Origin of the sequence: Maribacter sp. MAR_2009_72, assembly GCF_007827235.1 — a bacterium.
GTDB lineage: Bacteria > Bacteroidota > Bacteroidia > Flavobacteriales > Flavobacteriaceae > Maribacter > Maribacter sedimenticola.
In genome coordinates this window covers 576,714-634,384 of record NZ_VISB01000001.1, presented here as the reverse complement: position 1 = coordinate 634,384, position 57,671 = coordinate 576,714, and the positions used below count along the sequence as shown (strand labels likewise).

57 protein-coding genes (1 of these 57 only partly in view) are annotated in these 57,671 nt (G+C 36.7%); 22 read left to right on the top strand and 35 right to left on the bottom strand.

The features are described from left to right. Positions 1–183 precede the first annotated feature (183 nt). Positions 184–2,181: a serine hydrolase gene (locus JM81_RS02620; RefSeq protein ID WP_144800575.1), complete on the bottom strand. Its 1,998-nt coding sequence runs from the start codon at positions 2,179–2,181 to the stop codon at positions 184–186. Positions 2,182–2,357: 176 nt separating this feature from the next. Here JM81_RS02620 and JM81_RS02615 point away from each other — a divergent pair, with 176 nt between their 5' ends. Both JM81_RS02615 and JM81_RS02610 read left to right on the top strand, forming a co-directional pair. After that, positions 2,358–3,350: a sensor histidine kinase gene (locus JM81_RS02615; RefSeq protein WP_144800574.1), complete on the top strand. Its 993-nt coding sequence runs from the start codon at positions 2,358–2,360 to the stop codon at positions 3,348–3,350. 5 nt (positions 3,351–3,355) lie between these two features. Continuing rightward, the gene (locus JM81_RS02610; protein ID WP_144800573.1) at positions 3,356–4,051 is read left to right on the top strand and encodes a LytR/AlgR family response regulator transcription factor; all 696 of its coding nucleotides are present in this window, start codon (positions 3,356–3,358) and stop codon (positions 4,049–4,051) included. Between the two features lie 222 nt (positions 4,052–4,273). Here the strand turns inward: JM81_RS02610 and JM81_RS02605 are convergent, their stop codons facing one another. After that, on the bottom strand, positions 4,274–4,774 hold the full coding sequence (locus tag JM81_RS02605) for a hypothetical protein (RefSeq protein ID WP_144800572.1): 501 nt from the start codon (positions 4,772–4,774) through the stop codon (positions 4,274–4,276). Positions 4,775–4,948: 174 nt separating this feature from the next. Beyond that, entirely contained in the window at positions 4,949–6,202 is a 1,254-nt protein-coding gene (locus JM81_RS02600) for an NAD(P)/FAD-dependent oxidoreductase (RefSeq protein ID WP_144800571.1), read from the bottom strand. A 96-nt stretch (positions 6,203–6,298) separates the two neighbouring features. Between JM81_RS02600 and JM81_RS02595 the strand changes: the two genes are divergently transcribed. Next, positions 6,299–6,661 (top strand): DoxX family protein, encoded by a 363-nt coding sequence (locus JM81_RS02595; RefSeq protein ID WP_144800570.1) that lies wholly within the window; start codon positions 6,299–6,301, stop codon positions 6,659–6,661. 6 nt (positions 6,662–6,667) lie between these two features. Here JM81_RS02595 and JM81_RS02590 read toward each other — a convergent pair whose 3' ends face one another. The 5 genes from JM81_RS02590 to JM81_RS02570 form a co-directional block, all read right to left on the bottom strand. Beyond that, on the bottom strand, positions 6,668–7,021 hold the full coding sequence (locus JM81_RS02590; protein ID WP_144800569.1) for a DoxX family protein: 354 nt from the start codon (positions 7,019–7,021) through the stop codon (positions 6,668–6,670). Positions 7,022–7,060: 39 nt separating this feature from the next. Further along, positions 7,061–7,225, bottom strand: coding sequence for a Lacal_2735 family protein (locus tag JM81_RS02585; RefSeq protein WP_144800568.1), 165 nt, complete (start codon positions 7,223–7,225; stop codon positions 7,061–7,063). A 545-nt stretch (positions 7,226–7,770) separates the two neighbouring features. Further along, entirely contained in the window at positions 7,771–8,463 is a 693-nt protein-coding gene (locus JM81_RS02580) for a hypothetical protein (protein ID WP_144800567.1), read from the bottom strand. An 18-nt stretch (positions 8,464–8,481) separates the two neighbouring features. Next, on the bottom strand, positions 8,482–8,664 hold the full coding sequence (locus JM81_RS02575) for a hypothetical protein (RefSeq protein ID WP_144800566.1): 183 nt from the start codon (positions 8,662–8,664) through the stop codon (positions 8,482–8,484). A 197-nt stretch (positions 8,665–8,861) separates the two neighbouring features. After that, complete coding sequence (locus JM81_RS02570; RefSeq protein ID WP_144800565.1) at positions 8,862–10,115, bottom strand: S8 family serine peptidase; 1,254 nt, start codon at positions 10,113–10,115, stop codon at positions 8,862–8,864. Between the two features lie 102 nt (positions 10,116–10,217). Between JM81_RS02570 and JM81_RS18570 the strand changes: the two genes are divergently transcribed. Beyond that, the gene (locus JM81_RS18570) at positions 10,218–10,352 is read left to right on the top strand and encodes a hypothetical protein (RefSeq protein ID WP_261374941.1); all 135 of its coding nucleotides are present in this window, start codon (positions 10,218–10,220) and stop codon (positions 10,350–10,352) included. Positions 10,353–10,419: 67 nt separating this feature from the next. Here the strand turns inward: JM81_RS18570 and JM81_RS02565 are convergent, their stop codons facing one another. From JM81_RS02565 to JM81_RS02555, 3 genes are all read right to left on the bottom strand, one after another. Then, the gene (locus JM81_RS02565; protein WP_261374940.1) at positions 10,420–11,304 is read right to left on the bottom strand and encodes a DUF4382 domain-containing protein; all 885 of its coding nucleotides are present in this window, start codon (positions 11,302–11,304) and stop codon (positions 10,420–10,422) included. A gap of 272 nt (positions 11,305–11,576) precedes the next feature. Further along, entirely contained in the window at positions 11,577–12,176 is a 600-nt protein-coding gene (locus tag JM81_RS02560) for a DUF6642 family protein (RefSeq protein ID WP_144800563.1), read from the bottom strand. A gap of 235 nt (positions 12,177–12,411) precedes the next feature. Beyond that, positions 12,412–13,860, bottom strand: a complete 1,449-nt coding sequence (locus JM81_RS02555) for a peroxidase family protein (protein ID WP_144800562.1) — start codon at positions 13,858–13,860, stop codon at positions 12,412–12,414. Positions 13,861–14,383: 523 nt separating this feature from the next. Between JM81_RS02555 and JM81_RS02550 the strand changes: the two genes are divergently transcribed. The 3 genes from JM81_RS02550 to JM81_RS18655 all read left to right on the top strand — a co-directional run bounded on the left by JM81_RS02550 (position 14,384) and on the right by JM81_RS18655 (position 16,317). Beyond that, the gene (locus JM81_RS02550) at positions 14,384–14,758 is read left to right on the top strand and encodes a PleD family two-component system response regulator (protein WP_089260322.1); all 375 of its coding nucleotides are present in this window, start codon (positions 14,384–14,386) and stop codon (positions 14,756–14,758) included. A gap of 660 nt (positions 14,759–15,418) precedes the next feature. Further along, positions 15,419–16,006, top strand: a complete 588-nt coding sequence (locus tag JM81_RS02545; protein WP_315897739.1) for a hypothetical protein — start codon at positions 15,419–15,421, stop codon at positions 16,004–16,006. A 95-nt stretch (positions 16,007–16,101) separates the two neighbouring features. Beyond that, complete coding sequence (locus JM81_RS18655) at positions 16,102–16,317, top strand: helix-turn-helix transcriptional regulator (RefSeq protein ID WP_315897738.1); 216 nt, start codon at positions 16,102–16,104, stop codon at positions 16,315–16,317. A gap of 70 nt (positions 16,318–16,387) precedes the next feature. Here JM81_RS18655 and JM81_RS02540 read toward each other — a convergent pair whose 3' ends face one another. The 3 genes from JM81_RS02540 to JM81_RS02530 form a co-directional block, all read right to left on the bottom strand. Continuing rightward, on the bottom strand, positions 16,388–17,707 hold the full coding sequence (locus JM81_RS02540) for a sensor histidine kinase (RefSeq protein ID WP_144800561.1): 1,320 nt from the start codon (positions 17,705–17,707) through the stop codon (positions 16,388–16,390). A gap of 215 nt (positions 17,708–17,922) precedes the next feature. Beyond that, the gene (locus JM81_RS02535) at positions 17,923–18,930 is read right to left on the bottom strand and encodes an LLM class flavin-dependent oxidoreductase (RefSeq protein ID WP_144800560.1); all 1,008 of its coding nucleotides are present in this window, start codon (positions 18,928–18,930) and stop codon (positions 17,923–17,925) included. Between the two features lie 196 nt (positions 18,931–19,126). Next, entirely contained in the window at positions 19,127–20,341 is a 1,215-nt protein-coding gene (locus JM81_RS02530; RefSeq protein WP_186435515.1) for a patatin-like phospholipase family protein, read from the bottom strand. A gap of 292 nt (positions 20,342–20,633) precedes the next feature. Between JM81_RS02530 and JM81_RS02525 the strand changes: the two genes are divergently transcribed. The 6 genes from JM81_RS02525 (at position 20,634) to JM81_RS02500 (ending at position 25,475) form a co-directional block, all read left to right on the top strand. Next, the gene (locus JM81_RS02525; RefSeq protein WP_144800558.1) at positions 20,634–21,218 is read left to right on the top strand and encodes a TetR/AcrR family transcriptional regulator; all 585 of its coding nucleotides are present in this window, start codon (positions 20,634–20,636) and stop codon (positions 21,216–21,218) included. A 1-nt stretch (position 21,219) separates the two neighbouring features. Next, the gene (locus JM81_RS02520; protein ID WP_144800557.1) at positions 21,220–21,885 is read left to right on the top strand and encodes an NAD(P)H-binding protein; all 666 of its coding nucleotides are present in this window, start codon (positions 21,220–21,222) and stop codon (positions 21,883–21,885) included. 9 nt (positions 21,886–21,894) lie between these two features. Further along, entirely contained in the window at positions 21,895–22,527 is a 633-nt protein-coding gene (locus JM81_RS02515; protein WP_144800556.1) for an NAD(P)H-dependent oxidoreductase, read from the top strand. 32 nt (positions 22,528–22,559) lie between these two features. Beyond that, on the top strand, positions 22,560–23,720 hold the full coding sequence (locus tag JM81_RS02510; protein ID WP_144800555.1) for an iron-containing alcohol dehydrogenase: 1,161 nt from the start codon (positions 22,560–22,562) through the stop codon (positions 23,718–23,720). Positions 23,721–23,849: 129 nt separating this feature from the next. Beyond that, positions 23,850–24,749, top strand: coding sequence for a DMT family transporter (locus JM81_RS02505; RefSeq protein WP_144805559.1), 900 nt, complete (start codon positions 23,850–23,852; stop codon positions 24,747–24,749). A gap of 114 nt (positions 24,750–24,863) precedes the next feature. Next, a complete protein-coding gene (locus JM81_RS02500) occupies positions 24,864–25,475 on the top strand; it encodes a DEAD/DEAH box helicase (RefSeq protein WP_144800554.1) in 612 nt (203 codons plus the stop codon). A 32-nt stretch (positions 25,476–25,507) separates the two neighbouring features. On the opposite strand, the gene JM81_RS18565 is transcribed toward JM81_RS02500, so the two are convergent. The 7 genes from JM81_RS18565 to JM81_RS02475 form a co-directional block, all read right to left on the bottom strand. Next, positions 25,508–25,630, bottom strand: coding sequence for a hypothetical protein (locus tag JM81_RS18565; RefSeq protein WP_261374939.1), 123 nt, complete (start codon positions 25,628–25,630; stop codon positions 25,508–25,510). Between the two features lie 186 nt (positions 25,631–25,816). Further along, positions 25,817–27,715: a monovalent cation:proton antiporter-2 (CPA2) family protein gene (locus tag JM81_RS02495; protein WP_144800553.1), complete on the bottom strand. Its 1,899-nt coding sequence runs from the start codon at positions 27,713–27,715 to the stop codon at positions 25,817–25,819. 49 nt (positions 27,716–27,764) lie between these two features. Further along, complete coding sequence (locus tag JM81_RS02490; RefSeq protein ID WP_089260343.1) at positions 27,765–28,298, bottom strand: NAD(P)H-dependent oxidoreductase; 534 nt, start codon at positions 28,296–28,298, stop codon at positions 27,765–27,767. A 30-nt stretch (positions 28,299–28,328) separates the two neighbouring features. Then, positions 28,329–28,952: a MarC family protein gene (locus JM81_RS02485; protein WP_144800552.1), complete on the bottom strand. Its 624-nt coding sequence runs from the start codon at positions 28,950–28,952 to the stop codon at positions 28,329–28,331. A 136-nt stretch (positions 28,953–29,088) separates the two neighbouring features. Further along, positions 29,089–29,226: a hypothetical protein gene (locus JM81_RS18370; protein WP_186435514.1), complete on the bottom strand. Its 138-nt coding sequence runs from the start codon at positions 29,224–29,226 to the stop codon at positions 29,089–29,091. Between the two features lie 89 nt (positions 29,227–29,315). Beyond that, positions 29,316–30,149, bottom strand: coding sequence for a DUF4437 domain-containing protein (locus tag JM81_RS02480; protein ID WP_144800551.1), 834 nt, complete (start codon positions 30,147–30,149; stop codon positions 29,316–29,318). A 6-nt stretch (positions 30,150–30,155) separates the two neighbouring features. Beyond that, on the bottom strand, positions 30,156–30,830 hold the full coding sequence (locus tag JM81_RS02475; RefSeq protein ID WP_144800550.1) for an NAD(P)H-dependent oxidoreductase: 675 nt from the start codon (positions 30,828–30,830) through the stop codon (positions 30,156–30,158). A gap of 234 nt (positions 30,831–31,064) precedes the next feature. Here JM81_RS02475 and JM81_RS02470 point away from each other — a divergent pair, with 234 nt between their 5' ends. The 3 genes from JM81_RS02470 (at position 31,065) to JM81_RS02460 (ending at position 33,801) form a co-directional block, all read left to right on the top strand. Further along, entirely contained in the window at positions 31,065–31,433 is a 369-nt protein-coding gene (locus JM81_RS02470) for a winged helix-turn-helix transcriptional regulator (RefSeq protein WP_144800549.1), read from the top strand. Between the two features lie 210 nt (positions 31,434–31,643). Continuing rightward, on the top strand, positions 31,644–32,384 hold the full coding sequence (locus JM81_RS02465) for an SDR family oxidoreductase (RefSeq protein ID WP_144800548.1): 741 nt from the start codon (positions 31,644–31,646) through the stop codon (positions 32,382–32,384). Between the two features lie 19 nt (positions 32,385–32,403). Next, complete coding sequence (locus JM81_RS02460) at positions 32,404–33,801, top strand: NAD-dependent succinate-semialdehyde dehydrogenase (protein ID WP_144800547.1); 1,398 nt, start codon at positions 32,404–32,406, stop codon at positions 33,799–33,801. 66 nt (positions 33,802–33,867) lie between these two features. Here the strand turns inward: JM81_RS02460 and JM81_RS02455 are convergent, their stop codons facing one another. Then, positions 33,868–34,632: an alpha/beta hydrolase gene (locus JM81_RS02455; protein ID WP_186435513.1), complete on the bottom strand. Its 765-nt coding sequence runs from the start codon at positions 34,630–34,632 to the stop codon at positions 33,868–33,870. Positions 34,633–34,948: 316 nt separating this feature from the next. Between JM81_RS02455 and JM81_RS02450 the strand changes: the two genes are divergently transcribed. Further along, the gene (locus tag JM81_RS02450) at positions 34,949–35,947 is read left to right on the top strand and encodes an NADP-dependent oxidoreductase (RefSeq protein ID WP_144800545.1); all 999 of its coding nucleotides are present in this window, start codon (positions 34,949–34,951) and stop codon (positions 35,945–35,947) included. Positions 35,948–35,985: 38 nt separating this feature from the next. Further along, positions 35,986–36,663 (top strand): type 1 glutamine amidotransferase domain-containing protein, encoded by a 678-nt coding sequence (locus tag JM81_RS02445; protein WP_089260615.1) that lies wholly within the window; start codon positions 35,986–35,988, stop codon positions 36,661–36,663. 335 nt (positions 36,664–36,998) lie between these two features. Here the strand turns inward: JM81_RS02445 and JM81_RS02440 are convergent, their stop codons facing one another. The 4 genes from JM81_RS02440 to JM81_RS02425 all read right to left on the bottom strand — a co-directional run bounded on the left by JM81_RS02440 (position 36,999) and on the right by JM81_RS02425 (position 40,752). After that, entirely contained in the window at positions 36,999–38,390 is a 1,392-nt protein-coding gene (locus tag JM81_RS02440; protein WP_144800544.1) for an FAD-binding oxidoreductase, read from the bottom strand. Positions 38,391–38,426: 36 nt separating this feature from the next. After that, complete coding sequence (locus JM81_RS02435; RefSeq protein ID WP_144800543.1) at positions 38,427–38,801, bottom strand: group I truncated hemoglobin; 375 nt, start codon at positions 38,799–38,801, stop codon at positions 38,427–38,429. 30 nt (positions 38,802–38,831) lie between these two features. Then, positions 38,832–39,563, bottom strand: a complete 732-nt coding sequence (gene mddA, locus JM81_RS02430) for a methanethiol S-methyltransferase (RefSeq protein ID WP_144800542.1) — start codon at positions 39,561–39,563, stop codon at positions 38,832–38,834. Between the two features lie 118 nt (positions 39,564–39,681). Continuing rightward, positions 39,682–40,752 (bottom strand): nickel-binding protein, encoded by a 1,071-nt coding sequence (locus tag JM81_RS02425; protein WP_144800541.1) that lies wholly within the window; start codon positions 40,750–40,752, stop codon positions 39,682–39,684. Between the two features lie 320 nt (positions 40,753–41,072). Between JM81_RS02425 and JM81_RS02420 the strand changes: the two genes are divergently transcribed. Beyond that, positions 41,073–41,621 (top strand): DUF4494 domain-containing protein, encoded by a 549-nt coding sequence (locus JM81_RS02420; RefSeq protein ID WP_144800540.1) that lies wholly within the window; start codon positions 41,073–41,075, stop codon positions 41,619–41,621. On the opposite strand, the gene JM81_RS02415 is transcribed toward JM81_RS02420, so the two are convergent. Then, entirely contained in the window at positions 41,618–42,466 is an 849-nt protein-coding gene (locus JM81_RS02415) for an AraC family transcriptional regulator (RefSeq protein WP_144800539.1), read from the bottom strand. The two genes, JM81_RS02420 and JM81_RS02415, sit on opposite strands and share 4 nt — an antisense overlap. Positions 42,467–42,596: 130 nt before the next feature. Here JM81_RS02415 and JM81_RS02410 point away from each other — a divergent pair, with 130 nt between their 5' ends. Next, positions 42,597–43,403, top strand: coding sequence for a phytanoyl-CoA dioxygenase family protein (locus JM81_RS02410; protein ID WP_222430283.1), 807 nt, complete (start codon positions 42,597–42,599; stop codon positions 43,401–43,403). A gap of 113 nt (positions 43,404–43,516) precedes the next feature. Here the strand turns inward: JM81_RS02410 and JM81_RS02405 are convergent, their stop codons facing one another. Beyond that, a complete protein-coding gene (locus tag JM81_RS02405) occupies positions 43,517–44,155 on the bottom strand; it encodes a fasciclin domain-containing protein (RefSeq protein ID WP_144800538.1) in 639 nt (212 codons plus the stop codon). Between the two features lie 283 nt (positions 44,156–44,438). Between JM81_RS02405 and JM81_RS02400 the strand changes: the two genes are divergently transcribed. Continuing rightward, the gene (locus JM81_RS02400) at positions 44,439–46,505 is read left to right on the top strand and encodes a tetratricopeptide repeat protein (protein WP_144800537.1); all 2,067 of its coding nucleotides are present in this window, start codon (positions 44,439–44,441) and stop codon (positions 46,503–46,505) included. A 71-nt stretch (positions 46,506–46,576) separates the two neighbouring features. Here JM81_RS02400 and JM81_RS02395 read toward each other — a convergent pair whose 3' ends face one another. Both JM81_RS02395 and JM81_RS02390 read right to left on the bottom strand, forming a co-directional pair. Beyond that, positions 46,577–48,706, bottom strand: a complete 2,130-nt coding sequence (locus tag JM81_RS02395) for a catalase (protein WP_144800536.1) — start codon at positions 48,704–48,706, stop codon at positions 46,577–46,579. A 220-nt stretch (positions 48,707–48,926) separates the two neighbouring features. Next, entirely contained in the window at positions 48,927–49,427 is a 501-nt protein-coding gene (locus JM81_RS02390; RefSeq protein ID WP_144800535.1) for a GreA/GreB family elongation factor, read from the bottom strand. A 186-nt stretch (positions 49,428–49,613) separates the two neighbouring features. Between JM81_RS02390 and JM81_RS02385 the strand changes: the two genes are divergently transcribed. Then, entirely contained in the window at positions 49,614–50,720 is a 1,107-nt protein-coding gene (locus tag JM81_RS02385) for a Gfo/Idh/MocA family protein (protein ID WP_144800534.1), read from the top strand. 12 nt (positions 50,721–50,732) lie between these two features. Here the strand turns inward: JM81_RS02385 and JM81_RS02380 are convergent, their stop codons facing one another. The 5 genes from JM81_RS02380 to JM81_RS02360 form a co-directional block, all read right to left on the bottom strand. Continuing rightward, positions 50,733–51,566, bottom strand: a complete 834-nt coding sequence (locus tag JM81_RS02380; RefSeq protein ID WP_144800533.1) for a DUF1080 domain-containing protein — start codon at positions 51,564–51,566, stop codon at positions 50,733–50,735. 87 nt (positions 51,567–51,653) lie between these two features. After that, positions 51,654–54,653, bottom strand: coding sequence for a WD40/YVTN/BNR-like repeat-containing protein (locus JM81_RS02375; protein ID WP_144800532.1), 3,000 nt, complete (start codon positions 54,651–54,653; stop codon positions 51,654–51,656). 174 nt (positions 54,654–54,827) lie between these two features. Continuing rightward, on the bottom strand, positions 54,828–55,676 hold the full coding sequence (locus JM81_RS02370) for an MORN repeat-containing protein (RefSeq protein WP_144800531.1): 849 nt from the start codon (positions 55,674–55,676) through the stop codon (positions 54,828–54,830). Positions 55,677–55,691: 15 nt separating this feature from the next. Next, positions 55,692–56,525 carry a DUF2490 domain-containing protein gene (locus tag JM81_RS02365; RefSeq protein ID WP_144800530.1) on the bottom strand — a complete coding sequence of 278 codons (834 nt, stop codon included), beginning with the start codon at positions 56,523–56,525 and terminating at the stop codon, positions 55,692–55,694. 3 nt (positions 56,526–56,528) lie between these two features. Continuing rightward, a protein-coding gene (locus tag JM81_RS02360; RefSeq protein ID WP_144800529.1) for a hypothetical protein crosses the window boundary here: on the bottom strand, positions 56,529–57,671 show its 3' portion. The gene runs 687 nt beyond the window's last position; only the last 1,143 of its 1,830 coding nucleotides appear in the window; its start codon lies off the right edge, out of view — the gene reads right to left on this strand; the stop codon is at positions 56,529–56,531.

Sequence of the window (57,671 nt, the reverse complement as noted above, 5' to 3'; positions counted from 1 at the left end):
GCAGTACTAAATACCCCCGCGCATCATCTCGCTCAACAAAAAATATGATTCTCCATCTTTATTTTTATGCCGTTAGCATAGCTTAAGTCATTCTTCGACCATGCTCAGGACAGGCTTCAAGCGGAACATTAAAATAAAGAAGGTCGTAAAATCTTACAATGCTGCTATTCTAAGACAACCGAATTATTCTTTGACAAAAGCCGGTACAAGGGTTTCAAAAATGGGTTTCATGATTTTGTCATCATCCCTGTCGTGACCGGAAATGACAATGACCAATTCTAATTCTTTTACGACCATAACACGCTGTCCGCCACCACCCCAAGCCAAGGTCATATCATAGCTTTTGTTGCCTACCTTTACTGGTGTGTAGTACCAAAAATACCCATATAGATAATTCTTAGGCATCCAATCAATCTCAGGTCTTAAAATACCACTAGTGGCCTTAGCAAGATACGCTTCAGATATGAGCTGTTCACCATTTAATTTACCTCTATTGAGAACCAAATTCCCCAATTTGAGCATGTCACGAGACATCAGACTCGCCATCCAACCTGCTTGTGGCAGACCACTTACATGGTTAGACCATTTATAATTAGTAATACCTAGTTTGTCAAGTAGCTCTGTTTTTATAAAGTCTTCTGCTGTTCCGGGGACTACGGCGTCAATGACCGTCATCACCATCATGGGATTAAAATTACCATACAAGTAGGTTTGAGAAGCATCCGTAATGGGTTCGGAGTATTCAAGTAAGTTTTGTACCAGCCCCTGCCCTTTTAAGGTAACAGAATCATTTTCAATTTCTTTCCATTTATCCCTATCTATTGTTAAACCACCTTGCATGGTCAATGCTTTATGTAGGGTGATTTTTTCAAATCCTTTGGTAAATTTTTTTGGGTCAACATCTTTTAGAAAATGAACTAAAGGCTTGTCTAGGTCTTCCATGGATAGGTAACCCATTTGAATTGCCCTACCTAAAACCAAACTGGTATAACCTTTTACCGCAGAAGCTTGTCCGTGTGGCAAATTAATACGCCCTTTCTTATAATAGGATTCAAAAACTAATTTGTTTTTATACGAAATGAGCAAGGCGTCGTAGTTCCCGTATCTGTCGTCAAAAATTTCTTGGGCAACATTTAGGATGGCCTTCTTTTTATTGCTGTCTACAGATAATTCACCAACTGGTATACCATCATCTCTATCCTCAGGAGCTGTGCTTATAAAGGCATTATTAAGGTGGGGAATCTCCCAAAATGAGACGTCATAGTTATCACTTGAAACATGACTCATCAAGGAAGACAACCAAGCGACACTTCGAACTGCTGTCATAGGAAATGCCGTTTGATGATTACCATCAATCACTTCTTTATGTACGGACAAACCGCCATCTCTTCTATCATTTAATAAGCTAACAAATTCCTCGATAGGTTCAACCATCTTATCTTCTAATGAGCCATGCGAAATAAAAACATTTGCCTTCAGACTCGAGCTTTTATTTGAGGCTTCATAAGGTCCAAATTTCGAATTAAGTTCAGATAAATAAGCAAGTTCATTTTTAATTCCAGGACTGCCAAGAATGTAGTTATTAAAGGTGTCAGGTTGCGACATAAGTATATAGGCCCCAAATTTTCCTCCCATTGAATAGCCGAAATAAGAACGGCTATTGGTATCGGTTCGATACATATTGTTTATATATTTAATTACATCATTGCGAATAAAATCTAAATGTTTATTGGCTTGACCCATTTGGTATTTTGCTTGTATTTCCGGTTTATTAGATTCAAGAATACTATAATCACGGTACCGACTCACATGGGCTCCTACTTCTTTTTTCAAGTCTTCATTAATATCTAATTGCCAGGAAATTCCGACTAGAATAACGTCTTCTAACATGTATTCTGATACACCAGAAAGCATTTCTAGATGCCACATAGCATCTGTATAATAAAGGACAGGATAGCTTTTATTAGGGTTTTCGGCATAATCTTCAGGTAACTCTATATATAGTTCATAGTTTTTTTCTGTTTGGGTGTCTTTTATTGGAACTACCTGAATTTGTGGCACTATGAAGGAAGACGTTTCGCCGTTTGAGACCAAATCTTGTTCACTATTTTTTTGGGCAAAACCTATATTTATTGTGGCTAGAAAAAGGATTAAAAGTGATACTACTGTTTTGTTTATCATCTTATTATTTTTTATGAATGCACCTTAAAAGTATTGGATAAACTGAATTATATATAGTAAACAGGATAAGCATAGAAATTAAATGATAAGTTGATTTCATCATTGATATAGGCCTTTTGAAAGAAATTATGATAATTTGTGTTTGAACGCAGTATTTTTATCTCTTAACGAAAAGCATGATACAGAAGTTTTTGAAGAATACCATACTCATTAACTTGGGTGCATTTTTATTGGTGCTACTCCTTGAGCTATTTAGTAATCTGATCATTAAAGACAAATTAGGTTCCGATTACGCGCTATTCATTCACAGTTTAAGTTACACCGTGCACATCATGGGAATCATTTGGGTGAACCATTTTATTCTCATACCTTATTTTCTGGATAAAAAACGCTATCTGTTATTCTCGATACTGTTTGTTGCCACCATCTTTGTTGCAATTTCTACCAAAGGCAATTTCAGTTACGACTGGATAACTATTTCTAAATTTTTCTTCTTTTTTTTATATACCACCGGAACTGGAATGGCAGTTTTCTTTTTAAGAAGGAATATACGCATTGAAAGAGAAAATAGTGAAAAAGAAAAATTGCAAAGGGAGTTGGAATTGAACTACTTAAAGGAACAGGTAAATCCTCATTTTTTATTCAATTCATTAAATAGTATATATGCCCTTTCTAGGCAGCAATCTAAGGAAACACCTGAGGTGGTAATGCAACTTTCGGAATTAATGCGATATCAATTAGAAAGTGCTAAAAAAGACTTTGTTTCTTTGAAAGAAGAGTTAGAATTTATAGAAAATTATTTATTGCTAGAAGAGAAAAGGTTAAGCAAACGCTGTACGATTGAATTTTTAATTGAAGGAGAACTATTAAATTATAAAATAGCGCCCATGTTGCTCATACCATTTGTTGAAAACGCAATTAAACATGGTGCACAAGCCACGAATGAACAGAGTACAATTGATGTGTACGTCGCCATAAAAAATGCCAAGCTTCATGTAAATGTTGTAAATTCAAAGCATACTGCTGTGGTCAAATCGACACGGACAGGAATGGGACTCGAAAATGTGAAGAGACGATTGAATCTTTTATATTCGGATGCTCACATATTAGAGATCAATGAAATGGAGAAAGAATATCATGTGAATTTAACCATTGATATAACAGACTAGTAGAAATGATTAAAATTGCCATTGTCGATGATGAATTGTTAGCTCGTGAAGTGTTAGAAGAATATTGTTCTAAAATAAAGAACTTTGAGTTGGTTCTAAGTACAGGAAATTCTATTGAGTTTGTGAATTTTATTCAGCAAAATACAATTGACCTTGTTTTTTTGGATATTGAAATGCCAGAACTTAGTGGGATGGGGGTTTTACGTTCAATGACAAAGTCGCCTAAAGTTATTTTAACGACGGCATATTCTGAATATGCATTAGAAAGTTATGATTTTGGTGTGGTAGATTACTTATTAAAACCCATAAAATTGGAACGTTTTTTACAAGCAATTAACAAAGCTTCAACTTTAAAAATAACAGAACCCAAAACGAAGAATAAAAAAGAAGAACTTACCATAAAACATGACGGATTACCGGTAACCATCCCTTTTAACTCCATTCTCTACATACAGAGTTTTGGGAATTATTTAAAAATTTTCACAGATACTAGAATGTATCTTATCTCCGAAACACTTATTAATATTACTGCACTATTGTCTGAAAATTTTCAACGCACACACAAATCATACATTGTTAATTTAAACAGAGCTACAAAAGCTACCCGAACGTTTTTATTAATTGAGGATAAGGAGGTTCCTGTTAGTGCCATGTATAAGGTAGTTGTTTTTGAAAAATTGGAAGCTTTACCTAAGTCATAAATATTTATTCTAATTCTAAGTCATTCCACGCACATCATCCTTCCCTCCTTTCGTTGGTTCTCATAATAACTGTTTATTCACAAGGTTATGAGAAGAGCGTGAAGTGCCAAGGTTGCCAGCGCATCAACCCATTCAAAATATAAAGGTCTGCCAAACCTCCATACTCTAAACATATAAGACAAATGATGAATAGTTTAAAATACAGACCTTATTGCATTGCTTCTAAAATACCTTTGCGTAGCCATAAATTCGTTCAAAATCTTCGTCTTCATTTTGGAATGTAAAAAAGATTCTGTCCACAACAGTATCACTACCATTTAAATATCGAAAAGAAATATCAAAATCGTTTACATATCTGGTACCAGTATGTGTTCCGGTAAGGATGATTGAGAATTTTACTTCCTCATCGTCCCATTCCCAATTTCCTACGAATGTCTCGGGACTACAGCTTTCCAATGCTTCGGTATAGAAATAGGCAGTACCTATATAATCGCCTGAATAATCAAAATTAAAGTCCTTGTCATCGTACGGGTCCAGCGTAAATTCAGAATAGGTAGTTTCATCACAAGAGGTAATATTTTGTTTTCCATCAAAAGTTATAGAGATTAACTGCCATTTTCCTTCAATTTGTACAATCAGGTCCTCTTCATGTTCAATTTCTATGAGCGAACATCTTGTTGTAAGTGCCAATAATAATATGGCAATAAGTAATTTAAATTTCATACGACTGCTTTTAAGTCAAAACTACTTTTGAACCTTGCCGTATACAATACCCAATATTGGGTAGATTTTATTGGAAAGTACGTTGTGCTATTAATTACAACATCAGGTTTACTAAGTAAAGAAATTTAGGGAGACGTTGAATGGAACAATTTTAATGCGCTTGGCTGTAAAAAACTATTTGAACAAACCCTCTAAGTTTTCCAGCACTCCTAAGGCAGCGCTTTCTCCTGCTAACATTGCGGCATTTAAGGAACCGTTCAATTGTACATCTCCCGCTAAATAAATGGTTTCGGTCAAACGTGTTTCAGAAGGCCGTACTTCATATTGTAGTTCGCTCAATTTTGGTAAAGACATGGGAATATGGTAATGTTTTAATAAGGCACAGGACGTAATACCACAGTATTTACTTAATTCTTCTTGAACCCTATTCACAAGCTCTTTTCCAGTAACCCCTTTATTGTTAACTACCGTTACCGAAAGCAATTCCTTAGTGCCGCTTGTCTTGGTTTCAAGACTTGTGGGGTAAAAAATGTTATTGATTAACGAGTCGGTTTCTGGTAGAAGTCCGATTAATTTTTTATTGATTTTTCTGGTATCGGTCTCAAAATATAAGGTATCGCAACTGTGCCATTCCGTTGCTTGATTCTTTAGATTACTAATGAATTGACTAGGTTCCGTAGCAACAATCGTAAAATCGCTTTCCAATGTAGTTCCGTTGGCAAGCAGTATTTCTTTCTCGTTAATGGACGCTACAGCAGTATTGTACTGTATAGAAGTGTTTTGTAGCTGACGGACCAATTGCTTTGGAATTTCCTCCATACCTCCTTTGGGTACTGCAACATCACCTTCACCGAACATTTTATAAACAAACTGGAACATTCTACTAGATGTTTCTAGCTGGTCTTCAAGAAAAATTCCGCTGAAGAAAGGTTTAAAAAAGTCACGTATCATGCCATCTGAAAAGCCAAAATTCTTTAAATAAGCAAGGGTTGATTGCTCCTTGGTGGCAAAAATCTCTGAAAGGGATGTATTTTTAAGTGTTGTGTTTAATCGTAAAATTTTGAGTTTATCGGTAACGGTACCAATATTTGCGAATAGCGTTGAAAATAAGAGGCTTAAATCTCTAAGCGGATCACCTATAATATGTTGTTTTTTATTCTTGAAAATTGACGCACCAGGTAAAATACGTTGTAGCTCCAAAGAATTGAAATTGAGATATTTTTTAGCGGCAGGATAAGCCGTTAGTAGCACTTGAAACCCTCGGTCTAATTGATAGCCGTTAATAACATCCGTCTTGACCCTACCTCCTACTCTTTCTGTTGCTTCAAGAATTATGGGAGAAAAGCCGTTTTGTTCTAAAACTCTCGCCGCTATTAACCCACTAACCCCGGCACCTACGATATGTATTTTATAATTCTGTTTATCCACGATAAATTTTGTTTAACTAATTTTAAATAAATATAAACAAAATTAGTATTTTTGAAAGAAGGTTACTAATGACCTTTAATACAAAACTACTTTAAAATGAATTATGTAATCATTGCTTGTCAAATAATAGTAGGATTGAGCATACTAAATGTTTGGCTAATACAGTATAAAAAAGAAACGAAATGGCGCGGCGGAAATGCAAAAACAATAGTGGAAGAATTTAAGGTCTATGGACTTTCTGAAACTATGTATTATATCGTTGGATTCTTAAAAGTAACTCTTGCTATATTACTTATTGTGGGTATTTGGGTGCCGGTATTGACACAACCCGCAGCTTTAGGATTGGCCGTTTTGTTGTTGGGTTCAATTGTTATGCATTTTAAGATTAAAGACCCTCTGTTCAAATCTTTTCCTGCAGCCTTGTTTTTAACACTTTGCTTGGTGATTGCTTTTATGTGAAAATAATTAGGCAATAAATTGTTGGTAATACCTATACGCTATAAATAGATTAATTAGCGCAAGAACTAGTGCAGGTAAAGACTCTAAAATACTATCTTTTATTTTTATCCTGACCCCAAAACCCAAAAGCATTAGGAGCGATAGTCCTGCGGCAGAAATTAAGATTAATAAGGGTGACATAAAAAATCCGAAAATTAAACCTAATGCTCCGGTAAGCTGAAGATATGCCGTTAGCACCCTTTGTTTGCTTAAGCCAAACCGAATAAACTCATCTTTCATTTTTTGGGAAAATAGACATTCAAATCCATAGTACAGGAAACCTATACTCGATATTAAAATGGCTATGTTCAAAAAGGTCATTAACAATGGATTGGAGTTGTTCTATATAATAACAACTAATTAATCAAGTAGTTCTATTTTTTTCATTATTTCATCGGCTTCAAACGTTTTTTGATCACTCATTTTTCTATTTGTAGTGGACAAGGTATGCGCTTCTTTTAATAACTTTTCATATTGAGATTGCAATTTTTCTTTTTCCGACTTCTTTTTAAATATTCCGAACATAGTTTTCTTATTTCTGATGAATATACATCTACAAAGTATACATCAAAAATACAAAATGTTTAATTATGTATCATTATAATTAAACAAAATAAACATTCATTAAATTAGGATTAACTCAATTGTGCTAAAACTCATTAAAAGTTAGGGTTATAATACAATCCATGTTCCTGCGTATTATTAAAATAAGTAGGATAATCAAACTTTACCCTAAACGGTTTACTTCTAATAATACAACCTAAAATCAAGTAGTTTACAGACATTGTAATGCCTCGGTATAGAAATAGGCAGTACCTATATAATCACCCGAATAATCAAAATTAAAGTCTTTGTCATTGTACGGGTCCAGCGTAAATTCAGAATAGGTAGTTTTGTCTGGCTCTAACAATAAAGATTCTCAATCTTTATTATTATGCCGTAGCCAAAGCTCAAGTTACATAACGCTGAACATTATGTTTCAAAAACGAAACATAATTTGAAGACCTATGCACATAAAAAAAGCGGGATAATTATCCCGCTTTGATTTTTTTGTTTAGAATTTGCCCTTTTTATTCAACAGGCATTTTGCCTACCTTTTCAATTTCCTCACGCTGTTTTTTAATCTTTTGCTTTCCTTTTTTGATAATATCCTCCAGTTCGTTCAACTTTTCTTCTGCTTTTAATATTTTCTCTTCTTTTTCTTTTAAAACTTCTTCATCAGCGCTTTTCCCTTCGCGTTCTTTCACTACTTTTTCTTTGGCTTCTTTTACTTTTTCACGCCCGCGCTTTAGTGTTTCTTCCTTTTCATTCAAATCGGTTTCGGATGCTTCAATTTTTTGTTTTACCATGGAAGCTCTATGTTTTCCGAACTCTGTACCACTCATATCACCTTTATCGCGACCGTATGCATTGCCCTTGTTCGATTTTTCTTTTTTTGCCTTTTTTTCAGGATTTTCAGTACGCTCTTCTTTTGAATCATTTTCATAATCCTCAGCGTCTTTGAATGCATCATCATCTTTTATCTTATCCTTTTTATCTTTGGCCTTTCCCTTCATTTTACCCTTCTCCTTCATTTCGTCAGCCTTGCTCTTAACGGCCTCTTCAGCATCATCTACTTCTTCTGCAACATCTTCTTTAACCTTATTTACTTTTTCCTTTTTCGCTTTTCCTTTCTCTTGGGATTTTCCTTGGGCATACCCAGAAGTTGTTGTTAAAACAAGGGCAAAAAGCATCAAACCTAATATTCTTACTATATTTTTCATAATTCCTTGACTTTAATTTTACAAATTATCTAATTCATTAAGAGCAGATTCTACTTCTTCTACTTTTTGATCTAGCTCCTCTGTGGTTTGGTCAAGATCTTGCTCGACCGCCTCTATTTTGTCAAGGGTTGCATCTAATTGTTCTTGCTCTTTTTTAGTATCTCTACAGGATACAACTCCTATAAAAAGAACAGACATCATCAACATACTTAGTTTTTTCATGATTTTATCTTTAATGATTAGTTTTTGCTTAACGTGGAAACGAAGTCTTAATTGCCTTATTTGCTTTTTTTATGGATAATTATAAATAACTCTAGGACAGATCAAACCCAATATTTGGAAACAAAAAAAGCGGGATTTTGATCCCGCTTATATGCTAAAATGTAAATGATTATTAATTAGTTAACACCAATTGGATCGGCGGAACCATCTGGATCACCGTTTACAGTACCATCAGTTGAAATATTACCCCAAAGCAACAATCCGGCTGCATGTGGTGACGCCATTGATGTTCCGCTAATGGTGTTATAACCACCGTCGTTCCAAGTAGACTTAATGGCTACACCTGGCTCGCAAAATTCAATTGGGGGGTTGTCATAATTTGAAAAAGACGCCCAATTATCACCCACAGACATTGCTGAAATGGTATAAATATTAGCTCCGTTTGCAGAAGCAGGTGATTTTGTAGTTGCACTGGTACTTTCATTACCTGCGGCCAAAGCAAACTTAACTACAGACGATGCATTAATAACGGCATCGTTCAATGCTTGTGAAAAACCACCACCGAGACTCATGTTTGCTACATCGCCAGCAGAACCATTTGCAGCTACATGATCGACACCGGCAATTACACCGGAATTAGAACCACTACCACGACCGCTTAATACCTTTACGGGAATAACCGTTGCTCCTGCAGCTACGCCAACAACACCTATGTTGTTATCAATAGCGGCAACCGTTCCTGCAACATGTGTACCATGTCCATTACCATCGGTAGCAAGATTAGAATCCTTACCTTTTGTAAATGCATTAAAACCACGACTTACATCTACGTTAAGGTCTTCATGATCTGCTTGAATACCACTATCAATAATCCAGGCAACACCTGAGCCATTATAGGTTGCTCCACCGTTAACACGGGTAATACCCCAAGGAGTTTCTTGAGGGTCGGTGCCGCCACCTCCTCCTCCACTACCTGGACCTTTTCCTGGAGGTGGGGCAAGAGTAAACATTTGATCTTTTTCTATGTAAGCTACACGACTATCGTTAGCGACTGTAGTTGCCTGTTCTTTACTCATTTTCACAGAAACACCCATTAAGGTTTTACTGTATACGTGATCAATGGCATCTCCCTTTAATTGTGCGCCATTAAATACCTTAGCTGCAATATCACGCACGGCACTTTTTGAGGCGTCATAATCACCCGCAGATTTTGAAGTAACATCACCGGTAACTTTTTTATCAAAGACAACGATATAAGATCCTTCAATTTCATAACTACCTTGATTGTAAATAGCTGCTTCAAGAGATTCTGGGAGAACATTTTGAGGAACTATAGTTTCTGTCGGATTTTGAGAATCATCTGTACAAGAAATTAAGAATACCCCGGCACTGGCAACGACGGCCATGCTTCTGAAAAAAACACTTTTCATATAATTATAGTTTTTAAGATTTGGTATAATTTACTAATATTATGTTAAAAACATAACATTTGTAACTATAACTATGTGAATATTTATATTAATAACAATTATATGAAATTTTCATTACGTAATTATCGGAAAAATGAATGTGATGATGTTAAAATGGAAAAGGCAATAGCATATAAATTGAACAACTTAGTGCTTATTGAATTTCAAATTATAGATGCATACCAACAAGAAGATTGAAGAAAATAATGGGGTAAAAAAAAAGCGGGATGAGTATCCCGCTTTGTATTAAAAAATATAAATGTGATTAATCTTCTAAAGTAAGTTCAACATCTAGGACTGTTTTATTGGCCGCGTTTATTTGTACGTTATCTACAGTTTGCATAATATAACCTTCCTTTTCTACTTCAACGGTATATGATCCCGCATCCAGTCCCATAAGCATATAACTGCCATCAACATCAGAAAATGTAGTTGTATTCAGTGTATCGGCAACGAAAACAGCAATTTGAGCACCTTCAACACCTAAAAGAGTTTCTTCTTGTAATTCAGTAACAATTCCTGCAAGTGTGCCTGCGGTAGACATGTTACTTGCTTTAATAACTGGTTTAAAGTTAAAGCCAGTAATATTTTGTATTCCACCTTTTGCCACAAACGATCTACTAACATCAAAGTCCAATAAAAGATCAGATGTTAATCCGCCACTTACGTTCAAACCAGGTTTGATAAAAATTTTGATTCCTGATTGTGATCCGCTTGGAACTTTAAGGTCATAGGTAGTACCATCTTTAAGAACTACGTTTATTCCTTCTACATAAACACGTATAAGGTCATAGGTGCCAACAGGTACATCAATATCTGTCAAATTTTTGGTAACCCCGTTGGTAAGCTCTAAAAGATTTACCTGTACCTCGTCTTCCATTAGAACAATAAACGGGTTATCTCCATCTGTTTCTACGGTTGTGTTGGTACTATCGATCATTTCGTCGTCTAGATTTATATCACCTTTATATCTGGCATCGACTTTGAAAATAGTTACATTGGCTTCTGCCACCAAATCATGGGGAAAGGGAGCGTCGGTCAACTTAACCGATAGTCTGCCATAATCACTTGTAACCTCATTGTCATCTGAGCAACTCATCATTAGCGTGCTTAGGGTAATAATTGCAATAGCGAGAATGTTAGATTTCATAAATTTCATTTTTAACAATTTGTAGGTTTAACTTAAAAAATTAATATATACTCTAGGTAAACAACTAAGAACGAAAGAACCCTACTTCTAATTTTAACTATTCGACGAACTACTTGTATTTATTTACGAACGTGTATTTATTAAAAAGATATTTGAAATGAAAAAAGCTGGACTTTTTGGTTTGTAATAAACTGAATTTTAATAAACTATAAGATTTACAGCTAAAATGACTCGAAGTTTTTTTTGTAGAGTTACTATACTATTATTTGAGCTTAATAATACAATCTAAAATCTAGTAGTTTACAGACATTGTAATGTCTTTGGTGCAGTTCTTCGACCACATCGAACATATCATCATCTTCTTTAAATAAGTTGAAGAATGCCTTGTCAAGGTTGGCGCTACTTACTCCGTTAAATGCATTGCCATAACCAGACACAGCTTTTGCGCCAGTGATATCTAAAAAGTATTGCGCTTCCTCTTCGTCTAAATCTAGAATTTTTGCGTTGGAGAAATGTAAAATCTTTCCTTTTAATCGTCCTTCAAATAGCTCAGCAATTTCTTGTAGCGTATAATAGTAATCGTTTAGGCAGATACTATTGGCTTCACCGGCCATGACCAAATAAATGATTTCATAGTCCTTAAAATTATGGTCATCCAAAACCAGTGCGTTCAGGCTATCCTCAAGACCTTCAATAGTGTCGCATGTTTTATAAATACTTGCTATTCCATATTTCATGACCAGTTGCGTCAAACTTTTTTGAGCTTCGGTAACCTTGTCGGTTTCTATATCTTGAACGCCTTCCAAACAATAAATGAAATTTTCTTCATCCGTAAATTGTTCTTGGGGTAATTGGTGTCTTTTCTCTAGCAAGATTCTGTAATTAATTGAACCACAAAATTACTGTAACACTTTTTGTCTTTTTAGCGATTTTGCATAAAAATCTGTTTCAAACACCTTACTTTTCTTCATACCTAAAGACTAAAAACTATAGCATACCAACATAATAGATTTAATAAAAAGTCCCTGTAAACCCTTCAGTTGTTAACTCATTATGGTATACAGAGACTGTAAGAAGTGCAGTTCAATAATGAGCTGCAAATCTTGATTATAGATCAATGGCCGTGTTGGCCATGTTTAAAAGGTCTTTCATGGTAAAAACACCATTGGTGCCTAAGGTTGGGGACCAATCCCTATTGCTGCCCAAATATGAAGCTTCGTCCATTTCCAAAAGACCAATAATGGTTTCGGCAACGATGGTTGCACCTACAGGTCCAAGCCCTTCGCCAGGTTTGCTACCAGCGCTATCAATTCTACCTATTTCTTCGGCCTCTGCCAAGATATAGAACCATAAAGGCGTACCGCTGTCCAAATTAATATCATGGGTCTGTGCCAGGTTGCGGATTAAATTTTTGACATCGTTGATTTCTGCGGTATCTCGTTGCATACACTCGGCAATAGTTTCCCCGGAAGGCAATAAAAAGCTCTGCCCCCTTCTCAGGTTTCGGGTGGCAAGCGACCTATCTGCAGGGTTTGCGGACTGTATAAAAGGTAAATCCAATAAGATTGCGGCTAGTTTGGTATCCAGTTTTTCCGCACGTTGATAGGTACCATCAAAATCAAACAAGGTTTCCCAATGGATAACCTGTGCCTCATTCTTTATCTTCTCGAAGCCCCTACCAAATTGGGGCGAAAAAATACTATGGACAGGCCCACTAGGTTGTAACTTAAGGGTCTGGTTGATCATGGAGTGGCCAAATCTATATGCAGCGACCGAGAATTCTACAGGTATAAAAGGTTGGTTGCACGGTTTGTAAAACTTACGTCCCGATCCCAGGATATCGCCCACAATTTTGGAACCACATAACAAGGGCAAAAATTCGTTCACTACGATCCATTGGTAATGGTACATGACTAGCTCACGTGCCTCTTCGTATATTTCAACCGCACTCTTATGGGGATCCGCGTTTTTAATAGCATCATAGTTTGCATTGTAAAAGCGGATCATGGCCAACTGAAATTGGGATATTACCCGGTTTTCATCATTTCTAGGATCACCGATTATGGCAGTTTCGGTACCGGTACGGGGGAGGTCATGCTTTTCCAATTTGGCCGCTTGACCTTGATTTTGGTTGCTTTTTCCGGTTAATAGGTAAAGTCCTCTACCGTTGGGATTATCGTATAGAAACGGTTCGTCCTCCGGTCCACCACCAAAAATACAGTCCAGGTCCAAATTGGCCGTTCGGGTATTTTCTATTTGTAGCGGATTGTTGATACTGCTAAAATTGGATTGTGTGTCAAACGTAATGTCATGGTCAATAAACTGGCCAAAAAATATCATTCCCAATGGTACATCACTGGTCAATTGTACCGGTGAGGTCCCCTCCATTGGTCCACCGGGTGCACCCAATTTATTAAGCTCGAGCGGATTGATATATAAGGGCGAAACTTCCCGGAACATTCTTCCAAACCTACCTATGGATTCAATTTGGTAGGATTTAAGCGTGCATAGCATATTCTTGCCATAAAAACTGTGTTGTCCATGATTGTTGTTCATAACTGCTTATTTAAAGGATTAGTTTATATAATGCCTGTAAGGGCTGTTGCTACTTTATTACTAAGTAAGGGGGACTGGATAAATTATCTAACCGACAATAAACATATAGCGCTCAGGAGCTTTTATTTAGAAAGCACTATGAAGCGGATGACCATAATACCTGCTGCAGGAATAGTACCTACTTGGATAATCCGATCAGTGTCGGGAAAATGTTATAAATGAGAGGAAATTGGTTGTATAAATGTAATTACTTAATTATTAGGAAGTTATAATTTTGTGCATGTTGATAGTTATCTTGTAGGAATTGCACTTTTTTTGTAGGAATTTGTAGAGAATCGATGTAAGCCTACATTGGTCTAACCCCAATTTGGACCTGGTTATTGACCGAAGAAAAATGTCATTGAGCCGTGCTTAGGTACTGAGCGTTAGATTATAAAGAACTTTCAGGCAATTCATCTGAAATTATTTTCCATAATTGAAGTATGCGGTAATTTTCGCCTTTGAAAAATCGTATTCTATTTTTATGAAGCTCGAATTAGTTATTGTTGATGATTCCCCATTATGGCTATCCCTTGCAGAGAAACTGGCCAGCGCACACCCTTTGGTAGGCGGTGTTCTTACTTTTGAAGATTCCTATGATGCATGGATACATATACAGATTGCCAAGCCACAGGTGGTGATGGCAGATATTGAAATGCCGGGAATGAACGGTTTTTCCTTTTTAGAGATGTACGGAAATCGCTTACCGTTCATATCTAGCTCTACTAAATTGGATTTTGAGGTAATTGCCAGGGAGCTGGGGTGCGTTGACTTTATTGCCAAACCCTTCTCCAAGCAGGCATTTTTTAAGTCCATCGATTTGGTGTATGACAGGATTTATGGCAAGAGAAGTGCTTAATACTCGGATTATACTTTATCATACTGTTTTAAAGAAATTTCATAAGCAACGTCTTTGAGCGTATGTTTTAGAAGTATAGGAAACCATTAAGAAAGTATGTTTTTAAGACTTAAGTTTTAATTACTATGCGATAAAAAAAGAGCTTGTAGGAATTGAATGCTACAAGCTCTTTTTGTAAAATTTTTGATTCTTTATCTAATCAAGACCAACAATTTAAAAAGTGGTCTATACTACTTTTTCATATTAACGATACCAATGGGTGGTAATAAGGTTTCCATAGAACCAATGTGTAAGCCAGTTGGATTGGATTTTGCCGCAACACCAGGAGAGCCCTATGGTAAATCGTAAGATTCGCCAAAGGAAGGCACCAATGAAACGCCATTGTGGGTAATACTTGCCGTACCCCTAAAATCATCTAAAAATTTGTTGTTGTCCCAGCGTTATTATTTTGGGCACAAACCATAAAACAAAAAAGACATAGTGTAATTGCTACTACGTTATTCATGGAAGTTACTTTACCTTTCGATACAAATTTAGGATAAGAAAGAAGGCAGGGTAATACCCAAATGACGGATGTTTATACCCTAATTACTGAATTTTAGATTAGGGTTTGATTACATGGTAATCAATACGCTATCTTTATTTTAAATATAAAGGGCCATGAAGAATATTTTAGAAATTAAAACCATTGCAGATTATTTTAAATTGCGAAATTATGAAGTGTTGCACCCGTTGGTAGGTATCGTAGATTTTGATAAAGTAAACAAGGACGGATACTCCAATAGGGCTTACGATGGTTTTCATTATGGGTGTTATGCCATTTTTTTAAAGGATGCTGTGGGTTGTAAAATAATGTACGGGGGCAATTCTTATGATTATGATGAGGGTACGTTGGTTTTCATGGCACCTAACCAAACTATTGAATTTGGTGGGTACGACCCCAATTATGTACCAAAAGGCTATGCATTGCTATTTCACCCAGATCTATTATTGGGTACCGATTTGGCCAAAAAAATACACGAGTTCAATTTCTTTGCCTATTCTAGCAATGAAGCTTTGCATTTATCGGCGAGAGAACGGAAAGTGATTTTAAGTTTATTGGATAAAATCCAGTTTGAATTGGAATTACCGATAGATAAACACAGTAAGAAACTGATCGTGACCAATATTGAGCTGTTTTTAGATTACTGCCTTCGTTTTTATGACCGTCAATTCATTACACGAGAAGTGGTTAACAAAGAAACTTAGAAAAGTTCGATAATCTTCTTAGCGGTTATTTTTCATCGGATAAGCCAAAAACAAATGGATTACCATCGGTAGGATATTTTGCGGATCAACTGCATTTGTCTTCCAATTACTTTGGTGATTTGGTAAAAAAGGAAACCGGAAAATCAGCTCAAGAATATATACAGGGCAAACTTATTGAGGTTGCAAAGGAGAAAGTCTTTGACCCTAACAAAACCGTAAGTGAAATAGCTTATGAATTGGGGTTTAAATATCCCCAACATTTTAGTCGCTTGTTTAAACAAAAAGTAGGGTATTCCCCCCAAGGAGTTTAGGGCGTCCATTAATTAATAAATGTTCACTTTGACCAATTTTACTTTTGAAGTTTGCCGCTGTTAATTGGTTTTATTTAGGAATGGTAAAGAAAAAGGTACTACCCTCCCCTTCCTTGCTCTCTACCCAGATATTACCCTTGTAATAAGTGACAATTTTTTTGACAATGGAAAGTCCAATGCCCGAAGAAGAGCCTGTACTTTCCAATTTTGTAAACACCTTAAAAATACGGTCATAATATGTAGATTTGATACCTACCCCATTGTCCTTGACATAAAATTCAAACTCATTATCCTTTTCTTCCATACCAATATTAATTTTTCCTTGGGGCTTGTCGCTATAATCAATAGCGTTCTGAATAAGATTTTGAAATATCTGTTTAAACCTCCAGGTATTACCGTAAATGTGAGGTAGATTTTTTTGGACCTCAATTTTTATATGTTCTGGTACCATTAAAGTCTGAACAACTTCGTCCACAATAATGTTGAAATCAATATGTTTATCATCGCTCTCCAATCGGTCTATAGTGGAATAATTTAAAATACCCTTGATCAGAAAATCCATTTTTTCCACATTGAACATCACTTGATGCAAGGGCGCCATGGCACCTTCATCCAAAACTTCTTGATTATCGTCCATAAACCAACTGATCAAGGTACTTATGTTGATAAGCGGAGCTTTTAAATCGTGTGATACAACGTGGGCATACTCGTTCAGTTCCTCGTTTTGGCGAGATAGGTATTGCAATAGTTCCTCTTTCTTTTGTTCCTGTTCCTTAATACGCTCCTCATTTTCCTTACGTTGTATAACATTGACGAGCATGTTTGCAAAAACAAAGAGTATTTCCTTTTCAAGGTCGTTGTATTTATTGATTTTCCGAACAGAATCAAACCCAATGAAACCTATTAATTCTTTGTTTTTAATTTTAGGTATGGTAATTAGACTTTTAATTCCCTGTGGCTCTAAAACCGCACGTAGACCTAATTCCCCATCTTCCGGTAACTGACTTACATCTTCCACAAAAAATGCCTCACCGTTCTTATGAGCTTCAACCCATTGCGGAATAAAATCTATGGGAACGTTCTGTAGATTTTCAATTTCAGGTTCTATATCCTTGGCACACCATTCATAAGTGTTAGAAGTGGTATTGTTGACCAAATCATAGGAAAAAATATAACTTCTGTCAGATTCAACAAATTCCCCTATCTGTTGCAGCGATTCGCGAATCAACTTATCAATATCCGATAAATCTGAATTGATATAAGTGGTAGAGATACTGATCAATAATTCTTGAAAACGCAATTGCCTTTCAATAATGGAATCCTTCTCCAACGGATTTAAATTTGCAATTGAATTTTGCACTAGAGGCGAAACTTTACGTGTCTTGTCCATATTCGATGTTTTATTCAACTACTAAGATTTACAACGTTTAATGTGAGAAACGTTTTTAAAAGTGCATAGGTAAACCTTAATACATACTTTAAAAATAGTGTTTTTTAAAAACTTATATGACATAAAGTAATTCAATCTCCCATACCGGAGAATCTAATGACAGCTATTACGATTTCGGTATATTTAATTAGGTATAATTTCCCTAAAATAAATAATTACTGCCCACTGTTAAGCTCCTGCATGATTTCGGCAAAAAGCTCATAGGAGCGTATTTTAGCGTTAATGTCGTAAATATTGGTAACGCCAATAAGCTCATCTACCTGGCTTTGCTTTAAAAATTCCTGCACCTGCTTTTTAACCGTATCTTTACTACCTACAAAGGAGTATTTAAGCATTTGGTGAACTTGAGGATTTTGAACGATATCCCTTAACTCATCGGTCATTTCAGTAGGTGGTTGTACAAAATCTCGCTTACCGGTAAAAATACCAACGATCATGCGTATCAACGATGTATATAGACGTTCCGCCTCTTCATCGGTATCTGCAATGATACAGTTTATTCCGGCTATCATGTATGGTTGCGCTAATTCTTTGGAAGGTTGAAATTCCGTACGATAGATTTCCATGGCATTCCATAAATGTGTTGTTGCAAAATGGCTGGCAAAAGCATACGGAAGCCCATTATTGGCCGCCAAATGCGCACTGTCCGTACTAGAACCCAAAATGTAAATAGGGACATGGGTGCCTTCTGCCACTGTAGCACGTATTTTAGCATTCGCATTCTCCTTAGAGAAATAAGTCTGAATTTTTTGCAGTTCCGTTGGAAAGGATTGTGCCGCCTGCATAAAATCTGAACGGATGGCCATTGCGGTTTCCCTATCCGTTCCCGGTGCCCTGCCCAGTCCCAAATCTATTCGGTCGGGATAAAGTGATGCCAATGTGCCAAACTGTTCCGCAACGATCAAGGGAGAATGGTTGGGCAGCATGATTCCTCCAGACCCCACGCGTATGGTTTTGGTCCCCTGGGCAATATACCCTATTAAAATAGAGGTTGCACTACTCCCAATATTTGGGGAATTGTGATGCTCTGCCAACCAATAACGCGAATACCCATAACGTTCTGCATGTTGCGCCAATTTAAGACTGTTGTCAAATGTCCGTTGCAGTGTATGGTCTTTGGATACTAATGCAAGATCTAAGATGGAATATGTAGTTTTTTTCATTTATGTGCTACTAATACTATGTTTAGACTTTTTTATGAAGCCATTTTTAGGAAATATTTTAAATTGAAAATCATTCCCTTAAAAAAGTTAGCGATAGATTTTGTCGCTATGGTCATAAGAACCTTACAGTTTAAAAGCAGTGCTTTTTAGGTAACACAAGTGAACAAGAATGAAACAAATAATTTTATGGATTTGGTTACGAGGCACTTTCCCATTTGCGCCATCTTTCCATGCCGTCTTTATAGGTTTTGTTCCCTTCTATGCAGCGTAAATCGTTGTTGCGTTCAACCTTAAATTCTATAGGTTGATTATATATATGTCCGTTTTTCCAGGCTTCGTAACATTCCAATAAAGTAAGTACTTCCTCATCTTTGGTCACATCCATATCCAATTGATATAGTTTTTCAATAAGGGGGATTACCTCTGTTGGTGTTTGCTGGTCAAAATGAATCAAAGGGGATAAACGTATCATGTTCTCTTTTGGCGTTTGCCCAGTAGTTGCCCTTAAGAACATCATGGCAATATAATTGGCAGTATCGGGCGGTTGATATAAAATTGTCTTTGCCTGATTGAATACGGTAGCTTGGAAAAACTTTAATTGATGTCCCAGTTTTAAAAAATGTAGTTTTTTTCTCCTGAATTGCTGGGCCGTTTGTTTCCAATTCCAAAATTTGGTCTTGTCATGAAGGGACATTAAGCTATTGCTGGTCCCTAGGGAAACCACCCTGATATTGTTTAGTTCAATTCCCAATTTATAGGCTTCAATGATACCGGATAATACCGGATTATTGAATCCGCCCAATGCACCATCCCACAGCTCATAAAATATCTCACTGTCCTTAGCCTTAAACCTGACAGGAAAATCAAAATATTGTACCGGTGCGTTAGATGAGCCGTTAATCGCTTGGGTAAGCCTGACCGAATCATGGCCGTGTTCGCCGCCTATATAGGATTTAAAAAATTTTGCACGGTTGTTCAGTGCGTCATAGGTGCATACTACCAATTTTAGGGAGGCTTTGCCAATGGCCAAGGGCAATTCCGACATCTGCAACTTATCAATATTCGGAAAGAGGTGTTCAAAAGCTTCCTTTTTCTTTTTTGAACTGTATTTAGGTCCAAATCCTATACCAATTAAGCGTAGATAATCTACCGGAAAAAAGCGGTCTGCAAATCTGTTTTTATGAAATATGAGCGTTCTGTTCTCTTTTAACTTGAAAAGTGCAATGGCTTCATTTAGCGTATAATTTTCGGCTAAAGCGGCAAGGACTATACTGCCGCCGGAATTGGCAATAACCAAATCAAATTTCTGTAAAAGATCATGTCCTTTGATATTACCGTAGCGGTCTTTTAAGGTCAACAACTGAATTATTGCCCAACTTCCACCGCCGTCTAGGGATAAGATTTTAAACATTTTCAATAATGTATTAAAGCCCATTTGATGATGGCACTTGATCAAAACGATAAAGGAGGGGGAACTACCTTGATTGTATGCATTAAATTTAACGATAGCATTTTAAAAACCATTATAGAAGAACCTTAGAATATATGAGGAAGTATTGTTTTTTCGATGAATGGTCACTTTTTAATTGAACTTCATATAAAAATCTACCCCCCCCCTACCGAATATGATTGAATATAAAGTTGTGTTAATAAAAAAGAATGAACGTTCATTTTTAATAGATTTGTAATCTAGTTTAGGAATTATGGCAGCACTTCAGAAAAGTATTGATAAAAGAAATGCACTTATAGAGGCAACAATTGAACTGGTTAACAATGACGGTTTTCATGCTACTCCAATGAGCAAGATTGCTAAAATGGCCAATGTATCTCCAGCTACGATCTATCTTTATTTTGATAATAAGCAGGACTTGGTGAACAAAACTTATATTGAGGTAAAATCTAGATATACCGCGTATGCCTTTGAAACATATAGGGAATCCATGTCCGTCGAAGAAGGATTTGAGGTTATTTGGAAACGTATTGCAGATTTTAAGTTAAAGGAAGTCGCCGATGCCATGTTCCTGGCACAGTGCGATAATACCCCTATGATCGATGAACCCAGTAGACGTGAAGGCATTAAACACTTGCAACCTCTATTGGACCTATGGGCACGTGGTAAGGCTGAAGGTATCATCAAACCCATTTCAGATTATCTACTATACGCTTATTCCATTAATCCGTTATCGTTCTTAATGCTTGTTGAAAATAGAGGAGCTATCAAAATTGGGGCCCAAGAGCTAGAGGAAGCTTTTCAAGCAGCGTGGAGCAGTATCAAAATCAATCGATAAAATGAAGAAAACAGCCATAATTTTAGGAGCTACAGGTTTAACAGGTAGTATTTTACTGCAAAAACTAGAACGGGACGACCGTTACGGTACTATAAAATTATTTTCAAGGTCTAGGATAGAAGGGCTTTCCAATAAAGTAGAGCAGCATATTGGCGATGTCCTTCAGTTGGAAAAGTTCAAAGATCATTTTATGGCCGATGAGGTTTACTGTTGTATTGGTACAACGACCAATAAAACACCGGACAAGGAACTTTATCGTAAAATAGATATGGGTATTCCTGTAACTGCCGCTCAACTCTCTAGGCAAAATGATATAAAGAAATTTTTGGTCATATCCGCAATGGGTGCGGATAGGGATAGTCGCATCTTTTACAACAGGACCAAAGGTGAAATGGAACAAGGGGTGCTAAAACAGGAAATTAGGTACACCTCCATATTAAGACCTTCACTTATTGATGGCGACCGTGATGAACAACGTACCATGGAAAAAATAGGTATCAAGATATTTAAGGTCTTAGAGCCTTTATTTGTTGGGCCTTTAAAAAAATATAAGATTATCCAGGCAGAAGAGATAGCCCAAGCAATGATCAATTTGGCAAATGCTTCCAGTCATGCGGCGGTAATTATTACATCGAACGATATTAAACAATTAGCAAAAAAAAATTAAAAGGAATTTATGGAATTATTGGATAAATTAAATTGGAGATACGCGGCAAAAGCAATGAATGGCGAAAAAGTTGCAGAAGAAAAGATTGAGCGTATTTTGGAAGCTGCAAGATTGGCCCCCACTTCCAGCGGATTACAACCCTTTGAAATTATTGTAGTAAAGAATCAACAGGTCAAGGAAGAGATAAGGGCGGTAGCATGGAATCAATCCGTTATTACAGATTGTTCGCACTTACTGGTGTTTGCCGCTTGGGATACCTATACGGCAGATAGAATAAACTATATGTTTGATCTAACCAATGATATAAGGGGATTTAAAAATGAAGGTTGGGAAAATTACCGTCAAATGCTATTGGGGTCCTACCCTCAAAAAAGTGAAGAGGAAAATTTTAACCATACTGCAAAGCAGGCCTATATAGCTTTTTCCCAATCTATAAGTGCAGCGGCTTTTGAAGGGGTAGATGCAACTCCCGTAGAAGGTTTTGAACCGGATGCCGTAGATAAGATTTTAGGGTTGCGAGATAAAGGATTGCGTAGTACGGTCTTGTTGCCTATAGGGTACAGAAACGAGAGCGAGGACTGGTTGGTCAATTTAGAAAAAGTTAGAAAACCAATGAAAGAATTGGTAACTGTAGTAGAGTAAATTATTTAAAAATGCTATAAACTAGAAAAGAGATGAACAATTTTGAATTTAAGAATCCTACCAAAATTATTTTTGGTAAGGACACGATAAAAAAGTTGGAAAATGAAATTCCTGAAAATGCAAAGGTCCTGTTTTTATATGGGGGCGGAAGCATTAAAAAGAATGGAATTTACGAGCAAGTAAGTAATGCATTATCAAATGTAAAAGTTATTGAGTTTGGAGGCATTCCCGCAAATCCAGAATATGATGTTTTGATGGATGCCCTAAAAATTATCAAGGAACAACATATTACCTATCTATTGGCCGTGGGCGGAGGTTCCGTAATTGATGGAACCAAGTTTCTTTCTGCAGCAGCAGTATATGATGGCGATACGCCTTGGGATATATTGACAAAGAATATTAGGACCCAAAAGGGAATGCCTTTTGGTACCGTATTGACCTTACCGGCTACAGGTTCAGAAATGAATTCAGGAGCAGTAATTACTAGAGCGTCAACCAAGGAAAAATTGGCTATGGGCGGACCAGGATTGTTTCCGGAATTTTCAATATTAGATCCACAGGTAATACGTTCAATACCGGAGAGACAATTGGCCAATGGTATAACGGACGCTTTTACACATGTCTTGGAGCAATATATGACCTACCCTATTGAAGCAACTTTACAGGACAGGTTTGCGGAAAGTATTTTGCAGACCCTTATTGAGGTTGCACCAAAAGTATTGAAAAATCCATCTGACTATAAGCCTGCGGCAGATTTTATGTGGAGTTGTACAATGGCGCTTAATGGGTTGATCCAAAAAGGAGTTCCTGGAGATTGGGCAGTACATATGATGGGCCATGAACTAACGGCATTATTCGGTATAGACCATGCACGTACATTGGCCATTGTAGCCCCAAGCCACTATAAATATAATTTTGAAGCTAAAAAGGCAAAATTAGCACAATATGGTGAGCGCGTATGGAATATTACGGAAGGCAGTCAGGATGATAAAGCTTATGCGGCCATTGAAAAGACAGAAGCTTTTTTTAAACAACTTGGGATAGCCACAAAATTATCTGATTATACCGAAAAATATGAAGGTACTGCCGAAGAAATTTCAAAACGTTTTACCGATCGTGGTTGGAATGGATTGGGAGAACATCAAGACCTCTCCCCGGATAAGGTTGAAAAGATCGTGAAAATGGCATATTAAGTAATTTTCTGTAAATGATACAAAAAGGTTTCCGATAAGGAAGCCTTTTTTTATTGGGGACTTTCTCTAAATCCAGACGATAAGTCTTTGTAGGTGGTATTGTTAAAAACCAATATCTTCGCAGCCGTTATGTGGATGTACCTAGGTCTTTTGGCGGCATTGTTTTTAGGCTTGCATAATTTATGCAAGAAGCATGCGGTACAAGGAAATGAGGTATTTCCCGTGTTATTGGGAACCATATCCGCAGGATTTTTGTTACTCCTCCCCTTCTACATTGGTTCTCATTTTTATAAGGATTATATGATGGGCATTCAGTTATATATTACCGATATTTCTTGGAAGACCCATGGTTACATCTTGATTAAATCAATGATTATGGCTACATCATGGCTATTGGCGTACCAAGCTTTAAAACATTTACCCATAACCATTGTAACACCTATACGTTCGGCCGGACCATTTTTTACCTTTATAGGAGCTATTACCATTTATCAGGAAAAGCCTAATTTTTATCAATGGATCGGTTTTTTTATCATTATATTCTCTGTATTACTTTACTCCAGAATAGGAAAGAAAGAAGGAATCCATTTTAAGCGGAACAAGTGGATATTTGCCATAATTGGGGCTACCTTTTTAGGAGCATCCAGCGGACTTTACGATAAGTTTTTAATACAAAGCTTAACCTTAAATCCACAGACATTGCAATTTTGGTTCTGTTTTTATACCGTACTTATTTTGCTTCTCATCTTATCTGTTATGTGGTTTCCATATGCCGAAAAGAGAAAAGCGTTTAAATGGCGGTGGTCCATACCTTTGGTAGGTATTTTGTTACAAGTGGCAGATTACTTTTATTTTAAGGCGTTACAGGATCCAGATGCGTTGATCATGCTATTATCCGCTATAAAGCGAAGTCAGATTTTAATAGCTGTGGTAGTAGGAGGTTTTATCTTTAAAGAACAGAATAAGCGTAAGAAATTAGTGCCGCTAACCGGAATTATGTTAGGGGTTTTTCTCATTCTATATGCATAAGGTATGGTTGTTTTTCCAAGACTCTTTAATAGTCCATTAGTTTAGGTACTCCCATAGTAGTCTGTATATTTGCAAACAGAATTTCCTTTATTTAAAAGTAGTAATTGTTGAATTATGTCATTTAAAAAATTACATCCACATCTTAAAGAAGCATTTGAGCGACTTAAAGTTGAGGGGCCTACACCGTTCCAAGAAAAAGGTATACCTGTAATAAAAAGTGGAGCCAATGTCTACTGTATTGCACCAAACGGTAGTGGTAAAACAACTGCTTTGATTCTCACTACCCTACAAAAAATAAAGTGTAGCGCGTTAGGTAATGCGCCCAGGGCGTTGGTCTTGGTGGAGGATAAGGAACGGGTCATTGAAATGCACGATGCGTTTCAAGAGTATGTAAAATATACGGATGTTAGGGTATATATGGGATATAAGGAACTACATGTGGATATTCAAAAATCTGAAATATTTGAGGGAATAGATATATTGATCACAACGCCTACCAATTTGCACAAACTATTCTTGTTGAACGGGGTAAGCACATCACAATTACAAATTTGTAGTATTGATGATGGAGAGTTCCTAAAACAGAAATCGGAATACAATGCCATGTTGGCCATATCCCAAAGTATTTTTAAATGTCAATATGTGCTGTATGCGGAACAGATGAATACGATGCTTCAACGTTTTGAGGACCATTTTATGGAAAGGGCCAGAAAGGTAAAATTATAAGCGATTGAATTGGTAAACAGGAACTCTATATTCTATTCCTGTACTGAATTATTGGTGTGTAGCTCATCCAAAACATCAATTCCTTTGGCACATGATGTTATAACCAACAATAATATACTGGTGAATAAATGAATTCTATTGGCTATAATCTTCATGCTAAATTATTTTAGTGATATTATTATAACGGTACTACTATTTTATTTAGTGTATGAAATGGCCAACATTCGATAAATGACCACAATTTTTAAGAATATATTACAATTTAAAGAATTTCCAAGAAACAGAAATTCAAATTAACCTAAAATTAAGGGATTGCATAGTAATGGGAACATAGCGGAAATTTAGGAAGTGGAATTTGGATTGCTTTTATCCAAGGCTTTTCTGATCTGTTCACTATCCCAGTGGTTATCATAAGCCACTACGCCTCTTTCAAAATCTGCATTTAGTAACTTTTCCTGCTCCTCAAGTTCCTTCCTTGCCTTAAAAATATAATTTTCATCTTGTTTGGGTTCCGATGCCAATCTACGTAAACTGCTTTCATCATACTTGATGAAATTTTGTACTTGCCTATTCAAGGTATATTTTCTAAAGCCCAATTTACTAAGTACATCCTTGGCCAGTGCCAGTGATGTATCCAATGATTCCCTATAAATGTTTTCAATACCCATATTTAAAAGTTCATAGGCATCATATCTGTTTTTAGCACGTATCATTAATTCAACATGCGGGTATTTTTCCTTGACTAACTTGGTAACTTCTTTGGTAACCCCCGGATTGTCTATGGCACAAATTAAAATCTTAGCTTGTGCAATACCGGCAGATTCCAAAAGATCAATACGTGTGGCATCCCCATAATAGACTTCAAACCCCATTTTACGAAGAAAATCTACTCTATTGGAATCTTGGTCAAGTATGGTCGCTTCAATACCATGAGATCTTAAAAAGCGGCCCACAGTACTTCCAAAATGTCCAAACCCAACCAAAATGACATTTTGAGATTTTGCTATATGGTCCATTGGGCGTTTAATAGATTCTTTAGTACCAATTTTTGGTAATATGAATCGTTCATTAATAATACTGATTATAGGGGTCAATGTCATGGTCAGTGCGGTAATGACCAACATAATATCCATTTGCTCTTGGTCAAGGATATTTAATTGAAAGGCAAAGGACAAAAGTACAAAGGCAAACTCCCCTATTTGTGCCAAACTAAAGGTTAATAGCAACTTTTGGTCCAGCTTTAGACTAAAAACCCTGGCGGTTATCCATAAGACCAATGCCTTAATAAGGATTACGGAAATCAATATTCCTCCAATGGTGAACGGGATTTTAGCAATGACCACAAAATTTATAGATGCACCAACGGCAATAAAGAACAGTCCAAGTAACAGGTTCTTAAAAGGTTCCAACGTACTTTCCAACTCGTGCTTATATTCGCTATTTGACAATACAACACCACCCAAAAATGCTCCTAATGCTGGCGATAAACCAACATATTCCATTAAAAAGGATATACTGAATACAATGAGCAGTGCAGAGGCAATCAGTAATTCGCGTACTCCGGTCTGCGCTACTTTACGCAACATGGGAACGATCAAATACCTACCGGTTACAATAATCAATACGACCGATAAAATAATCGCCAAGGTTTGATAACCCAATGGCAGGCTATCCAATAAATTACCCGATGTTTCATGAGTGCCGGCAACTACCCCAGTTTCCGAACTGGACAACAGGGGAAGTGCCCCCAACATAAATATCACAATTATATCTTGAAACAATAATATGGAAAAGGCTGAGGTGCCAAAAGTTGTTTCCATAAGCCCTTTTTCCTTTATGGTTTGCATGGCTATTGCTGTGGAGGAAAGTGCTACGGCCATGGCCACCACCAAAGAAACTTTCCAATCAAAACCTATGGCATAAAAGAAGAAATACGTTATCAATAGCGTACCTGCCACCTGCAAGCCGCCCATCCCGGCAATGGTCTTACGCATATTCCAAAAATTCCTAGGTTCAATTTCCAGACCGATCAAAAAAAGCATGACTACCACCCCAAATTCCGCAAAGTGAAGAATATCCTCGCCTTCTTCCCCAATGAACCCCAATACGTATGGTCCTATCAACACTCCAGCCATAAGATATCCCAGTACGGAACTAAGCCCTAATTTTTTGGCAACCGAAACGCAAATTATGGCACCAAGTAAGAAAACTATGGCATCAAAAAGTATACTTCCCGTCATATTGATTTAATTTAAACTATTAACTTTTATACCGTCCAGAACAGGAATATTAAAATTGCTGTAAACTATCTATTAGCGCATTATAAGCGGCTCCATAACCATCTAGTTCTTCATTGGTCAATTTATAGGTGCCCATTACCGCAAAAGGCTTTTGATATTTCATGAGGCATAAATTGGCCGTTTGTTCAAAAGGTCTTAAAAATTCATTGATGGTATAACTGTTACTTCCTTGGGAACAGTACAGTTCTTTGGAGCCACCCGTAGTTATTGCATTTAAACATAGTTTATCCTGTAAAGCCTTACCTTTGGGTCCATATGCCCAGTTGAACTCGAGCACCATATCTATCCACTGTTTTAATAAAGGAGGACAACTGTACCAATACATAGGATGATGCCAAATAATGACATCATGTGCTTCCAACAATTTTTTTTCCGCGTCTACATCTATATGGAAATCCGGATATATTTCATATAGATCATGAAAAGTAACCCCCTCTTTTTTTGCAATGGCATTTATTAGAACTTGGTTAGCCCTGGATTTTTCATACTTTGGATGAGCGAATAAAACCAGCACTTTTTTCATGGTCAAATGTATATGGATATGGTCTGATATTTAGTTTGTAATCAAATCAAACGAAAGTTTAATACCTTCAATGATCATACCTGTGCCTATGATGGCAATGATCAATCCCATAATCTTACCGATTACGGATATAACATTATAGCCAACAAGCCGTACGATCAGATTACTGAGCCTAAACGTAAAATAGGTAAGTAAGCTCATAAAACCGAAAATTGCAATCACAATTATAATCTGTATAGGTTCTACGTTGGAGACAAAGTTCATTGAAGTAACAATGGTTCCCGGACCGGCCAAAATGGGTATAGCCAACGGGGATACCGCTATATTCTCATCAATATGCACATTTTTAATACTCTTAATACTGGATTGTTTGGATTGAAGCATATCAAACCCAATATAAAATATTAAAATACCCCCGGTTATCTTAAATGCAGGAATACTAATGTTGAACAGCTCAAAAATAAACTTGCCCAAAAGAACGAATACCAAAACAATTATAAACGCTATGATATTGGCTCTTTTATTGATATCCTGTTTGGTCCTGTTATCCGCTCCTTGGGTAAGCGACAGGAATACCGTCATATTGGATATAGGGTTGGTAATGGCAAAAAAACCAGTAAATACGGTAATAGAAAAGGTTATTAAATCATCCATTAGATAAGAAATTAGCTATCTAAAAAAATAAAGCGAACGTTTAAAAATAGCAACTTCTCCAATATTTTTTTAAAAAAGCAAAATTACTTGAATTTTGTGAGCTACGGTACATTAGAATTATAAAGCAAAGCCAAAATTATATGTTAGGAAAAAAACGATCGGTAATTTGTAATAATTCTTCTATTTTGGAAGCATTATAAGCATCCGTATGAGCTTTGTTATATCCACCACGGTTATTATCAAAATACTCACCTGTTTTTGCTAAATCTGTCATATTTAAATTGTACAGAATGTCAACTCCTTTTTTAGGGGAAATACCTACTTGTCTTACCTATCTTTCCTTTTCATAACAATTCTTATGGTTTATTTCACTTCAAAATCACCATTAGAGCGGATGTAAATAACCGTTTCTGTATCTGTATCCAACAAAGGCTCAGCATTTTCTTCAGCTCCAAAATAAGAACCTGGTTCTAAGACATTTTTAGCCTCCTTTATAGAAAATTGGTGGGTTACCTTGCCAGAGATAACTACAGCCCTAAAATTGGGACTTAAGTTTTTGATACTTCCCTTGAAACCTGCTGGCAATTTTAAAAGTGCGGCACGTAGCTGATTTTTTTGATGACTTCCCCATAAAAAGGCAGTTTGCACATTACTCTTTTCAGCAACCCATTGGATGTCGTTAGCGTTTAACCAAACCAAGTTTGTTTTATCAACATTTACAGGTCTTTCACCATTATCAAAGGCTTCTGATGTTGGTTTTACCAAATACGGACCTTCTTGAATGTCTAAAAACGCCATATTTTCTTCACCGTCAGCAGCGGTAATATGCGCTTCTCCTGCTGGTTGTTGCCAATAAGAACCTGCTGGTAAACATTGTTTTTCTGCTTTTTCATCATCATTATGTAATAAACCTTGTATTACTACACCTCTATAAGTAATGTTGTGAATGTGTGGAGGCGATGAAAATCCTTTTTTGAATTTTACCAAAAATCCCGTTGGTTCTTTTTTGGTTCTGTCTCCCCAAAGTTTTCCTGCAGCGGGACTCTTATCGCCTCGTAACGGATTTAACCAACCCCATTTTACATTATCTGCGGTTACCACTTCATTTACAGATTTTACCGAATCTGTTGTTGGTGTTTGTGCCGTTGAGATAACGCTAACTATAAGTATAAATAGTATTGTAAATGATGTTTTCATTGTGTTTTACTTCCAAGTTACAATGTCTTCAAAATTTCTTCTAGATTTAGGAAACTCTGGGTCCGCTTTTCTATATCCAAAGGCTGCCATAAAAGCTAGTCCGTATTTATCGGTATCAATTCCAAATTTCTCCTGTAATAAAGCCTCTGCTTTTTCTTGATGAAATCCTTCAATTGGGCAAGAATCTATGCCCGTTAATGCTGCTGATGTCATCATATTACCCAATGCTATATAGGTTTGTTTCGAAGACCAGTCGAACAACTTCTTATCCGTATCCAGGTTAAAATCGCGCTCCTGAAATTCCCTATAAAATTTAGAGTACATTTCTATAACTTCGGCAGGCATTTGTTTTACCTCTTTCATCATATGTTCAATATAAGGTGCGTTATGCTTTACCATAGGCGCTTTCATTACTAAACCTAAAACAAAGTGGCTGGCAGTATCTAATTTTAAAGGAGCGCCCCAAGCAACCGGTTTTAAAAGCTCTCTTAACTCTTTGTCTTGTACGACCACAAAATGCCAGGGCTCAAAACCAAATGAACTAGGCGATAAATGTGCCGTTTCTAAGATAAATTTCATATCGGCATCAGAAATGGTTTTGCTAGCATCAAATTCCTTAGTAGCGTGTCTGTAATTAAAAGCATTTAAAATGTCTTCCTTTGCAATGTTTGGTATTTTCATGTTTGTAACCTTTTATTAAATAATTGAATGTATACTATCAAAAGTATAGTTCAAAAGTAGAATGGCTATTTAGAACTTGCAATAACGGTCAAAAATGATAGTACTATAATTTAAGAATTGCATACTTATAAATAACTGATTGCTAATGAATTATAAAAAGTTAAATAAACTATAAAAAGTATAGTTGTATACTATATTATAGTTCGCTAATTTTAAAATATAAATTCAGTAGTCATGGAAATTGAACATAAAAAGCGCCTGATTAAGTATAATGATAAAATGTTTTCATGTACTACCAGTATTGCTATGGAATTAATTGGTGGTAAATGGAAGAGTGTTATTCTAATTTATTTGTTGAATGGAAAGAAACGCTATAATGAACTCTATAAATTAATTTCAACAATTACTGAGCGCACCTTGAGTTTACAGCTTAAGAAGTTAGAAGAGGATGGATTGATTACGCGACATGTTTATACCAAAAAACCTCCATTAAAGGTGGAATATCAATTAACTCCTTTTGGAGAGAGTTTGGCTCCGGTATTGACATCTATTGCTGAGTGGGGAAAAATTGTTGCCGCGGAAAAAGGAGAGGTAATCGAATAAAAACTTATCTAATTTTAATAATGTTTACTTAACAATAAACTATTGTCCTATTTCTGCAACCCCTTTTACTTATTTCAACCTTCCTTTTTTTTTAGCTCAAAAGCAATAATTCTATCCTCTATTTGCAAATAGGTCAATGCTAGTGGTAAACTAGTCAATCATACTTGTTCAGTGCTATTATCTTGCTCAGGAATCAAAAAAATATGAGTAATGAAAATAGAAAATAGTGTAATAATAGTAACAGGAGCTTCTAGTGGAATTGGCAAAGCTACGGCACATAAATTGGCTGCTCACGGAGCCAAGGTGGTATTAATGGCCAGAAGCGAGGATGAATTAAATGATTTAAAATCCAATATTGAGGAAGAAGGCGGAGAAGCATTAGTGGTTTCCGGTGATGTAACCAAAATGGAAGATTTTGAGAAAGTGGTTTCAAAAGCTAAAACCACTTTTGGCACTGTAAACGTTTTGATCAATAATGCAGGACTAATGCCGCTATCCTTTGTTGAAAAATTAAAGACAGAGGAATGGAATAAAATGGTTGATGTCAATATAAAGGGTGTTTTGAACGGTGTTGCAGCGGTACTGCCAGAACTTAAGAAGAATAAAGGCGGACATATCATTAACATCTCATCCATGGCTGCGCATCGCTATTTTCCAGGTGGAGCGGTCTACTGTGCAACAAAAGTAGCCGTAAAAATGTTTTCAGAAGGATTACGGCAAGAATTGGCCCCTAAATATGGAATCAATATAACTTCAATAGAACCGGGAGCCGTTGCAACTAATCTATTCGATACTATTACCGATGACGATATCAAAGAGAAAATGAAGGAAATGCAACAAATGGAAACTTTGGAAGCAGAGGATATCGCAGACGCCATTTATTATGCGTTGTCGCAACCTGCGCGAGTAAACATCAACGATGTGTATTTAGTGCCTAGCGAACAACAATAAATCATTAAAGAAAAAGAATATGTCTACGACAACAAAAAGAACAACATTTAAAACAATTGATCCAACCACGGGTAAGGAATTGACTACCTATTCCTATATGACAGATGACGAAGTAGAACAGTACATTCAACAATCCCATAAGGCATTTTTACAATGGCGAACCAAAAGTGTTGAGGAACGCGGAAAGGTAATTGAAAATATTGGTAAGGAACTACAGAATTATAAGGCTGACCTTGCCGAGCTGATGACCAAAGAAATGGGTAAGCTTTTAAAACAAAGTAAACAAGAGGTAGATCTATGTACCGCTATTTGCGATTACTCCGCCGCTAATGCTCCTAAGGTATTTCAAAAAGAGGAACGTGAGCTTTCCAATGGCGGAAAGGGCATTGTCACATATTCCCCAATTGGAATCATTTACGGTATCATGCCATGGAACTATCCAAGTTATCAGGTAATTAGGTATACCATAGCTAACTTAATGGCAGGGAACAGTATTTTGCTAAAACATGCGTCTAATGTAACCGGTACTGCATTATTATTAAAATCCATTTTTGATACGGCAGGATTGCCAGACGGTTTGTTTAATGTAATGGTAATTGACCATGACCAATCCAATACCATAATAGAGCACGAATTGGTACGTGGTGTAACCTTAACGGGAAGTTCCGGTGCTGGTGAAAAGGTTGGTGAACTTGCTGGTAAAAATTTGAAAAAATCCGTATTGGAGTTGGGTAGTAACGATGCGTATTTAATTTTGGACGATGCCGATATAGCCACAGCTGTGGAAAAGAGTGTTAAAGGTAGAATCTATAATAATGGGGAAACCTGTATTGCTGCCAAAAGATTTATTGCTACGGAGAAAGTATATGATAAGTTCAAGCAAGAATTTGTTAAAGCAATGAAAGCCTTAACCATTGGGGACCCCACTGCGGAAGATACGGAACTGGGCCCTATGGCAAGAAAAGATTTACGTGAAACCATCCATGAGCAAGTATTGAAAAGTATAGAAAAAGGAGCACGATTATTATGTGGCGGTGAATTAATGGATGGTGATGGGTATTATTATCCTGCAACGGTCTTGGACCAAGTGTCACCTGGTCAACCTGCTTACGACGAAGAGCTTTTTGGCCCTGTAGCTTGCTTGATCAAGGCCAAAGATGACGAGGATGCCATGAGAATTGCAAATGATAGCCGATTTGGATTGGGTGGCGGTATTTTTTCCAAAGATGTTGATAAAGCGGTAAAGTTGGCAGAACAACACTTTGATACCGGTATGATCTTTATCAACTCTTTTGGTTTAGCGGAGCCAGCTATGCCGTTTGGTGGGGTTAAAGACTCCGGTTACGGTCGTGAACATGGCGGTTTTGGTATGAAGGAATTTGTCAATGTAAAATCCATAATGATTTCAGAAGATTGATTCTAAAATTCAGCGTAAAGTAAAAGCACCCTTTCGGGTGCTTTTTTTACGAATATTGGGTGCTTTTCAGTATTGAAGGTCAAGCAGGTCAGTCACCGTTTGGTGTATTAAAGACTCCCTTTCTTCAAGTACATTCCAGCCATGGTCAGCATTTTTATACGTATATAGTTTACTGTTTCCCTTCCAGCATGCCACATATTTTTTAGCATATTCCATAGGTACCACATCATCCTTTTCTCCCTGATGGATAAATACAGGTTGGTCATAATTATCCAATCCTTCATACGGTTTAAACCCCTTGGCCTCTTCAATAAATTTGTAACCTAATTTTTGACCTTTAAAATCAAAATAACCCTTTTCCGCTGCTCCTTCAATTGATTTTCCTTGAATGACCCCCTGCTCCGCAATTTCATGGGCAAACACCGCAGCTGGTGCCCATAATGACAAAGATGCGATTACGTCCGGTCGTTGTGCGGCCAATTTTGCAGCCTCCATACCCCCTAAGGAATGGCCCAGTACATGCACTTTTCTATTATACTTGCTTAAAACATAATTTACCATGGCATGTAATTGCTCAATTTCATAATAAACGGAGATATGTTCAAAGCACCCTTCACTTTCACCATGACCCAACCGGTCAAAGGAATATACTTCAAAACCATTATTATATAAATGTTGGGCAAGGTTTATAAATGAACGGCCCACCCCAATTCTGTTTGATCCAAAACCATGCACTAGCAATACTGGATGCCGTAATCTTGTTTTTGGGGTAAACCTACTACCATTTATCTGCTGTTTTAAATGAGTAAAAGCAATACAATCAGTAAACATAATTATCATATAAATTGTTCCATGGTAAAATTATAATACAGGTAAAATTCTTTTGATTGTAAACTATTGTTTGTTAACGCAATCGCTATTGGTTTTAGGAGATCAACAGTATAACAATTATCTTTAAAATAGTTCAACATTACTGTTAAGCAATGTTAAAAATGAACGTTCATTCTTTTTTTATGATACCTTTGTAAGGTAAAAAAGTTAAGGATTTTAAGTCCCGGATAACCGAACGTCCTAATAGTGCTAATTCTAGGATTGTAGGAGATGGTAATGGGATAAAGTTATTAATGAAATTGAAAAATAATAGTGTATGAATACTTCGATTAATTTAAAACAACGACCGGTAGGTACCCCTACCTTAGATGATTTTTCGTTTGAAGAATTAGATGATAACTTCACATTGAAAAATGGGGAAATGCTCCTTGTTTCAAAATATATTTCGGTAGACCCATATCTACGTGGCCGTATGAGCGACGCCAAATCATATGTACCTCCTTTTAAAGTAGGTGAACCAATAAGCTCAGGTATCGTTGCAGAGGTTCTGGAGTCTAAAAATGAAAAATTTAAGGAAGGAGATTTTGTTTCTGGATTATTGCAATGGAAGGAAAAACAAGTGTCCAATGGCGAGGGTCTACAAAAAATAGATAAAAGTAAAGCGCCTTTAAGTGCATATCTAGGCATTGTGGGTATGACGGGTTTAACCGCCTATTTAGGCCTTCATGAAATAGGTAAGCCCAAGCAGGGAGAAACCATGGTAGTATCTGGAGCCGCTGGTGCAGTAGGTAGTGTTGTTGGCCAAATAGGAAAAATACTTGGACTTACTGTAATTGGAATTGCAGGTACGGATGAAAAAATTGACATGCTCAGATCTGATTTTGGATTTGATCATGGCATCAATTATAAAACCACCAAGGATATGAAAGCGGCCATAAAAGAGGCAGCCCCCAATGGAGTGGATATATACTTTGACAATGTTGGCGGACCCATATCAGATGCAGTACTGTTCAGCATCAACCAATTTGCACGAATTATTATTTGTGGTGCCATATCGGTCTATAATAAGACAGAATTGCCAATGGCCGTTGCCGTACAGCCTTTTTTGGTAAAGACCAGTGCTTTAATGCAGGGTTTTATTGTATCTAACTATGCAGACAAATTTCCGGTGGCCATGAAACAGTTAGCTACATGGCTAGGCGAGGACAAATTAACATATAAGGAAACCATTGTAGAAGGTTTTGAAAATACGCCACAGGCCTTTTTGGATATGATGGATGGTAAGAATAAAGGAAAGATGATAGTAAAGGTCTAATAATTGGACCATATATTAATGGACAAAAAATAAAGAAAATGAAAATATTATTTGTATTAACCTCTCATGATTCATTGGGAGACACAGGAAAGAAAACAGGGTTTTGGATTGAGGAATTTGCTGCGCCCTATTATAGTTTATTGGATAAAGGTGCGGAAATTACAGTGGCAACCCCAATGGGCGGTAAAGCTCCAATTGATCCAAGTAGTGATACGGAGGACGCACAAACCAAGGATACCATACGCTTTAAGAAAGATAAGGTAGCCCAAGATTTGGTGAACTATACCAAAATATTGGCAGAGGTAGATGCAGCAGATTTTGATGCTGTGTTTTATCCAGGAGGCCATGGACCATTATGGGATTTAGCCAATGATGCCACATCGGTAAAATTGATAGAAACATTTAATGAGCAGGGAAAACCAATAGCATTTGTATGTCATGCCCCAGCAGCCTTAAAAAGAGTTTCCGGTGTGGATGGCAATAAATTGGTAAAAGGCAAAAAAGTAACCGGTTTCACCAATTCTGAGGAAGAAGCGGTCCAGTTAACGAACGTGGTTCCGTTTTTGGTAGAGGATATGTTAAAAGAAAGCGGCGGAATTTATTCCAAGAAAGAGGATTGGGCGGCATATGCCGTACAAGACGGAAATTTGATTACTGGTCAGAATCCTGCTTCATCTGAATTGGTTGCCGAGAAACTTTTTGAAGCTTTGAAATAATAGCATTTCATATTGAATATAAATGCCTGCAAGCTGTTTGCAGGCTTTTTTGATTTTATATAGTAATTAAACCTTAATATTTTTGATACAAATTATTCCGCACCATATGAGAATATTAAGGTTGTCCTGACTGTAGTCAGAAGGCATATCTAAACTCGTATGCTAATTGATCTATAATTACTTTTCATTTCTTTAAAACGGACACGTACTTTGTTCAGCCGTATTCTTCACTCTAAATCCACAATTATTATCATCTACTCTATGATATCCATCAATTGAATTCATTACTTAAAATAAAGCAAACTGTATCAAATCCGATTTAATTATTCCCTGAATTATGATTTTGGAACAATATTCTGGTTTATCCTAAAAAAGTTAGTAGGGTCATATTGATGTTTTATAGCTGCCAAACGATTATAGTTGTGTTTATAACTCGCTTGTACCCGTTCCTGCCCTTCATCCATCATAAAATTGGAATAGGCACCACCTGCTGAATATGGATGCAAGGCATCATAATATCCTTTACACCACTCCGTAATTTTATCAGCATTCTTTGGGTTGGGATCAACACCAACGTATACACCACAATAATCAGCATCACGGTATGCCCAAGGAGTCTCGGTTGCTCCTACCCTACTTGCGGCACCTGTTATTGGGTACAAATGCATTTGTGATAGAGGCGTCGGAATTTCTGAACCAAATTTTAAATGCTGGGCGGTAATTTCAGGAGTCAAAGATTTAAAAAAATCGGCCCTCCAATACCATTGCATTCCTGTTGGAAACAAACCATCGAACATAGATTGCATAGCTGGATAAGGCATTTCTCCCATATGAGCAAATAAGGGATTCTTTTCTAAAATCGGAGCAAAAGTCTCTTCCATTTTATCCATTTTACCTGTATAACACCAAACAATGGCGCAAAACTTCTTATTATGTAGGTGTTCAGGAAATGGCGATTCGGGAATTATCATAGTGGCGATAAAGCCGTTTATATCATCTGGCGCCTTTCTAATAAAACCATCAAACCAACCCATAATCTCCTCTGTTTGTTCTATGGGCCACAAGGTTGGTCCTCCATATACCATTTTCTGTTGATGTGCCTGAAAAGTAAATTTAGTCACAATTCCAAAATTACCGCCACCTCCGCGAATAGCCCAAAACAAATTAGGATGTTCATCTTTGTTGGTGGTAACTATGGAACCATCTGCCAAAACCATTTCAGCTTCTAATAGGCTATCAATGGTTAACCCGTATTTTCTAGAAAGATATCCAACACCACCACCTAGTGTAAGTCCCCCAACGCCGGTACTTGAGACCATGCCGGAAGGTATTGCCAAACCGTGCTCATGCGTGGCATTATCTACCTCGTTCCAAATACATCCACCACCTACCTTTACGGTCTTATTTTCTGTATTGACGGTAATTGATTTTAGACCTGATAAATCAATGACCATTCCGTCATCACATAATCCTAATCCGCCACCATTGTGTCCACCTCCTCTAATTGCAACGAGTAAATTATTATTTCTGGCAAAGTTTACAGCGGTTTGTACTTCAGTAGAATTCGTGCACATAACTATGACTCCAGGATGTTTGTCTATCATGGCATTATATATTTTACGAGACGTATTATAGTCTTGGTCGGTCGGTGTTATTAGTCTACCATTTAATTGCTTTCGTAGGCTTTCTATATGTTTTTCTGTGATTGGTTGTTCAAGGCTTTTCATGGTTTTGTTTCGTTTTATATAATTGTTGTATTGTTTTTATTTTGATATCATCATTCCTTTTAAGGACCACAATATGGCAAGGACATCTTTTTTTGATTCCTCGTCAATTCCGTTTTGATCTAACGCTTTGAAAATATCATCCATTACATGCATATACTCTCCTGGACTTATATTCATTCCTGTATGGGCCGTGACCATATCCATGCCGGTATAGGTTGCTGGTCCGCCACTACCAGCACTAAAAAAGTCGATGGTATGACTTTTAATTATAGCCAGACGTTGCGGTTGATTTTTTAAAGGCAAGAATCTAGCGTTAACAGCTGGGTTATCCATATGATTGGTAACTGTGTTATCAACTATAGTGGAGATTCCTACTCTTCCTCCTAGACGTTCAAATAGCGATTTGTTCATAATATATAGGTTTTAAAAAGATTGTTGTTTTCATAATTTGGTAAAAGGGATAATCATGGGAACCTTTTTTTGATAATCGGTATAAGTTGTACCTAATGCTTTTTTTAAGTCTTTCTCCTCTAGGAATTTAACTGCAATTAGAATATAGCTGGTGGTTACTACTGCGAATAATAGATGACCTATCGTCATAGTTGGTGTAGCCCAAAAAGCGATTATAAAACCGAGCATAATAGGATGACGCACCAGCCCGTAGAAATAGTTGACCTTAAATGAAGGTTCTTTGGTAACCTTGTTTTTAAGATTATCTACGATTTGAGTGAGACCGAACAGTTCAAAATGGCTTATCATAAACGTTGATAATAAAACGATTAACCAACCCATAAAAAAAACTCCTTGAATAATGGAAGCTAAAACTGCATTATCTACAGACCATAGCACCTTAGTCATTGGCTGCCATTGCCAATAAATTAATAGTAACGCCAGACTGGATAAGAGTATATAGGTACTACGCTCTGCTGCTTTGCCTATAATGTTCAACCACCATTTTTTAAATGCCGGTCTTGCCATAACGCTATGTTGTAAGGCGAAAACACTAAGCAAGCCAATATTTATTAATAATGCATTTAGTGTATCTATTTCAACACCGGAGTCTATACTTTTTGGCACCCATAAATTATTGACGAAACCTATGGCATACAGAAAAGCAATTAGGAAAATGAAATAAGCTAGAATACCGTAAATAAGGATGATAATTTTTTTCATGACATTGATTGTTTTGGTTTTACCATTCAAATCTAGCCATGCTTATTCATTGCAAATTCTACATTTCAATCAAATACTATAACTTTTCGTTCATTGATATAAAAGTCAAATTATGCTTTTAAACACTTTTTAAATAATTGGAAGGCAGTATGTTATATTCTTTTTGAAAGCATTTTGTAAAATATGCCGCACTATTGAAACCTGTTTCAAATGCTATTTCAGAAATGTTCATATCTTTTTTAATCAAAAGTTTAATAGCCTTGTTCAACCGATGTCTTTGAATTAAATAATTGGTTGATGTCTGTAGTAGACTTTTAGTTTTTCGATATAATTGAGAAGTGCTTAACCCCAAATGTGAACAAAAATCGTCTACACCTAAATTGGGATTTTGCCATTCACTATCTAAATAATTCATAACATCGTTTAAAAACTCTTCTTCTTGAAAAAGGAGTATTTTAAAAATATCAGGATTTAATCTTTTGTTCTGATTTTCACTCTCATATAACTCTTTAACTTCTGTAGTTATAATGATATGCGAATGCTGTAAATCCGTTAAACGTTTTGCTGTCTTAATCGTTTCTTCAAAAAAACCATGGTTTTTGGTAATTGGAACTCCCGCTCCAATACCAATACGAATTTGCTCTGTACTTTTTGTAGTCAAAACATAATATTCTTTCAATTCTAAAATACCATGCAGTGCGTTGGTTGTAGATGTAAAGGATATCAGCAAATATTCTTTATGACTGTCTATCAGTCGGCCCGCATAATTTTCAATGATGTTCTTTATTTTTTCCAGTACTTCTTTACTCGGAGAGGTTAAGTATTGGCCATCCATAAATTTAAGTGCGGCCAAAATTCTAAATCCAGGATTATTGACAATATTAAGTTCTGTTTTTTGAGATTTGGATGGGTCCTCAATGCGTCCTAAAAAAGATTCTACAATACTAGTATCTACTTCAATTATAGTGTTGGGCACATCACCATGAGAATTGGTATGCATTTCTATTATCGCATCCATATTTGGAGCTTCTACTAAACAAAATGCGGTAGAACGATCTTCATCGAACCAATAGCTCAGACCTTTACAGCAATATTTATGCTGAACAATTAAATCTTGATTATGCAGATCTGCTACATCCTCTGCGGTTACTCCTTGAGACACATCGTGTCTATCCATGTATATTGGCATGTTGGTATTTTTTACAAGGTTACTGTTCGTAAAAACCGGAGGATTATGTTTTGTAAGCCTTATAAAAGTAAGTCTTTTATATAGAGAATTGATTGTTAACAGGTTGTAATTCAATTTTTAACATTAAAATACCCAATACTATAAAGAAAGAGCTGTTCTAAATACCATTACCTCATTCCCTTTTTTTCGCTGTAGAAATCTAAGTGTCTCTTAGTAAATACATTATGTCATACCTCGTGAATTTGTGAATATCTAATGGTTTTTTTTATGAAGCGAACTAAGGCTAACTGCTATATTTGCCACCCCTAAAAAAACATGATATGAGTGCAATTTGGTATGAGTGTAAAGTAAAATATAGAAAATTGGATGAGGCAAGTGGTATGCTAAAGGTCAAAACAGAACCGTTCTTGGTAGATGCCATTTCCTATACTGAAGCAGAAAGTAGAATAACCCAAGAAATGTCCGCCTATTTAAGTGATAGCGAAGAAATAAAGATTACGAACATTAAGGTTGCCAATTACGCAGAAATCCATCCGTTTGAAAATTCGGATAGATGGTTTAAGTCCAAGATATCATTGATCGCCTTTGATGAGGAGAGTGGCAAGGAAAGTAAAAGCAATCAATATTTATTGGTTCAGGCAAATGATGTTAAGGAAGCTTATGACAATACGGTTAGTGTAATGAAGGATACTATGGGAGATTATACCATACCGGCCATTACTGAATCGCCCATCATGGATGTTTTTCCTTATTTTTCAGGTGAAGAAGATGATTTGGAACGTATTCAAAAATTTACAGAACTAAAGGATTCGGTGCCTGTACTAGAAGTAGATGAAAGTTTGAAGAGTGAAAATGAGGTAACGGTTTAATGCGATAGCATTGAATTTCTAAATTCCCTTGGGCTTAATCCTTTCAATTTTTTAAATGTTCGGTTAAAATGAGATAAGCTTTCAAAGCCACAATCAAAAGCAATAGCCTGTATAGGTTTATCCGTTGTGGATAAATGCATACAGGCTAATTCTATTCTGGATAAATTTAAAAATGTAACAAACGAATGCCCCGTACTTTTTTTGAACCATCTACAAAAAGACGGAGCTATCATATGGGCTTTTTCCGCCATTAGGTTTACGGTAAGTTTACTGGTAAGATTTTCAAGAATGTAAGACGTAATGACTTTTATTTTACTTTTTGATTTATCCGTTACCATTTGCGGAAGGTATGAGGATGAGGAGAGATAAACCGTGTCTTCGTGAAGAAGCAATTGCTGAATTATTTCAATTAAAGCGGCTAAGTGCCCTGTTTTTGATAAATCATCAAACGAGCATAATTGTTCTAACAGTTGTGGGGCGGGATGTAAAAACTGTATACCCCTAGTGGCAGAATTATACAGTGTTTTAAAAGCCTCACATTCTATAAAACTATCAAACAAATGGGCTGGAAATTGAATAACGATCGCTTCTTGGGTCATTGATGGGTTATTTAAGTGGGATATATAATTGTGAGGTAGGTTACTACCCAAAAGGACCAAGTCATTTTCAGTATAGTTAAGTATACTGTTACCAACAAACCGTGTACCGCTACCCTTGGTAATTAAAGTAAGTTCCAGCTCTGGATGATAATGCCAAAAGGGTTTAAATTTTTGTTCTTTTAATTTAAAATACCGAAAAGATGTTTGGGATTCTTTAAGGTCTATTCTTTCAATGATGGGTTTCATTATAAGTTATAATTAACTATTAATGTATACAAATTACATCATATGGGATAAAATATGCACACTATTGGTTAAAATTGTAAAATATGTACCGCTGTCATCTATATACTTTTATGAACATAAAATTTATGACATGAAAACAATGGCACTTTTAGATCAGGAATACATACTCACTCATGAACAAATACAATTTTATGATTCCAATCGCTATATAAAATTGAAACATGTTTTTGATCCCGAAACCATTTCATTTTTTAATGGGATCATTACCAAGAAAGTAATGGAGTTGACCAAAGAAAAGCAGCCAATGAAACATAGGGACACCTATGGCAAGGCGTTTATGCAACTTTTTAATTTATGGCAAGAGGATGAATTGATAAAGACTTTGGTATTTTCAAAGAGACTAGCACAAATTGCCAGTGCTTTAATGCAAGTTGAAGGTGTACGTTTGTACCATGACCAAGCCTTGTTCAAGGAAGCTGGTGGGGGTATTACCCCGTGGCATGCCGATCAATACTATTGGCCCTTGGCCTCTGATAAAACCATAACTGCCTGGATACCCCTACAAATAACACCATTATCAATGGGACCATTGGAGTTTAGCGCAGGTAGTCATGAAATTATGGACGGTAGGGAATTATCTATAAGTAATGAGAGTGAACAGATTATACAGAATAGATTAAAAGTAACCGATTTTAAACATGTTATATCGCCTTTTGATGTTGGGGAAATAAGTTTTCATTCTGGATGGGTTTTTCATCGTGCCGGTGCAAATACTACCCGGAACATGAGAAAGGTCATGACCATAATCTATATGGATAAGTATATGAAATTAAAACAACCCACTAATGACGGGCAACAGAATGATTGGGAAACATGGTGTCCTGGCACTAAAATAGGTAGAATTATTGATTCTCCCTTAAATCCTGTTTTATTTTAACTTCAACATACCGTTTAGGTTTATTTAATTTAGAACACCGTTTATGAAAATTCATAAATATGCAATAAAAAAGAGGGCACTTAAGGCCCTCATTATAATATACCCATCAAGGATTATTTTGTCAGTAGCACATCATTGATTATGTGTATAATTCCGTTAGAAGCTTTTACATTTCCTAAGACAATTTCACTTTTATTTCCTTTCTCATCCTTTAAAACAATTTTGTCATTCTTTAAACCAGCGGTAATTTCTGATCCGGCAACTGTCGTCATTACATATTTACCATTGGCTTCCTTAATATTATCCACCAATTTATCTGTAGAAATTATGTCATTTATTACATGATACTGTAATATGTTGGTCAATAATTCTTTATTCTCTTCTTTGCCCAATTCTGCAATAGACCTATTATTAGGTAATTTTTCAAAAGCATTATTAGATGGTGCAAATACGGTATAATTACCAGGTTCAGATAACATTGCTTCCAAATCAGCTGCTTTTACAGCGGATAATAACGTGGAAAGTTCATTATTTTTATGAGCAAGTGCGGCTATACTGTTAGCCTTCATTTCGTTTTTTTTGGCTTCGACTTTAGCCTTTTCCGCTTCTGCCTCAAATTTGGCTTCCTCCATTGCTATTTGATCCTCCATGGCCTTTTTATCGGCATCTATTTTGGCTTGATCCTTACATGAATTTAATGCAAAAAGTATCATGCCTAAACATACCAAAGTTTTTAAATTTCTTAGTGTCATAATTCCGTGCTTTTAGATATTGTTATTATACTATTTACGTACAATTACAGGTGATAGTTTGCTGAAAACCATGACTTGTGTATTAATAATTAGTTAAAAAATTATTGTTTATGTTAACCTATGTTTAAAAGAACTGTAAAAAATAAAAAATGGATTCAAAGAGAAAATTGATTTGCACGTTAGTTAATAGTAAGAAAATACATACATAACTTGGCGTTTCACAACATTAATAAGGAAGTATTGTATTTACATTATATATTTAGTGTTTAATTCCCTCATAGTGATGAAGTTTATTTTGTCCCCTACTAATTATAAAAAATGCATACTTTTAGTAGTACTATCATTGATGTTGATACCTACATCGTATTCTCAATCAGAAAAAAAGCTTCTTAAACAGATAGAGGAATTAAAAGCGCAACCAGAATTTAATCCTGAAACCCCCCTTTACATAGATTTACTTTTTGATCTGGCCAAGGAATATACCTACAAGAATAAGGACAGTACGTATATTTTGGCAAACCAGGGGCTTGCTTTAAGTAAACTTACCAAATATAAAAAAGGGGAAGGTTATGCTTATCTACGTTTAGGTGACTACTATTCCCAATTAATGGATAAGGATAATTATAAAAAGTATTATGATAAGGCAATAGAAATAGCTGATAATTACGATTATGAAAAGCTTAAATTAATTGTCCTCAACAATTACGGCACTACCCTTTCTATAAATGGTGATGTAGATGAGGCTTTAAAATATTACTTGGAAGGCATTGAAATTGGTGAAAAAAATAAGGATAACCTTATGTTGCCGATATTATATGATAATATTGCCATTATGTATTCCGGTCTAAAAGACTATGAGACCGCGTTGATCTTTCATGAAAACTCACTTCGTTTTAGTGAAAAAAGCAAGAGTGCATTTACTATGGCAAAGACCTTAAGTAATATGGCCTTTTCATATGCATATTTACACAAATTTGAAAATGCAGAAGATGTAATAAAAAGGGCCATTCCTATATTCATTGAAGAGGATAATATGGATTGGCTTTCCTTTTGCTATGAGGTTAAGGGAATTATAGCCTTGGAAAAAAAGCAATTTGAAGATGCTTTGGAATGGTATATGGAAAGTAATTTGCTATGTGAGGACCTTGATTATTTTACGGGTACCATTAATACTTATAATGGTCTGGCAGAAGCGTATATAGGCCTAGGTCAAATAGATTCTGCAGAACATTATGCCCTTAAGGCCAATAAGGCGGCAAGCACCACCCACTACCCAGAAATTTTAATGAAATCCGCAAAAACTCTTGCTGATATTAATAGGATGAAAGGTGAGTTTGAGGTGGCGTTGGATTACCAGGATGAGTATTTGGAACTTGCGGAAAAAGCAGATACCGAAAATTTTAAGAAAGGCTTGGCAATGCTCCGTAGTTATCAAAAATACGAGGCACAAAAAAAACAGATTCTGGATGAAAAAAACAGGGAACTGGCAAGTCAACAAGCGTTGACCTATATTGCCTTGTCAGGTCTATTGCTATTGATTATCATGCTGGTTTTAATTTATAGAAACTTTAAAATTCAAGGACGTTTTAATGGTATTTTACAGAAAAAGCAACAAATACTAGTCAATAGGGAATTACAGTTAAAGGAAAGTAATAATACCAAGGATAAGTTATTTTCATTGATAGCGCATGATCTTAGAGGCCCAATTCATTCCTTTCATGGCCTTATGGAATTTTATGTACGTGGTCAAATGACCAAGGAAGAAACGGACAAATTTTTGCCTGTAGCCTTACAGGATTTAAGTTCTATTGCAGATATGTTGGATAATCTATTGATTTGGGGTAAAACACAGATTAACGGTACCAAACATGAACCTAAAAATATTAATATCAATGATTTGATAGAAAATAATATGCGTTTATTAAAACCTTTAGCGGATAAGAAATCTATTCAAGTTAAAAGTAATGCGGAAAAGAATTTAGTTAGCTATAGTGATGACGCACATGTGGATATTGTACTAAGAAACCTTATTGGTAATGCCATAAAATTTACACATAAAAAAGGTGAGATTACTATAGATGCTATGGAAGATGAATCCCAATTGGTACTTTCAGTGGCGGACAATGGTGTTGGTATGTCCCCGGAAAAAAAGGAGAATTTATTTAACAAGAACAATTATGAATCTACTTATGGCACCAATAATGAAAAAGGAACAGGACTAGGATTATTTTTATGTAAGGAAATGGTAGAAATGAACGGTGGACGAATATGGGTAAAAAGTGTAATTGACCAAGGATCAACTATCTATTTTACCGTACCCAAGAAATTAAAACTTCGCAAGGCCATTTAATATGTTTTAAAAATGAAAAATCCACCGAAACCATAGGCTCCAGTGGATTTATCCCATATATAACCATTTTATTACACGGGAATTTTATCGGCCAATTTGCGTCTTTCCCAATTTCTGTGCTTGGAAATACTGTCTACAAATTTAGAGGGCTCATCATTGATATGTATGGCGTTATCATCCTTATATGCGTTAATAAATGATTTGTCCAAAGCCATTTCACCTTCATCATCTACGGCTATTGCCTTACAATATTTGAAACTTTCATTTATAAATTTGATAAACTTTCCATTATCCAAAATGGCTTCCACAGATTTTTCTCCTCCAGGAATATAGACTGCATCAAATAAAACACTTTCCGTCGTTGCTATAGCCGCATCAACTTTATGTTTCATACCTTCATCGCAAGTAATACTTCCTCCGTGAGGCGCAACAATTTTAACCATAGCTCCTTCTTTCTCCAATATTTCTGTCATGGATTTAAATTTTTTCATGTTGAATCCATCTGCTGCAAGTACGGCTATCTGTCTGGTAGCAATACTATTGAATTTTGTATTGGCCATACTTAATGCCTTTGATTTGTCCAGGTAATTTTTCTTTTCACCAGGTTGATGTTTGTCCGCATCAGCATCGGCACCTATAGCCTGATTAATAGGTCGTTCAATATCCTTTGGTATTTCCATACCCAATCCTTCCGCTACTTTATTGGCAAGATCATCATCTATCTGGGCGATCAACCATAACATGCGCTCCTTAATGTGTTCATGGTTACATTTGCCCAACTCAAAAGTATAGGCCGCTGCCACGTGCTCTTTTTCCCAATCTGCCAAACTTCTATAGAATAATGCCGGTTGCGAGAAATGATCGTTAAAGCTCTCGCTTCTTGTCCGTATCTTTTTTGCATCTATACGTTCCTCATATGAATGGAAACCACCTTCCGCCATTTTGGAAAGGTGTGGGCAACCACCGCTTAAACTATTTGGAAAATATGCAGTTTGTCCTTTAGGAATGGACATTTGCATATGAGCATCCCTTTGATTGTTATGCGTTTCTACAACAGGCCTGTTGATTGGAATTTGATGAAAATTAGGGCTTCCCAATCTGGACAACTGGGTATCTCGGTAAGAAAATAATCTACCTTGTAACAAAGGATCGTTCGTAAAATCAATACCTGGAACAATATGACCTGGCAAGAAAGCAACTTGTTCCGTTTCCGCAAAGAAATTATCCGGGTTTCTGTTCAAGGTCATTTTACCAATTATTTTAACAGGAACCATTTCTTCAGGAATAAGTTTGGTTGGATCCAACAGGTCAAAATCAAACTTATGTTCATCTTTTTCCGCTACTACCTGTATACCAAGTTCCCATTCAGGATATTGTCCGGCCTCAATGGCATCCCATAAATCCCTTCTGTGGAAATCCGGATCGGCGCCATTTATCTTTACTGCTTCTTCCCATGTTACGGAGTGTACGCCTAGCTTTGGTTTCCAATGAAATTTTACAAAGTGTGCTTCTCCCTTTGCATTGATCAATCTAAAGGTGTGAATTCCAAAACCTTCCATCATACGTAAACTTCTAGGAATGGCCCGATCACTCATAACCCAAATATGGTTGTGCAAGGTTTCCGTAGTGAGAGAAACAAAATCATAGAATGTATCATGTGCAGATGCAGCTTGTGGAATTTCCTTGTTCGGTTCTGGTTTAACGGAATGAATCAAATCTGGAAATTTCATAGCATCCTGTATAAAGAATATAGGCATGTTATTTCCCACAAGATCCCATGTTCCTTCTTCGGTATAAAATTTTACTGCAAAACCACGGACATCCCTAGCTAGGTCAGGTGAACCTTTTGAACCCGCTACGGTAGAGAAACGTACAAACACAGGCGTTTTTCTTGCGGTATCCGTAAATATGCCGGCTTTACTATATTCCTCAATACTATCATATAATTCAAAATAACCGTGTGCCGCACTACCCCTGGCGTGTACAATACGTTCTGGAATACGTTCGTGATCAAAACTTGTAATTTTTTCCCGTAAAAGGAAATCCTCTAATAATGTAGAACCACGTTCCCCGGATTTTAAACTGTTATTTGTATCGTTAACCTTTAATCCTTGGTTGGTGGTCAAAGGTTTGTTTTTCATATCTTTTTGATAATGCTCTAGGTCCTTGATTTTTTTGGACGCTGATTCTTTATTTTTCATAGTGTACGATTGTTTGTTTTAAGGAGCTTAAAACTAGGGGTAAAATCAGATGAGCTTTTGCTGTTTAAACTTTAAAACTGGCTCATATAATTTTATTGATAAAAATCTATACAGATAATTTCAATTGTAAGTACCTATAAAAACTAATTAAACCCGATCTAGTTGAAATAATACAGAATTAATATATCCTATTTGAAAATTATATTTTATAGTCAATCGTCTAATAGTCAATAGCCGTTATTTTAAATATTCGCTGTTCCTTCCCCATTTGTAACATGGCACTATCCCCTATTTTTTTTCCAATTAAAATTCTCGCTATTGGGGAAACATATGAAATTTTCCTTGCCGCTATATTGGCTTCATCCACCCCAACTATTTGATAGGTCTCTAGTATTTTATTTCTATTGACCATAACGGTAACCTGTGCTCCAAAACGCACACTATCTAAATGTTGGTCTTTAAAATTGATTACTTTGGCACTTGCAATCCGGGCATTTAAAAGCTGTAGTTTGGCATTGATAAAATTGCTTGTAATCCGACGTTCCTTATCATTGCCGCTAGGTAATTGTTCAATTTCCTGAATTAGTGTCTTTTTTTCGGTCTGTAATAGAACGAACCCATGTGGAGTAACATAATTAATGGCCCCCTTAGGTAAATCTGCCCTTGGCGGAACCATTGGTATTTCCTCTTGATCATCTTCTTTAACAAATCCCCTGCTCATATATATTCTTTTGAGGACAACATACAATTAACTGATTTAGGTATGTAATGGCATTGCAAATTTTTTTACCCTTATCAGTTCCTACAGGTTGGCCCTAAATTGTTATAAGTTACAGGTTGTGTGTATTTTGCAAACGTAGAATCCCTATATTTAAAATCACTTTACTTAACAATAAAACCATATACAATGACAACTAGAAGAAAATTTTTGGAAAAAATATCGGCCACCTCGGTCGCCGTGCCATTATTGTATTCGCCTTTAAATCTCTTTGCCTCCTCAACCGTTCATTATGAAGGACCGGTACTGAATGTTGCAATCATGGGGCTGGGTAGTTATGGTACACGTGTTGCCGAAGCCATGCAGGCTTGTAAAAGGGCTAAACTGGTAGGGGTAATTAGCGGTACACCTTCCAAGGTCAAAAAATGGCAATCTACTTACGGTATTCCTTCTAAAAACTGCTATAACTATGATAATTTTGATGCTATTAAGGACAACCCGGATATAGATGCAGTATATGTCATTACCCCAAACGGATTGCATAAGGATCAATCTATACGCGTAGCCAAAGCTGGAAAACATGTTATTTGCGAGAAACCAATGGGAATAAATGCCCAAGAAGGTCAGGAAATGGTAGATGCCTGTAAGGCGGCCAATGTAAAATTGCTGATCGGCTATAGAATGCATTTTGAACCCAAGACAGTGGCTGTAATAAAAATGAGAAAAGAAGGTCAATTTGGTGACCTCAAATTTTTTCAAGGTCAATCTGGGTTTACGATAGGTGACCCCAACCAATGGCGATTAAATAAGGAACTTTCCGGTGGTGGCGCCATGATGGATATAGGTATATATTCCATTAACGGTGCTAGATATATGTTGGGCGAGGAACCTATTTGGGTAACTGCACAGGAAACTAAAACGGATCCGGTAAAATTTAAGGAAGGAATAGATGAGACCATACAATTTCAAATGGGTTTTCCAAGCGGTGCGGTAGCCAACTGTTTAAGTACTTACAATATGAATAATCTAGACCGGTTTTTTATGACAGGGTCCAAAGGGATCGTTGAGATGCAACCCTCTACGGGGTATGGCCCCATAGAAGGAAGAACTCATGAAGGTCCGTTGACCCAGCCACATATTACCCATCAAACCTTACAGATGGATGGTATGGCCGCATTGATTTTTGATGGTATAAAACCTATTGTACCCGTAGACGGGGAAGAAGGTGTAAAGGATATGAAAATCATTGATGCTATTTTCCAAGCGACCAAGACAGGGGAAAAAGTAATGCTATAAGCTAGGATAACATTAATATTCCATAATTTCAATAGTTTTAAAATCTATAGGGTGGCTGTTCGACTGTAAAGAGATATAGCCACCTTTTACTTGAGTATTATCACCGTCTATCAATGATTTGGCCATTTCATTCTCCGTATTATAGGTTGGATTGGCATATCTTAAAATTTCTTCACCATTGACAAAGTGTTTAATTTCACCATTGTTCACTTCTATCTCTGCCGTGACCCATTGATTACCATGAAAAGTCTTCGGTATCTCTGCAGGGATACAAGTAGTGGTATTTTGGGTTCCCTTATATTCTATGAACATACCATTTGTACAAGCAGCGCCCAATGGTCTATCCTCTATACCATTACCTCCATGAAAATTATATTCTAGGCAAACGGGAAATGCCTGGTCCATTTTTTGGGTTGCGGGTGGTTGACCATGAAATTGAATCCCACTATCACGATACCCCCAAGTAGGTGCACCAGGAGCGGTTTCACCTACGAATCTATACCTTACCTTTAACCTATAATTACTGTAATACTTATCATAATATACCGTTCCAAAACGATTGTTGAACTCTGTGCCGTATGCATCATACCGTATTTTTAGAATACTGTCCTCCACACGCATGGTATTGCCAAAATTTTCTCCTAAAGCGTGTCCTGGTATTTTAATGGTCCACCCGGTTAAATCAGTTCCATTGAAAAGTGAGACCCATTGGGGAATTGTGTCTTCTAAAACCGCAATGGATTCGTTCATGCCCTTATTATCTTTTTTCTTGGTGTTGCAAGCGGATATAAGCGTCAGAAGTGTTAGTAAGGTCAATGATTGCTTAAGCGTACTTTTCAAATTCATTAGGGTTGGTTTAAAGCTCTAAACCTAAAAGTAACAAAAAAAGGTATGTCTTTTGAACATACCTTTTTATAAATCTTTCCCTTAAATTTATAAATTGGCCTCTACCTCCAATTTTTCCAGCGCCGCAACTAGTTCCAAATAACGCTCCTTCATATCCTTACCTATAATTTTGTCCGCATCTCCCACAATATAGGATAAGTAGGCCGTTTGGGCCGCCAACATTTGTTGAGGGTAAGCACCTTCATCGTTTTTAATTTCCTTAAGGATTTTTTCCAAGTTTTCTTTTTTATCGCCTTTACTTTTCTTGATTTCGGACTCTAAATTGGATTGAAATTTTCTAACATTGGTCAATAACTGAAGTACTTTATTTTCAAAACTTAAATGTTCAGTAATAATTGTACTGTCTATACCCTCTTTGGCCATACGCGGGTCGACCATAATTTTAAAAGGTTGTTCATATTCCTCGGTTCCAACGGTTAATCTAACTATATAATCTCCTGGTGGCACCATAGGTCCGTTTTTATAGCGTCTGGACTCTCTTTTGTCCCAAGCACCTTTTTGCCGCATATTCCAGTGAAATCTATTGATCCCTTTTTTGGTTTCCAGTTTATTGTCAAAATAGCTGAAAGTCATGCTTAGTGCCATATTTTCAACTTCTTCTTTTGTAGTCATTGTTTTGGTAGAATCGCTTACAATACTAGCTACAATTTGCCTATCCGCATTCAGCACTTCCAATTTTACTTCATTCGCAAATTCCTTTGGAAGGTAATAATCTATTAATACGCCGGTATCCGGATAATTGGGAAAGTCTCTTGATCTTCTTGGAACCCTATATCGTATAGTATTGTCCGGTGCAAATAATACAGGGGTATCGTTTAAATTGCTTATGGCAGAATTTCTTAATGAAGTTATATTGTCCAAAATCCAAAATCCTCTGCCCATGGTACTTAATACCAAATCGCCCCTATGAAGAATAATATCCGTAATTGGGGTTATAGGTAAATTTTGTTGAAAGTTTTTCCATTCCTTTCCATCGTTCAAGGAAACAAACATCCCGTATTCCGTGCCGGCATATAATAGCCCTTTAGTCACAGGGTCTTCCCTCAATACTTTGGCAATATGGTCCATTGGTATTCCATTGGTTGTCGTGCTCAACAGTTCCCATGATTTACCGAAATCCTCGGTCTTATAAAAGTACGGGGTTGTATCGCCCAATAAATGCCTGTCCAAGGCCATATAGGCCGTTGCGGGATCAAATTGGGAAGGTTCAATAGACTCGACCCTACCCCCCTTCGGCATTTTTTTGGGAGTTACATTGGACCAAGTCAATCCCCCATCTTGGGTTACGGAAACTACTCCATCATTGGAGCCTGTCCAAATCAATCCTTTTTTGATTTTAGATTCCCTAATAGCATATAAGGTGCTGTAGTATTCTTCACCTGTGATATCCCTAGTGATCGGGCTACCGGATATAACCTGCTTATCTTCTTCAAATGCGGTAAGGTCTGGAGAGATTGTTTCCCAAATAACACCGTCGTTCCTTGTTTTATGTAGAAACTGAGAACCCATATATACCACATCTGGGTCATGTGGAGAAACATGAACTGGTGCCACACGTTGAAATCTATATTTTAGGTCTTTTGGATTGTGTCCGTAAATATTGGATGCGCCAATAGAATATTCCCTATCTACCCCTGTTATTTTATTATAAACACTAAAACGGCCTTTACAGTTGTTATATACTATATTATGATTGCCAGGTTTAGGTATGGACGGACCCGTTTCACATCCTCCCACATTGATCATTATCTGTGTTCCTTGAGGACCCGTGGCACTTGGAGCAGAACTAGGAATGGCAATGGTTGTATTATCTTGTTGAGCGCCATAGACCCAATACGGATATTGGTCATCAACGGCAACTTGATAGATTTCTGCAGTAGGTTGATTAAATTGAGAAGACCATGTCTTGCCCCCGTTATGGGACACATTGGCACCGCCATCATTACATTGAATCAACAAATCTGGATTGTTAGGATTCAACCATATATCATGGTTGTCACCATGTGGTACCGCCATCATCGTCCATGATTTGCCGCCATCTGTAGATTTTAAAAGTGGATTGGCGTTGGAATACACAATATCAGGATTGGTAGGGTCAAGTTCAATATTGGTATAATAGAACGGTCTGTTCACCAAACCTTTGTTATCCGAAGTCTGTACAAAACTATTGCCTTGATCTACTGACTTATATACACCGCCTTCATCACCGGGCGCCTCAATTACCGCATAAAGAATGCTTGAATCAACTGCAGAGACCGCTAGATCAATTTTACCGATCAATCCCTTAGGCAGCCCTTTTTCCAGTTTGGTCCAATCCTTTCCTCCGTTTACGGATTTGTAGATGCCACCTTCGTTTTGCTCACCACCTGAGATAATGGTCCATGGTGTTCGTTGAGCTTTCCAAGCGGCAGCGTACACGATATTTGGATTTCCTGGTAGCAGTTCCAAATCTGCAAAACCGGTTGTGTTGGAAATATGAAGCATTTTCTGCCAAGTAACACCACCATCCGTAGTTTTATAGATACCGCGTTCCTCATTGGCCTTAAATGCATTGCCTATAGCCGCTACCCATACAATATTACTATTGGTGGGGTCTATTTCTACGGCACCTATCTGTCCGGCATGCTCAAGTCCTATATGGTTCCACGTTTTTCCGCCATCTATAGATTTATAGACACCTTTACCGCCAATAATATTACTTCTTAATCCGTCTGACCCGGTGCCAACATATACTATATTGGGGTCGTTTATCGCAACTTCAATGGCACCTATGGATGGTGTTTTAAAAAACCCATCGGAAACGTTATTCCAGGTAGTTCCATAATCCTCGGTTTTCCAAACTCCCGCACCTGATGCACCCAAATAAAAAGTTCCGGGCTCAATGGGCGTGCCCGTTACCGTCGTTACCCGCCCACCCCTTAATGGGCCAATGGTACGATATTCAAAAGCGGAGAAGTCCTGTGCTACAAGAACTGTGGAAATACCAAAAAGAAAGAAATAGGTAAAGTGGTGAAAGAGCGTTTTCATTTTAAACTGGATAATAGGTTGGTTAAAACCTAAAGTTACTTAAACCTATATCCAATTCATATATCAAGTCAAATTTTTATGATTTTCCTATTGTACCCTATCAATTTTAAGAAAAGTCTGTGTGTAGTTTTGCCTTATTGGCATTAATTGAATTTTATAAAAGGAATACAGTACTTATTTCTTGTTTTTTTTATCCGCTTCCTTAAGTTTGTCCTTTTCCCAAATACCGCTTAGAATGCTACCGTCCTTAGTATAAAATGTGCCCCTGCCACTTCTTTTATCATCTTTCCATTGACCCACATATTTATCGCCATTTGGCCAAAAATAGGACCCCTCGCCATTCCGCATATCGTCTTTGTAACTACCCACGTAATATTCTCCGTCTGACCAATAAAAAGTACCTTGACCGTTACGTTCATTATCTTTCCACTGACCCTCATAACGGCTTCCGGTTTCCAAAACGGCAATACCGGCGCCATTGGCCATATTGTTTTTCACTTGCCCAACATAGTGCAATGCGGTGCCTTTTTTGCTTTTGAAACTCAAGTATTCCCCAAATGATTTTTTATTGAGTTGGTTTCGCATGTTATTCAGTTGAACCCTAGCTTTCTCAAGCGCAAAATTCAACGAGTCTATACTTCTTAGTTCTTTAGGTGAAATGGATATACTGGATACTGAATCTGGTCTATTTTGGTCCGTTCTATTGTCAAAATTATTTCGGGAATCCGTCTGCATTAATTTCTCCGCCAAGGCAATACGCAGAGGTATAATCGTATTCAGTTCCTTATGGTTTTCCAAGGTAGTATGATACGATTCTATTGCCTTATCATATTCACCTTTCATTAATACCGAATCTATGGATAAAAGTTCCCTATTACCGGTCACCAATTCATCCAATTCTTTTTTGGCTTTGTTGCTTTCCCCTACTTCATTCTGTAGTGCATTGGATTTTATACCAAAATATAGGGCAAATGCAGACACAATGGCCAACAATACGTAAGGTAGTAAATGCTTTTTCTTCATGATAGTTGACTAGCTTTAATCCGTCAAGTGAATTTCCGGCAGTTTATTTTTAACCTTTCTAAAATCTGGGGAGTAATATACATGAAAGCGCATGGCCCAGCTATGTTTAAAATATCCGCCATTGGTTAGGTCTTGACCTTGGGAATACATTGCACCGGCCGCTACAGTTAACCTAGGGGTCAAAATATAGCCTAAAGTGGATGTTAAACGTAAGTCTTCCATGGGGCTTGCCACTACGGCCTTTCCACTTTGCATGATCAGCTCCGCTTCCGGAGCAACATACAATGTTTTTGGTTTTAGCTTGTGACTGTTCAATGGAATTTTCATTCTAAACATATACCGCCAACGATTTCTGAAGATATACTCACTATCCTCGGCAAAACCTTGTGTCCACCTATGTTCTATACGTATACGGTGGTAAATCATCATACTGGAAAGGGATTGTGCAAATTGGTACTGATGCCAAATACGCCATTCCGGTACCAGGTTGCGGTCTTCTGAACTTTCGTCCGTATTGAAGTTTAAGCGGAGTACGCCCCCTAAGCGAACATTGAAATATTTAGAGTGAATATATCCTATTGCGTGCCTATTATATATTTGGGCCACTTGTCCAACAAAAGGTGTTTCCTTGGTTTCCTCTAATCTTAAATGTGTTTGGGCATCCCAAAAAAGGCGTTTTCCTATTCTTATATTTCCATAGGAATTAAACCACGTCTTAGTCTTTAGGTCCTTGTATTCTGAATATGGAGGTAGCTCAACTTTTTCACCCTCTTGGGCAAGTACACGAAACAAGAATAGTATACAGACCAATATGGTTAAATTATGCTGAAATGTACGAAACGTGCTCATAGACTATTGTTTAACAGTGTTTTGTACGTTCAACATTTGTAGTATAGTTGAAGGATCCTTTTCCTTTTTAAGCTTTCGTTCCAACTTTTTGGTCTCTTGATCCCTTAATTCTAAAATTTGAAGATAAGTAGAATTGATTTGGTCATTCAACGTAGAAACTTTATCACAATCTAATGCAGAAGTCTCGTTCAAAAAATAAGGTTCCAAAATTTTATTGTATGCGGTGGTAATACGTCTTTTAATGTCCTCATCCATAAGTGTGGCCATGAACGGGTTCCAAATACGGTCTGTATATGTATCCTTTAAGGTGCCTTTATATTTCGGCATTTTCTCAACGGTACGGACCAATTGGTTAAGACCTGCCAAACAAGTTACGGTCTTACGCGCCTGGATCAATCTATTTTGAGCCGATTTAACCTTGGAGTAATCATTTAAAGTACGGTTTGCAAAAGATTTAATATGTTGTACCGGTTTTCTATAAAGTACTGGCATATCCGTTACCAGTAAGGAGTCCGAAAATTTTATGAGGGAGTCGTTTTCCATGATGATTTGCTCTTCAAGATAAACCAGTTCATTCTGCCGTTTTTCCTGTGCCAAAGTTTCCTTGACCTCATCTGCAATGGCCATTATCCCGTCTAAACCCGCTTTTGAAATAGCTACTAAATTCTCTATGGTACTTTTACTTTCATCAATAAAAGCGGATGTAGGTATTTCATAAGCTTTGTAACCCGTTGTACTATCAATTGCTATTTCTATAGTAAGGTTTTTAGAAGGAAAACCGTTAGGAAATAAATGTTTCTGCAATTGTTCACGGGCCGCAAATTCTTCAATGCCCAATGAATCAAAATCTACCACATTTTTTATGGGTTTTAAAAATTGGTTCTTTAATGCCAATACACTGTTATATTGATAGGCCGTAGTGCTATCAGAAAGTTTAAGAAGGTTTAATTGAGAATTGTGCAAAATAGTCTCACTTAATATTTTCGCTTTTTGATAAAAGGATACAATACTATCTACACTATTTCTTTCTATAGTATTCAAAGGATAATAGGGCACCTTCACTTTAAATTCCGGTAGAAATTCAGATTTCCCCAAAGAGGATAAAATAGCATCTATTTCTTGGTATCTATTGGCATTTTGGGTCAA

Bases quoted from the DNA above. Each gene is read 5' to 3' on its own strand.
- JM81_RS02620 (WP_144800575.1), bottom strand. From the start codon at position 2,181: ATGATAAACAAAACAGTAGTATCACTTTTAATCCTTTTTCTAGCCACA.
- JM81_RS02615 (WP_144800574.1), top strand. From the start codon at position 2,358: ATGATACAGAAGTTTTTGAAGAATACCATACTCATTAACTTGGGTGCA.
- JM81_RS02610 (WP_144800573.1), top strand. From the start codon at position 3,356: ATGATTAAAATTGCCATTGTCGATGATGAATTGTTAGCTCGTGAAGTG.
- JM81_RS02605 (WP_144800572.1), bottom strand. From the start codon at position 4,774: ATGAAATTTAAATTACTTATTGCCATATTATTATTGGCACTTACAACA.
- JM81_RS02595 (WP_144800570.1), top strand. From the start codon at position 6,299: ATGAATTATGTAATCATTGCTTGTCAAATAATAGTAGGATTGAGCATA.
- JM81_RS02590 (WP_144800569.1), bottom strand. From the start codon at position 7,021: ATGACCTTTTTGAACATAGCCATTTTAATATCGAGTATAGGTTTCCTG.
- JM81_RS02585 (WP_144800568.1), bottom strand. From the start codon at position 7,225: ATGTTCGGAATATTTAAAAAGAAGTCGGAAAAAGAAAAATTGCAATCT.
- JM81_RS02580 (WP_144800567.1), bottom strand. From the start codon at position 8,463: ATGAAAAATATAGTAAGAATATTAGGTTTGATGCTTTTTGCCCTTGTT.
- JM81_RS02575 (WP_144800566.1), bottom strand. From the start codon at position 8,664: ATGATGTCTGTTCTTTTTATAGGAGTTGTATCCTGTAGAGATACTAAA.
- JM81_RS02570 (WP_144800565.1), bottom strand. From the start codon at position 10,115: ATGAAAAGTGTTTTTTTCAGAAGCATGGCCGTCGTTGCCAGTGCCGGG.
- JM81_RS18570 (WP_261374941.1), top strand. From the start codon at position 10,218: ATGAAATTTTCATTACGTAATTATCGGAAAAATGAATGTGATGATGTT.
- JM81_RS02565 (WP_261374940.1), bottom strand. From the start codon at position 11,304: ATGAAATCTAACATTCTCGCTATTGCAATTATTACCCTAAGCACGCTA.
- JM81_RS02555 (WP_144800562.1), bottom strand. From the start codon at position 13,860: ATGAACAACAATCATGGACAACACAGTTTTTATGGCAAGAATATGCTA.
- JM81_RS02550 (WP_089260322.1), top strand. From the start codon at position 14,384: ATGAAGCTCGAATTAGTTATTGTTGATGATTCCCCATTATGGCTATCC.
- JM81_RS02545 (WP_315897739.1), top strand. From the start codon at position 15,419: ATGAAGAATATTTTAGAAATTAAAACCATTGCAGATTATTTTAAATTG.
- JM81_RS02540 (WP_144800561.1), bottom strand. From the start codon at position 17,707: ATGGACAAGACACGTAAAGTTTCGCCTCTAGTGCAAAATTCAATTGCA.
- JM81_RS02535 (WP_144800560.1), bottom strand. From the start codon at position 18,930: ATGAAAAAAACTACATATTCCATCTTAGATCTTGCATTAGTATCCAAA.
- JM81_RS02530 (WP_186435515.1), bottom strand. From the start codon at position 20,341: ATGTTTAAAATCTTATCCCTAGACGGCGGTGGAAGTTGGGCAATAATT.
- JM81_RS02525 (WP_144800558.1), top strand. From the start codon at position 20,634: ATGGCAGCACTTCAGAAAAGTATTGATAAAAGAAATGCACTTATAGAG.
- JM81_RS02520 (WP_144800557.1), top strand. From the start codon at position 21,220: ATGAAGAAAACAGCCATAATTTTAGGAGCTACAGGTTTAACAGGTAGT.
- JM81_RS02515 (WP_144800556.1), top strand. From the start codon at position 21,895: ATGGAATTATTGGATAAATTAAATTGGAGATACGCGGCAAAAGCAATG.
- JM81_RS02510 (WP_144800555.1), top strand. From the start codon at position 22,560: ATGAACAATTTTGAATTTAAGAATCCTACCAAAATTATTTTTGGTAAG.
- JM81_RS02505 (WP_144805559.1), top strand. From the start codon at position 23,850: ATGTGGATGTACCTAGGTCTTTTGGCGGCATTGTTTTTAGGCTTGCAT.
- JM81_RS02500 (WP_144800554.1), top strand. From the start codon at position 24,864: ATGTCATTTAAAAAATTACATCCACATCTTAAAGAAGCATTTGAGCGA.
- JM81_RS18565 (WP_261374939.1), bottom strand. From the start codon at position 25,630: ATGAAGATTATAGCCAATAGAATTCATTTATTCACCAGTATATTATTG.
- JM81_RS02495 (WP_144800553.1), bottom strand. From the start codon at position 27,715: ATGACGGGAAGTATACTTTTTGATGCCATAGTTTTCTTACTTGGTGCC.
- JM81_RS02490 (WP_089260343.1), bottom strand. From the start codon at position 28,298: ATGAAAAAAGTGCTGGTTTTATTCGCTCATCCAAAGTATGAAAAATCC.
- JM81_RS02485 (WP_144800552.1), bottom strand. From the start codon at position 28,952: ATGGATGATTTAATAACCTTTTCTATTACCGTATTTACTGGTTTTTTT.
- JM81_RS18370 (WP_186435514.1), bottom strand. From the start codon at position 29,226: ATGACAGATTTAGCAAAAACAGGTGAGTATTTTGATAATAACCGTGGT.
- JM81_RS02480 (WP_144800551.1), bottom strand. From the start codon at position 30,149: ATGAAAACATCATTTACAATACTATTTATACTTATAGTTAGCGTTATC.
- JM81_RS02475 (WP_144800550.1), bottom strand. From the start codon at position 30,830: ATGAAAATACCAAACATTGCAAAGGAAGACATTTTAAATGCTTTTAAT.
- JM81_RS02470 (WP_144800549.1), top strand. From the start codon at position 31,065: ATGGAAATTGAACATAAAAAGCGCCTGATTAAGTATAATGATAAAATG.
- JM81_RS02465 (WP_144800548.1), top strand. From the start codon at position 31,644: ATGAAAATAGAAAATAGTGTAATAATAGTAACAGGAGCTTCTAGTGGA.
- JM81_RS02460 (WP_144800547.1), top strand. From the start codon at position 32,404: ATGTCTACGACAACAAAAAGAACAACATTTAAAACAATTGATCCAACC.
- JM81_RS02455 (WP_186435513.1), bottom strand. From the start codon at position 34,632: ATGTTTACTGATTGTATTGCTTTTACTCATTTAAAACAGCAGATAAAT.
- JM81_RS02450 (WP_144800545.1), top strand. From the start codon at position 34,949: ATGAATACTTCGATTAATTTAAAACAACGACCGGTAGGTACCCCTACC.
- JM81_RS02445 (WP_089260615.1), top strand. From the start codon at position 35,986: ATGAAAATATTATTTGTATTAACCTCTCATGATTCATTGGGAGACACA.
- JM81_RS02440 (WP_144800544.1), bottom strand. From the start codon at position 38,390: ATGAAAAGCCTTGAACAACCAATCACAGAAAAACATATAGAAAGCCTA.
- JM81_RS02435 (WP_144800543.1), bottom strand. From the start codon at position 38,801: ATGAACAAATCGCTATTTGAACGTCTAGGAGGAAGAGTAGGAATCTCC.
- mddA (WP_144800542.1), bottom strand. From the start codon at position 39,563: ATGAAAAAAATTATCATCCTTATTTACGGTATTCTAGCTTATTTCATT.
- JM81_RS02425 (WP_144800541.1), bottom strand. From the start codon at position 40,752: ATGCCAATATACATGGATAGACACGATGTGTCTCAAGGAGTAACCGCA.
- JM81_RS02420 (WP_144800540.1), top strand. From the start codon at position 41,073: ATGAGTGCAATTTGGTATGAGTGTAAAGTAAAATATAGAAAATTGGAT.
- JM81_RS02415 (WP_144800539.1), bottom strand. From the start codon at position 42,466: ATGAAACCCATCATTGAAAGAATAGACCTTAAAGAATCCCAAACATCT.
- JM81_RS02410 (WP_222430283.1), top strand. From the start codon at position 42,597: ATGAAAACAATGGCACTTTTAGATCAGGAATACATACTCACTCATGAA.
- JM81_RS02405 (WP_144800538.1), bottom strand. From the start codon at position 44,155: ATGACACTAAGAAATTTAAAAACTTTGGTATGTTTAGGCATGATACTT.
- JM81_RS02400 (WP_144800537.1), top strand. From the start codon at position 44,439: ATGAAGTTTATTTTGTCCCCTACTAATTATAAAAAATGCATACTTTTA.
- JM81_RS02395 (WP_144800536.1), bottom strand. From the start codon at position 48,706: ATGAAAAATAAAGAATCAGCGTCCAAAAAAATCAAGGACCTAGAGCAT.
- JM81_RS02390 (WP_144800535.1), bottom strand. From the start codon at position 49,427: ATGAGCAGGGGATTTGTTAAAGAAGATGATCAAGAGGAAATACCAATG.
- JM81_RS02385 (WP_144800534.1), top strand. From the start codon at position 49,614: ATGACAACTAGAAGAAAATTTTTGGAAAAAATATCGGCCACCTCGGTC.
- JM81_RS02380 (WP_144800533.1), bottom strand. From the start codon at position 51,566: ATGAATTTGAAAAGTACGCTTAAGCAATCATTGACCTTACTAACACTT.
- JM81_RS02375 (WP_144800532.1), bottom strand. From the start codon at position 54,653: ATGAAAACGCTCTTTCACCACTTTACCTATTTCTTTCTTTTTGGTATT.
- JM81_RS02370 (WP_144800531.1), bottom strand. From the start codon at position 55,676: ATGAAGAAAAAGCATTTACTACCTTACGTATTGTTGGCCATTGTGTCT.
- JM81_RS02365 (WP_144800530.1), bottom strand. From the start codon at position 56,525: ATGAGCACGTTTCGTACATTTCAGCATAATTTAACCATATTGGTCTGT.